The 42,549-nt window shown below is 61.8% G+C and carries 40 protein-coding genes and 1 tRNA gene; 13 read left to right on the top strand and 28 right to left on the bottom strand.

Annotated elements, in window-relative coordinates; translation table 11 throughout:
- Window positions 1-29 precede the first annotated feature (29 nt).
- The 4 genes from acnD to G1E_RS15195 form a co-directional block, all read right to left on the bottom strand.
- On the bottom strand, window positions 30-2,618 hold the full coding sequence (acnD, locus tag G1E_RS15180) for a Fe/S-dependent 2-methylisocitrate dehydratase AcnD (protein ID WP_047149915.1): 2,589 nt from the start codon (window positions 2,616-2,618) through the stop codon (window positions 30-32).
- Between the two features lie 124 nt (window positions 2,619-2,742).
- Window positions 2,743-3,870, bottom strand: coding sequence for a 2-methylcitrate synthase (gene prpC, locus G1E_RS15185; protein WP_009683859.1), 1,128 nt, complete (start codon window positions 3,868-3,870; stop codon window positions 2,743-2,745).
- A gap of 115 nt (window positions 3,871-3,985) precedes the next feature.
- Window positions 3,986-4,876, bottom strand: a complete 891-nt coding sequence (gene prpB / locus G1E_RS15190) for a methylisocitrate lyase (protein ID WP_009683858.1) — start codon at window positions 4,874-4,876, stop codon at window positions 3,986-3,988.
- Entirely contained in the window at window positions 4,873-5,589 is a 717-nt protein-coding gene (locus G1E_RS15195; RefSeq protein ID WP_009683857.1) for a GntR family transcriptional regulator, read from the bottom strand. The genes prpB and G1E_RS15195 overlap by 4 nt, the downstream gene beginning before the upstream one ends.
- A gap of 307 nt (window positions 5,590-5,896) precedes the next feature.
- Here G1E_RS15195 and G1E_RS15200 point away from each other — a divergent pair, with 307 nt between their 5' ends.
- The 5 genes from G1E_RS15200 to G1E_RS15220 all read left to right on the top strand — a co-directional run bounded on the left by G1E_RS15200 (window position 5,897) and on the right by G1E_RS15220 (window position 11,278).
- The gene (locus G1E_RS15200; protein ID WP_029884944.1) at window positions 5,897-6,433 is read left to right on the top strand and encodes an ATP-dependent zinc protease; all 537 of its coding nucleotides are present in this window, start codon (window positions 5,897-5,899) and stop codon (window positions 6,431-6,433) included.
- Between the two features lie 5 nt (window positions 6,434-6,438).
- The gene (locus tag G1E_RS15205; protein WP_029884945.1) at window positions 6,439-7,974 is read left to right on the top strand and encodes an inactive transglutaminase family protein; all 1,536 of its coding nucleotides are present in this window, start codon (window positions 6,439-6,441) and stop codon (window positions 7,972-7,974) included.
- The gene (locus G1E_RS15210) at window positions 7,974-8,954 is read left to right on the top strand and encodes an alpha-L-glutamate ligase-like protein (RefSeq protein ID WP_009683854.1); all 981 of its coding nucleotides are present in this window, start codon (window positions 7,974-7,976) and stop codon (window positions 8,952-8,954) included. Before G1E_RS15205 ends, G1E_RS15210 begins: the two co-directional genes overlap by 1 nt.
- A gap of 159 nt (window positions 8,955-9,113) precedes the next feature.
- Entirely contained in the window at window positions 9,114-10,457 is a 1,344-nt protein-coding gene (gene pabB, locus G1E_RS15215; protein WP_009683853.1) for an aminodeoxychorismate synthase component I, read from the top strand.
- An 86-nt stretch (window positions 10,458-10,543) separates the two neighbouring features.
- Window positions 10,544-11,278, top strand: coding sequence for a phosphoadenylyl-sulfate reductase (locus G1E_RS15220; RefSeq protein ID WP_009683852.1), 735 nt, complete (start codon window positions 10,544-10,546; stop codon window positions 11,276-11,278).
- Between the two features lie 52 nt (window positions 11,279-11,330).
- Here the strand turns inward: G1E_RS15220 and cysB are convergent, their stop codons facing one another.
- From cysB to G1E_RS15235, 3 genes are all read right to left on the bottom strand, one after another.
- Complete coding sequence (gene cysB, locus G1E_RS15225; RefSeq protein ID WP_009683851.1) at window positions 11,331-12,305, bottom strand: HTH-type transcriptional regulator CysB; 975 nt, start codon at window positions 12,303-12,305, stop codon at window positions 11,331-11,333.
- 127 nt (window positions 12,306-12,432) lie between these two features.
- A complete protein-coding gene (locus G1E_RS15230) occupies window positions 12,433-12,930 on the bottom strand; it encodes a universal stress protein (protein WP_009683850.1) in 498 nt (165 codons plus the stop codon).
- A gap of 125 nt (window positions 12,931-13,055) precedes the next feature.
- The gene (locus tag G1E_RS15235) at window positions 13,056-14,003 is read right to left on the bottom strand and encodes a putative 2-dehydropantoate 2-reductase (RefSeq protein ID WP_047149916.1); all 948 of its coding nucleotides are present in this window, start codon (window positions 14,001-14,003) and stop codon (window positions 13,056-13,058) included.
- A 232-nt stretch (window positions 14,004-14,235) separates the two neighbouring features.
- On the opposite strand from G1E_RS15235, the gene G1E_RS15240 reads away from it, so the two are divergent.
- On the top strand, window positions 14,236-15,312 hold the full coding sequence (locus G1E_RS15240; RefSeq protein ID WP_009683848.1) for a 3-deoxy-7-phosphoheptulonate synthase: 1,077 nt from the start codon (window positions 14,236-14,238) through the stop codon (window positions 15,310-15,312).
- 49 nt (window positions 15,313-15,361) lie between these two features.
- On the opposite strand, the gene G1E_RS15245 is transcribed toward G1E_RS15240, so the two are convergent.
- Window positions 15,362-15,643: a GNAT family N-acetyltransferase gene (locus G1E_RS15245; protein WP_009683847.1), complete on the bottom strand. Its 282-nt coding sequence runs from the start codon at window positions 15,641-15,643 to the stop codon at window positions 15,362-15,364.
- Window positions 15,644-16,151: 508 nt separating this feature from the next.
- On the opposite strand from G1E_RS15245, the gene oprI reads away from it, so the two are divergent.
- Window positions 16,152-16,403, top strand: a complete 252-nt coding sequence (gene oprI / locus G1E_RS15250; protein WP_003259780.1) for an outer membrane lipoprotei OprI — start codon at window positions 16,152-16,154, stop codon at window positions 16,401-16,403.
- A 129-nt stretch (window positions 16,404-16,532) separates the two neighbouring features.
- On the opposite strand, the gene G1E_RS15255 is transcribed toward oprI, so the two are convergent.
- The 3 genes from G1E_RS15255 to G1E_RS15265 form a co-directional block, all read right to left on the bottom strand.
- Window positions 16,533-17,510: a L,D-transpeptidase family protein gene (locus G1E_RS15255; RefSeq protein ID WP_009683846.1), complete on the bottom strand. Its 978-nt coding sequence runs from the start codon at window positions 17,508-17,510 to the stop codon at window positions 16,533-16,535.
- A gap of 113 nt (window positions 17,511-17,623) precedes the next feature.
- On the bottom strand, window positions 17,624-17,914 hold the full coding sequence (locus tag G1E_RS15260) for a hypothetical protein (RefSeq protein ID WP_009683845.1): 291 nt from the start codon (window positions 17,912-17,914) through the stop codon (window positions 17,624-17,626).
- Between the two features lie 58 nt (window positions 17,915-17,972).
- Complete coding sequence (locus G1E_RS15265) at window positions 17,973-18,578, bottom strand: arylesterase (RefSeq protein ID WP_009683844.1); 606 nt, start codon at window positions 18,576-18,578, stop codon at window positions 17,973-17,975.
- Between the two features lie 10 nt (window positions 18,579-18,588).
- Here G1E_RS15265 and G1E_RS15270 point away from each other — a divergent pair, with 10 nt between their 5' ends.
- Together G1E_RS15270 and G1E_RS15275 are read left to right on the top strand one after the other, a co-directional pair.
- On the top strand, window positions 18,589-19,272 hold the full coding sequence (locus G1E_RS15270; protein ID WP_009683843.1) for an ABC transporter ATP-binding protein: 684 nt from the start codon (window positions 18,589-18,591) through the stop codon (window positions 19,270-19,272).
- The gene (locus G1E_RS15275; RefSeq protein WP_047149917.1) at window positions 19,272-21,779 is read left to right on the top strand and encodes an ABC transporter permease; all 2,508 of its coding nucleotides are present in this window, start codon (window positions 19,272-19,274) and stop codon (window positions 21,777-21,779) included. Before G1E_RS15270 ends, G1E_RS15275 begins: the two co-directional genes overlap by 1 nt.
- Window positions 21,780-21,827: 48 nt before the next feature.
- Here G1E_RS15275 and greB read toward each other — a convergent pair whose 3' ends face one another.
- The 4 genes from greB to G1E_RS15295 all read right to left on the bottom strand — a co-directional run bounded on the left by greB (window position 21,828) and on the right by G1E_RS15295 (window position 24,823).
- Window positions 21,828-22,301: a transcription elongation factor GreB gene (greB, locus tag G1E_RS15280; protein WP_009683840.1), complete on the bottom strand. Its 474-nt coding sequence runs from the start codon at window positions 22,299-22,301 to the stop codon at window positions 21,828-21,830.
- A gap of 10 nt (window positions 22,302-22,311) precedes the next feature.
- Window positions 22,312-22,620 carry a hypothetical protein gene (locus G1E_RS15285; protein ID WP_009683839.1) on the bottom strand — a complete coding sequence of 103 codons (309 nt, stop codon included), beginning with the start codon at window positions 22,618-22,620 and terminating at the stop codon, window positions 22,312-22,314.
- Window positions 22,621-22,868: 248 nt separating this feature from the next.
- A complete protein-coding gene (locus G1E_RS15290; protein WP_009683838.1) occupies window positions 22,869-23,306 on the bottom strand; it encodes a DoxX family protein in 438 nt (145 codons plus the stop codon).
- 113 nt (window positions 23,307-23,419) lie between these two features.
- Window positions 23,420-24,823, bottom strand: coding sequence for a transglycosylase SLT domain-containing protein (locus G1E_RS15295; protein ID WP_009683837.1), 1,404 nt, complete (start codon window positions 24,821-24,823; stop codon window positions 23,420-23,422).
- A 153-nt stretch (window positions 24,824-24,976) separates the two neighbouring features.
- Between G1E_RS15295 and G1E_RS15300 the strand changes: the two genes are divergently transcribed.
- The 3 genes from G1E_RS15300 to G1E_RS15310 all read left to right on the top strand — a co-directional run bounded on the left by G1E_RS15300 (window position 24,977) and on the right by G1E_RS15310 (window position 27,831).
- Window positions 24,977-25,771, top strand: a complete 795-nt coding sequence (locus G1E_RS15300; protein WP_009683836.1) for a TatD family hydrolase — start codon at window positions 24,977-24,979, stop codon at window positions 25,769-25,771.
- A 138-nt stretch (window positions 25,772-25,909) separates the two neighbouring features.
- Window positions 25,910-27,388 carry a methyl-accepting chemotaxis protein gene (locus G1E_RS15305; RefSeq protein WP_009683835.1) on the top strand — a complete coding sequence of 493 codons (1,479 nt, stop codon included), beginning with the start codon at window positions 25,910-25,912 and terminating at the stop codon, window positions 27,386-27,388.
- A gap of 74 nt (window positions 27,389-27,462) precedes the next feature.
- Complete coding sequence (locus G1E_RS15310; protein ID WP_009683834.1) at window positions 27,463-27,831, top strand: Mpo1-like protein; 369 nt, start codon at window positions 27,463-27,465, stop codon at window positions 27,829-27,831.
- Between the two features lie 23 nt (window positions 27,832-27,854).
- Here G1E_RS15310 and G1E_RS15315 read toward each other — a convergent pair whose 3' ends face one another.
- From G1E_RS15315 to G1E_RS15325, 3 genes are all read right to left on the bottom strand, one after another.
- The gene (locus G1E_RS15315; RefSeq protein WP_009683833.1) at window positions 27,855-28,652 is read right to left on the bottom strand and encodes an acyl-CoA thioesterase II; all 798 of its coding nucleotides are present in this window, start codon (window positions 28,650-28,652) and stop codon (window positions 27,855-27,857) included.
- Between the two features lie 77 nt (window positions 28,653-28,729).
- Window positions 28,730-29,509: a CHAD domain-containing protein gene (locus G1E_RS15320; RefSeq protein WP_047149918.1), complete on the bottom strand. Its 780-nt coding sequence runs from the start codon at window positions 29,507-29,509 to the stop codon at window positions 28,730-28,732.
- 14 nt (window positions 29,510-29,523) lie between these two features.
- Window positions 29,524-29,802: a hypothetical protein gene (locus tag G1E_RS15325; protein ID WP_003259403.1), complete on the bottom strand. Its 279-nt coding sequence runs from the start codon at window positions 29,800-29,802 to the stop codon at window positions 29,524-29,526.
- 178 nt (window positions 29,803-29,980) lie between these two features.
- Here G1E_RS15325 and G1E_RS15330 point away from each other — a divergent pair, with 178 nt between their 5' ends.
- The gene (locus G1E_RS15330) at window positions 29,981-31,021 is read left to right on the top strand and encodes a patatin-like phospholipase family protein (protein WP_009683830.1); all 1,041 of its coding nucleotides are present in this window, start codon (window positions 29,981-29,983) and stop codon (window positions 31,019-31,021) included.
- Window positions 31,022-31,087: 66 nt separating this feature from the next.
- On the opposite strand, the gene G1E_RS15335 is transcribed toward G1E_RS15330, so the two are convergent.
- The 10 genes from G1E_RS15335 to G1E_RS15380 all read right to left on the bottom strand — a co-directional run bounded on the left by G1E_RS15335 (window position 31,088) and on the right by G1E_RS15380 (window position 42,096).
- Complete coding sequence (locus G1E_RS15335; RefSeq protein WP_009683829.1) at window positions 31,088-32,959, bottom strand: SurA N-terminal domain-containing protein; 1,872 nt, start codon at window positions 32,957-32,959, stop codon at window positions 31,088-31,090.
- Window positions 32,960-33,139: 180 nt separating this feature from the next.
- Window positions 33,140-33,412, bottom strand: coding sequence for a nucleoid-associated protein HU-beta (hupB, locus tag G1E_RS15340; RefSeq protein WP_009683828.1), 273 nt, complete (start codon window positions 33,410-33,412; stop codon window positions 33,140-33,142).
- Window positions 33,413-33,564: 152 nt separating this feature from the next.
- Complete coding sequence (gene lon / locus G1E_RS15345) at window positions 33,565-35,961, bottom strand: endopeptidase La (RefSeq protein ID WP_009683827.1); 2,397 nt, start codon at window positions 35,959-35,961, stop codon at window positions 33,565-33,567.
- A gap of 163 nt (window positions 35,962-36,124) precedes the next feature.
- Entirely contained in the window at window positions 36,125-37,408 is a 1,284-nt protein-coding gene (clpX, locus tag G1E_RS15350) for an ATP-dependent Clp protease ATP-binding subunit ClpX (RefSeq protein ID WP_009683826.1), read from the bottom strand.
- Window positions 37,409-37,516: 108 nt separating this feature from the next.
- On the bottom strand, window positions 37,517-38,158 hold the full coding sequence (gene clpP, locus G1E_RS15355) for an ATP-dependent Clp endopeptidase proteolytic subunit ClpP (protein WP_009683825.1): 642 nt from the start codon (window positions 38,156-38,158) through the stop codon (window positions 37,517-37,519).
- 92 nt (window positions 38,159-38,250) lie between these two features.
- Window positions 38,251-39,564, bottom strand: coding sequence for a trigger factor (gene tig / locus G1E_RS15360; protein WP_009683824.1), 1,314 nt, complete (start codon window positions 39,562-39,564; stop codon window positions 38,251-38,253).
- A gap of 247 nt (window positions 39,565-39,811) precedes the next feature.
- Window positions 39,812-40,111: a DUF6388 family protein gene (locus G1E_RS15365; protein WP_009683823.1), complete on the bottom strand. Its 300-nt coding sequence runs from the start codon at window positions 40,109-40,111 to the stop codon at window positions 39,812-39,814.
- A gap of 196 nt (window positions 40,112-40,307) precedes the next feature.
- Window positions 40,308-40,383: transfer RNA gene (locus G1E_RS15370), tRNA-His, on the bottom strand.
- Window positions 40,384-40,682: 299 nt separating this feature from the next.
- Window positions 40,683-41,765: a site-specific integrase gene (locus G1E_RS15375; protein ID WP_009683201.1), complete on the bottom strand. Its 1,083-nt coding sequence runs from the start codon at window positions 41,763-41,765 to the stop codon at window positions 40,683-40,685.
- Window positions 41,740-42,096, bottom strand: a complete 357-nt coding sequence (locus tag G1E_RS15380) for a hypothetical protein (RefSeq protein WP_009683202.1) — start codon at window positions 42,094-42,096, stop codon at window positions 41,740-41,742. The genes G1E_RS15375 and G1E_RS15380 overlap by 26 nt, the downstream gene beginning before the upstream one ends.
- Window positions 42,097-42,549 lie beyond the last annotated feature (453 nt).

The raw sequence follows: 42,549 nt of genomic DNA on the forward strand, positions 1-42,549 counted from the left end.
GGGCCGCAACGCGGCCCCTGCTCTTAGGGTTAGGCGGTAGCTTCGAGGAAGTCCTGGGCGAAGCGTTGCAGCACCCCGCCCGCTTCGTAGATCGACACTTCCTCGGCCGTGTCCAGGCGGCAGGTCACCGGCACATCGATGCGCTCGCCGCTGGCCCGGGTAATCACCAGGGTCAGCGTAGCGCGCGGCGTACGCGCACCCAGCACGTCATAGGTTTCGCTACCGTCCAGCCCCAAGGTCTTGCGGTCGGTGCCGGGTTTGAACGCCAGCGGCAGCACGCCCATGCCTACCAGGTTGGTGCGGTGAATGCGCTCGAAACCTTCTGCGACAATGGCCTCGACACCGGCCAGGCGCACGCCCTTGGCCGCCCAGTCACGCGATGAGCCCTGGCCATAGTCGGCACCGGCCACGATAATCAGCGGCTGCTTGCGCTGCATGTAGGTCTCGATCGCCTCCCACATGCGGGTCACCCTGCCTTCCGGTTCGATTCGCGCCAGCGAGCCTTGCTTCACGCTGCCGTCTGCGTTGCGCACCATCTCGTTGAACAGCTTGGGGTTGGCAAAGGTCGCGCGCTGGGCGGTCAGGTGGTCACCGCGGTGGGTGGCGTAAGAGTTGAAGTCTTCTTCTGGCAGGCCCATTTTCGCCAGGTACTCGCCCGCAGCACTGTCGAGCATGATCGCGTTGGATGGCGACAGGTGGTCGGTGGTGATGTTGTCCGGCAGCACCGCCAGCGGCCGCATGCCACGCAGGGTCCGCTCACCGGCCAAGGCGCCTTCCCAGTACGGCGGCCGGCGAATATAGGTGCTCATTGGCCGCCATTCATACAACGGTGCCACTTTCGGCCCGCGGTCTTCCTCGATGGCGAACATCGGGATGTACACCTTGCGGAATTGCTCCGGCTTGACCGCCGCACGCACCACGGCGTCGATCTCTTCGTCACTGGGCCAGATGTCCTTGAGGCGGATTTCCTGGCCATCGACCACGCCCAACACGTCCTTCTCGATGTCGAAGCGAATGGTGCCCGCAATCGCATAGGCGACCACCAAGGGTGGCGAGGCCAGGAAGGCTTGCTTGGCATACGGGTGGATACGCCCGTCGAAGTTGCGGTTGCCCGACAGAACGGCGGTGGCGTACAGGTCACGGTCGATGATTTCCTGCTGGATCACCGGGTCCAGGGCGCCAGACATGCCGTTGCAGGTCGTACAGGCGAAGGCGACGATGCCAAAGCCCAGTTGCTCCAGTTCTTTCTCCAGGCCAGCCTCTTCCAGGTACAGCTGCACCGCCTTGGAGCCCGGGGCCAGCGATGACTTGACCCACGGCTTGCGGGTAAGGCCCAGCCTGTTGGCGTTGCGTGCAATCAGGCCTGCGGCGATCACGTTGCGCGGGTTGCTGGTGTTGGTACAGCTGGTGATGGCGGCAATGATCACCGCACCATCAGGCATCTGCCCTGGCACTTGCTGCCAGCTGCCGGCAATGCCTTTGGCCGCCAGCTCGCTGGTGGCCACGCGGGCATGCGGGTTGGACGGGCCGGCCATGTTGCGTACCACGCTCGACAAGTCGAAGCTCAGGGTACGCTCGTATACCGCGCCGGCCAGGCTGTCGGCCCAGAGGCCGGCGACCTTGGCATAGGTTTCCACCCGTTTGACCTGCTGTTCTTCACGGCCGGTCAGGCGCAGGTAATCGATGGTCTGCTGGTCGATGGCGAACATGGCCGCCGTGGCGCCGTACTCCGGGGCCATGTTGGAGATGGTCGCGCGGTCCCCCAGGGTCAGGGCGCGCGCACCTTCACCGTGGAACTCCAGGTAGGCGCCGACCACTTTCTGCTTGCGCAGGAACTCGGTCAGGGCCAGCACCAGGTCGGTGGCGGTGAGGTTCGGCGCCAGCTTGCCGGTCAACTCGACGCCGACGATTTCCGGCAGGCGCATCCACGATGCTCGGCCAAGCATCACGTTTTCCGCTTCCAGGCCACCCACGCCAATGGCGATCACGCCCAGGGCATCGACGTGCGGGGTGTGGCTGTCAGTGCCCACACAGGTATCCGGGTAGGCGATGCCATGTTCGCAGTGCACCACCGGCGACATCTTCTCCAGGTTGATCTGGTGCATGATGCCGTTACCCGGCTGGATCACGTCGACATTCTTGAACGCTTTCTTGGTCCAGTTGATGAAGTGGAAGCGGTCTTCGTTACGTCGGTCTTCGATGGCGCGGTTCTTGTCGAACGCTTGCGGGTCATAACCGCCGCACTCGACAGCCAGCGAGTGGTCGACGATCAGTTGTACCGGCACCACCGGGTTGACCTGGGCCGGGTCGCCGCCCTTGTCGGCGATGGCGTCACGCAGGCCGGCGAGGTCGACCAGCGCGGTCTGGCCGAGGATGTCATGGCACACCACGCGCGCCGGGAACCACGGGAAATCGAGGTCGCGCTTGCGCTCGATCAGTTGGCTCAGCGAGGCGTCGAGGGTGGCCGGGTCGCAGCGACGCACCAGGTTTTCGGCGAGAACGCGCGAGGTGTACGGCAGGCCGTCGTAGGCGCCGGGCTTGATCGCCTCGACGGCCGCGCGCGCATCGAAGTAGTCCAGGTCGGTGCCTGGCAGGGGCTTGCGGTATGCAGTATTCATATCGTTATCAGGCTCGGTCACGGTACTCGGTATACAGATCTGGCCAATGGGGGCGCTGCGCAGTCCCTGTGGGAGCGGCCTTGTGCCGCGATTGGGCTGCGCAGCAGCCCTGGCGATCCATGCCTCAGCGCTGCTCGATCGGCACGAACTGGCGCTGCTCGACGCCGACATACTCGGCGCTCGGGCGGATGATGCGGTTGTTGGCGCGCTGCTCGAACACGTGCGCCGCCCAGCCAGTCAGGCGCGAACAGACGAAGATCGGGGTGAACAGCTTGGTCGGAATACCCATGAAGTGGTAAGCCGAGGCATGGTAGAAGTCGGCATTGGGGAACAGGCGTTTCTGCTCCCACATGGTCTTGTCGATGGCTTCGGAAACCGGGTACAGCACCTTGTCGCCCACCTCATCGGCCAATTGCTTCGCCCAGCCCTTGATCACCTCGTTGCGCGGGTCGGACTCTTTGTAGATGGCATGCCCGAAGCCCATGATCTTGTCTTTGCGCTCGAGCATGCGCAGCAGCTCGGCAGTGGCTTCCTGCGGGCTCTGGAAGCGCTCTATCAGCTCCATGGCAGCCTCGTTGGCCCCCCCGTGCAGCGGGCCGCGCAGCGTGCCGATGGCTGCGGTAACGCAGGAATACAGGTCGGACAGGGTCGAAGCGCACACCCGGGCCGTGAAGGTCGAGGCGTTGAACTCGTGCTCGGCGTAGAGGATCAGCGACACGTTCATGACCTTGACGTGCAGCTCGCTGGGCTTCTTGCCGTGCAGCAGGTGCAGGAAGTGGCCGCCCAGGGTGTCTTCGTCGCTGCTGCAGTCGATGCGCACGCCATGGTGGGTGAAGCGGTACCAGTAGCACATCACCGCCGGGAACAGGGCCAACAGCCGGTCGGTCTTGTCGCGCTGGGCTTCGAAGGTGAGCTCGGGCTCGAGGGTACCGAGCACCGAACAACCGGTGCGCATCACGTCCATGGGGTGGGCGTCGCGGGGAATGCGCTCGAGCACTTCCTTGAGTGCCGGTGGCAGGTCACGCATGCCCTTGAGCTTGTGTTTGTAGTCGGCCAATTCAGCCTGGGAGGGCAGCTCGCCGTACAGCAGCAGGTAGGCGACCTCTTCGAATTCGGCACCAGCGGCCAGGTCACGCACATCGTAACCGCGGTAGGTCAGACCGGCACCGGCCTGACCCACGGTGGACAGTGCAGTCTGGCCGGCGACCTGGCCACGCAGGCCCGCGCCACTGAGTACTTTTGCTTCGGCCATGGTGTTTCTCCTTTCTTGAACTTGTTATGGAAATCTGGCTGGCTAATCGGGCTTGCCTGTACCCGCCCTTTCGCGGGCAACCCCGCTGCCATACGGGGCTGGTGTTGTCACTGGCTCAGCCCTTCTTCTGGGCAAACAACGCGTCGAGGCTCTGCTCGAAGGCGTGGTAGCCAATGGCATCGTAAAGCTCCATGCGCGTCTGCATGGTGTCGATCACGTTCTTCTGCGTGCCGTCGCGGCGCAGCGCGGTGTACACATTCTCGGCTGCCTTGTTCATGGCGCGGAACGCCGACAGCGGGTACAGCACCAGCGAAACATCGACCGCAGCCAGCTCTTCGGTGGTGTACAGCGGAGTGGCGCCAAACTCGGTGATGTTGGCCAGTATCGGTGCCTTCACCCGGTCAGCGAAGGTCTTGTACATCTGCAGCTCGGTGATCGCTTCCGGGAAGATCATGTCGGCACCCGCCTCGATGCACGCTGCGGCACGATCCAGGGCAGCGTTCAAGCCTTCGACGGCCAAGGCGTCGGTACGCGCCATGATCACGAAGCTGTCGTCGCTGCGGGCATCGACGGCTGCCTTGATGCGGTCGACCATTTCCTGCTGGCTGACGATTTCCTTGTTCGGCCGGTGGCCGCAACGCTTGGCGCCGACCTGATCCTCGATATGGATCGCCGCCGCACCGAACTTGCTCATCGAGCGCACGGTGCGCGCCACGTTGAAAGCCGAGGCACCGAAGCCTGTATCGACATCCACCAACAGCGGCAGGTCGCACACATCGGTAATACGGCGCACGTCGGTGAGCACATCGTCCAGGCCAGTGATACCCAGGTCCGGCAGGCCCAGGGAGCCTGCTGCCACGCCGCCACCGGACAGGTAGATGGCCTTGAAACCGGCGCGCTTGGCCAGCAAGGCATGGTTGGTATTGATGGCGCCAACCACCTGCAGGGGGTGTTCAGCGGCGACGGCATCGCGAAAACGCTGACCGGGTGTGCTGTTCACAGTCATTTCTCACCTCGTGGGTTATTGTTGTGGGCGTCCAGATAGTGACGCTCGATATTGCGCTTGGACGCACCGATGTGACGGCGCATCAGAAGTTCGGCCAGTTCGCCGTCACGTTCGGCGATGGCATCGAGAATGCGGTGGTGTTCGGCAAAGGCCTGGCGTGGCCGGTTGGGCGTGGCCGAGAACTGGATACGGTACATGCGCACCAGCTGGTACAGCTCGCCACACAGCATCTTGACCAACGTCTGGTTACCGCTGCCCTGGATGATGCGGTAATGGAAGTCGTAGTCGCCCTCCTGCTGGTAGTAACCCAGGCCAGCCTGGAACGCGGCATCCCGCTCATGGGTATCGAGCACCCGGCGCAGCTCGTCGATATCGGCCTGGCTCATGCGTTCAGCGGCCAGGCGGCAGGCCATGCCTTCCAGGGACTCACGAATCTCGTACAGCTCGATCAGTTCGGCATGGTTGAGCGATACCACCCGTGCGCCTACATGGGGCACCCGCACCAGCAGGCGCTGGCCTTCCAGGCGGTGGATGGCCTCGCGCAGCGGCCCGCGGCTGATGCCATAGGTGCGTGCCAGCTCTGGCTCGGAGATCTTGCTGCCAGGGGCAATTTCCCCTTTGACGATGGCCGCCTGAATACGCCGGAAGACGTTTTCCGACAAGGTTTCCGATTCGTCTGCCAGCATCGGGCCAGGGGTGGAAAGGTCTTGCATATTGTCGACACCTTGGGAAATCTCTTCGCCAGAAGTTAACCAGCGAAGCCACTCAAGTCAAAGACAAATTCAATATTGTCGACAATCGTCTAAGAACGAACTTAGGCAAGCCAAGCGCTGTCAGATCGCGCACCGCTGGCGTCAATACGTCGTCGTGATAGAATGCCGCGCCTCCGATGGGGTATGGATAGCCTGTCTGTCATGCAGTCATGCTTGTTGACAGATGAACGAGGAAGCTTGCGCAGTAGTTGCCAGTCACCTTGACCTGAACCTTGCCTAGAACCTTGCACTGCATCGCGCCAGGATTATGAGACTCACACCCGTTTTATTGCTGCTTTGCCTCACCCTGCTGCCGGCCATTGGCCAGGCGGCCGGCAAGACCGTGTACGGTCTCAATGAATACGCACGCCTGGGCGACCTGGACCTGGAAGTGGCGGCCAAACTCGACACCGGCGCCAAAACTGCCTCGCTCAGCGCCCGCGACATCAAGCGCTTCAAGCGCAACGGCGAAAGCTGGGTGCGCTTCTACCTGGCCATCGATGCCGCCCACTCGCATCCGATCGAACGGCCCCTGGCCCGCGTCAGCAAAATCAAGCGCCGAGCGGGCGACTATGATGCTGAATCGGGCAAGGCCTACACCGCCCGCCCGGTCATCGAACTCGAAATCTGCATGGGCCAGGCCCTGCGCACCATCGAAGTCAACCTCACCGACCGCAGCGCCTTCCAGTTCCCGCTGCTGATCGGCTCCGAGGCGCTCAAGCACTTCGACGCGCTGGTCGACCCAAGCCTTAAATACGCGGCCGGCAAACCTGCCTGTGCCACCGACGCTCCCAAAGCAGAGTAATCCCGATGCGCTCTCTTACCCTCCATCTGAAAGTCCTGATCACCGTACTGGTGTTGTTGGGCGTGGCAGTCACGGCTTATCAGATCTTCTTCCTCGGCATACCGGTGACCGAGGATGAAACCGACGACCTGTGGAACATCGACGCCAAGGTCGAGTTCGTGGCCAGCACCAAGGACCCGGTCAAGGTGCAGATGTTCGTGCCGCCACTGAACCGCGACTACGTCAGCCTCAACGAGAGCTTCATCTCCAACAACTACGGGGTCAGCGTCAACCGTGCCGATGGCAACCGCAAGGTCACCTGGTCGGCCCGTCGCGCCAGCGGCAACCAGACGCTGTACTACCGCCTGGTGCTGACCAAGCGCTACAGCAACGAAAAAACCGCGGTAAAAGGCCCGACCTTCCGTGACAGCCTGGCCATCGACGGCCCCGAAAAAATCGCCGCCGAGGCGCTGATGGCGCCTATCCGCCAGCATTCGGCCGACGTCGAGACGTTCGTCAGCGAAACCATCAAGCGGGTCAACAACCTCAACGATGACAACGTCAAACTGCTGCTGGCCGGCGATACCTCACCGATGAAAAAGGCCCAGGTGATCGACCTGCTGCTGTCGATTGCCCACGTACCGATGGAAAAGGTGCACACCATCCGCCTGGTGGCCGACACCCCGCAAACCCCCGAGCTGTGGCTGCGCAGCTACAACGGCAACGACTGGCTGTACTTCAACCCGGACACGGGCGAACAGGGCCTGCCCAGCGACCGACTGCTGTGGTGGACCGGTGACGACAACCTGATTACCGTCGATGGCGGCAAGAAGGCCAACGTCACGTTCAGCATGAACAACAGTGAAATGAACGCCATTCGCCTGGCCAAGCTGACTGACGAGAACACCGACGCCGACTTCCTCGAATATTCGCTGTACGGCCTGCCCCTGCAAACCCAGCAGACCTTCATGATCATGGTCATGATCCCGATTGGTGTGCTGGTGATCCTGGTGCTGCGCAACCTGATCGGTATCCAGACCCTGGGTACCTTCACCCCGGTGCTGATCGCCCTGGCCTTCCGCGAAACCCAGCTGGGCTTCGGTATCGTGTTGTTCACGGTCATCACGGCATTGGGCCTGTCACTGCGTTCGTACCTGGAGCACCTGAAACTGCAGATGCTGCCGCGCCTGTCCGTGGTGCTGACCTTCGTCGTGGTGCTGATTGCGGCGATCAGCCTGTTCAGCCACAAGCTGGGCCTTGAGCGCGGGCTGTCGGTAGCCCTGTTCCCGATGGTGATCCTGACCATGACCATCGAACGCCTGTCGATCACCTGGGAAGAGCGTGGCGGCGGCCATGCCATGAAAGTGGCCATCGGCACCCTGTTTGCCGCATCACTGGCCCACCTGCTGATGATGGTGCCAGAGCTGGTGTACTTCGTGTTCACCTTCCCGGCCGTGCTGCTGATCCTGGTCGGCTTCATGCTGGCGATGGGCCGTTATCGCGGCTACCGTCTGACCGAGCTGATGCGCTTCAAGGCATTCGTGAAAAAGGCAGACGTGTGATGTTTGGCCTGATCAAGACGTGGAAAGCCCTGGAGGCCCGGGGCATCATGGGCATCAACCGGCGTAACGCAGACTATGTGCTGAAGTACAACAAGCGCAGCCTGTACCCGATTGTCGACGACAAGATCATCACCAAGGAGCGTGCCCTCGCGGCAGGCATCCACGTGCCGGAAATGTACGGTGTCATCGAGACCGAGAAGCAGATCGACAAGCTTCACGAGATCATCGGCGGCCGCAACGACTTCGTCATCAAGCCGGCCCAAGGTGCCGGCGGTGACGGCATCCTGGTGATCGCCGACCGCTTCGAGGACCGCTACCGCACCGTTTCCGGCAAGATCATGAGCCACGAGGAAATCGAGCACCAGGTCTCGAGCATCCTCACCGGCCTGTACTCGCTGGGCGGGCACCGTGACCGGGCGCTGATCGAATACCGGGTCACACCTGACCAGATCTTCAAGAGCATCAGCTATGAAGGCGTGCCCGACATCCGCATCATCGTGCTGATGGGCTACCCGGTCATGGCCATGCTGCGCCTGCCCACCCGGCAGTCCGGCGGCAAGGCCAACCTGCACCAGGGCGCCATCGGCGTAGGGGTCGACCTGGCTACCGGCGTGACCCTGCGCGGCACCTGGCTGAACAACATCATCAGCAAGCACCCAGACACCACCAACGCGGTGGACGGCGTGCAACTGCCGAACTGGGACGGCTTCATGAAGCTGGCCGCCGGGTGCTACGAGCTTTGCGGGCTGGGCTATATCGGCGTGGACATGGTCCTGGACCAGGACAAAGGCCCGCTGATTCTGGAGCTCAACGCCCGCCCAGGGCTGAACATCCAGATCGCCAACGACTGCGGGTTGACCCAGCGCACCCATGCTATCGAAGCGCACATCGAAGCGCTGGCCAAGGACGGCCTGACGGAGGACGTCGAGCAGCGGGTGAAGGTGTCGCAGGGCTTGTTCGGGCACGTACACCCAGGCTGACATCGCCGGGGCGGCTGCCACATCTCCTGGGGCAGCCGCCTTGCGTCGCGACCAGCCCCAGGCGCCAAACACAGGGTTGAATGTCGCGCCCAGTGCTAGGCGCTGCTCCCGCACAGGTCTACAATCGCCCTCCTCGCTTTTACATCGCCGTCCATACTGATGCCGACCTGTACGCTCCACCCCCTGCCCTACCAACCCGACCCAGCCGCCTATTTCGCCCGCCTGCGCCAGGCGCCCGGTGCCATCCTGCTCGACAGCGCCCGCCCTGGTGCCGAGCGCGGGCGTTTCGATCTGCTCAGTGCCTGGCCGCTGCAACAACTGCAAGCCGAACCCGCAGAGGATGGCCGCGCCTTTCTCGCCCGCCTGCGCGAGGGCCTGGCGCGCCTGGGCAGCGCCGATTTGCCCAGCGGCGTAGAACTGCCTTTCGCCGGCGGCCTGATCGGCTACCTGAGCTATGACTTCGGCCGCCGCCTTGAACACCTGCCAAGCAACGCCGTGGATGACCTCGGGCTGCCCGACGCGCAACTGGGCCTGTATGCCTGGGCGCTGGTCAGCGACCACCAGTGCGGCACCAGCCAGCTGGTGTTTCACCCAAGCCTGCCGCAACACGAGCGCGAACGCCTGATCAGCTTCTTCGCCGGCAGCGAGCACACGCCCGATGGCGACTTTCAGCTGCTCGCACCCATGGCCGGCGACTTGCAGCCTGCGCAGTACCAGGCCGCCTTCGACCAGGTGCAGCGCTATATCCAGGCCGGTGACTGCTACCAGATCAACCTCACCCAGCGCTTTCGCGCGCCGTGCAAGGGCGACCCGTGGCAGGCCTACAAGGCACTGCGCCAGGCCTGCCCGACGCCCTTTTCGGGCTATCAGCAGTTGGCCGACGGCAGCGCCCTGCTCAGCTTTTCACCCGAGCGCTTCATTCGCGTCAGCCAACGCCAGGTCGAGACCCGTCCGATCAAGGGCACGCGCCCACGCGCCATCGACCCGGGCGAAGACCGGCGCAATGCCGAGGCGCTGTTGCACAGCCCCAAGGACCGCTCGGAAAACCTGATGATCGTCGACCTGCTGCGCAATGACCTGGGACGTACCTGCGAGGTGGGCTCGGTAAAGGTACCGGAGCTGTTCAGCCTGGAGAGCTACCCCAACGTGCACCACCTGGTCAGTAGCATTACCGGCCGTTTGGCCAGCGGCAAGGACGCCCTGGACCTGATCGCCGACAGCTTCCCTGGCGGCTCGATTACCGGCGCGCCGAAGATCCGCGCCATGCAGATCATCGACGAGCTGGAGCCCACGCGGCGGGCACTGTACTGCGGTTCCCTGCTGTATGTGGACGTGCGTGGCGAAATGGACAGCTCGATCGCCATTCGCAGCCTGCTGGTCAAGGATGGCCAGGTCAGCTGCTGGGGTGGCGGCGCAGTGGTGGCCGACTCCGAATGGCAGGCCGAGTACGAAGAGTCGATTGCCAAGGTGCGGGTATTGCTGCAGACACTGCAAGGCCTGTGAGCGCCAGCCCGTCCAGACCCTGTTTTTTTGTTACCATCACCCCCACTACGAGCGCACAGCGCCACAGCCAAGATGGAAACCGCCTGATGAGCCAACCCTTCGACGTCGCCGCCCTGGCCGCGACCTATGCCAACAAATCCCCGCAAGACATCCTCAAGCTTGCCTTCGAGCACTTCGGCGACGACCTGTGGGTTTCCTTCAGCGGCGCCGAGGACGTGGTGCTGGTCGACATGGCCTGGAAGCTTAACAAGCAGGTCAAGGTATTCAGCCTCGACACAGGCCGCCTGCACCCGGAAACGTACCGGTTCATCGACCAGGTGCGCGAGCAGTATGGCCTGCCGATCGAAATCCTCAGCCCGGACCGCGCCCAGCTTGACCCATTCGTCAAGGAAAAGGGCCTGTTCAGTTTCTACAAGGACGGCCATGGCGAGTGCTGCGGCATCCGCAAGATCGAGCCATTGCGGCGCAAGCTGGCAACCGTCAGCGCCTGGGCCACTGGCCAGCGCCGTGACCAGAGCCCTGGCACTCGCAGCCAGGTGGCAGCGCTGGAAATCGACAGCGCCTTCTCCACGCCCGAGCGCACGCTGTACAAGTTCAACCCGCTGGCGCAGATGAGCAGCGCAGAAGTGTGGGGTTATATCCGCATGCTGGAGCTGCCGTACAACAGCCTGCATGAACGTGGCTTCATCAGCATCGGCTGCGAGCCCTGCACGCGCCCGGTGCTGCCGAACCAGCATGAACGTGAAGGGCGTTGGTGGTGGGAAGAGTCCACCCAGAAGGAGTGCGGGTTGCACGCTGGCAACCTGATCAGCAAGGCTTGAACCCGTAACGCCGCTGTAGAAGCGGGGGCGCAAAGCCCCCGGTGTTCGTGTTTCAGTGCACGGGCAGCTCGACCCCTTCGAACAGCGCTTCGAGCTCCTGCTTGTTGTGGCACTGGATGGCCTTGGCCATCACTTCGCGGGTCAGGTGCGGCGCGAATTTCTCGATGAAGTCACACATGAAGCCGCGCAGGAAGGTGCCACGGCGGAAACCGATCTTGGTGATGCTGGCCTCGAACAGCTCGCTGGCATCGAGTGCCACCAGGTCGCTGTCGAGCTTGGCGTCCACTGCCATGCCGGCAACGATGCCCACGCCCAGCCCCAGGCGCACATAGGTCTTGATCACGTCGGCGTCGGCGGCAGTGAACACTACCTTCGGCGTAAGGCCGCGGTGGTTGAAGGCCTCATCCAGCTTGGAGCGCCCGGTGAAACCGAACACATAGGTCACGATCGGGTATTCGGCTACGGCCTCCAACGTCAGCTTGGGCAGCTTGGCCAGTGGGTGACCTTGCGGCACGACCACGCAACGGTTCCACTTGTAGCAAGGCATCATGACCAGGTCGCCGAAAAGCTCCAGTGCCTCGGTGGCAATGGCAAAGTCGACCGTGCCGTCTGCGGCCATTTCGGCAATCTGCATCGGCGAGCCCTGGTGCATGTGCAGGGACACTTCCGGGTATTGCTTGATGAAGCTGCTGATCACCGGCGGCAACGCGTAGCGCGCCTGGGTATGGGTGGTGGCGATGGACAGCGTGCCCTTTTTCTCGTTGGAGAACTCCTGGGCGATCTGCTTGATGCTCTCGACCTTGCGCAGGATTTCGCCCGCGGTATTGATGATGCGCTCACCGGCCGGGGTAACGCGGGTCAGGTGTTTGCCACTGCGCGCGAATACTTCAACACCCAACTCGTCTTCCAGCAGGCGGATCTGCTTGCTGATACCCGGCTGGGAGGTATACAGGCTCTGCGCCGTCGCGGAGACATTGAGGTCATGATGCGCCACTTCCCAGATGTAGCGCAGTTGTTGAAGCTTCATAGATTTCCCTCGGTTCAGCGATGAGTCAGCGGCGGCAAGCAGCGACGATATATAACTATATTAGTGGTTCCGGAAATAAATCTAGAACAATTTTGTTACATGCTGAGGATATGCCCTACAGCCGCGCTCACGTTTTCCTACGCCCCAAATGCTGCGCCAACGGCACCATGTAGACCGGGACCGGCGACAGTTGCAGCAGCCGCACCGCCGTACGGCCGATTGGCACATCCACCCCGGCACCGGCACTGTGGCTACCAAAAATCAGCAGGTCGACACTGAGCCGTTGCGCCTGATCCAGAATGACCTGCGCCGGGTCGCCCTGGCGAACCCGTACGGCCTTGATGACAGCTAGGTCGGCCTCCTCGCCCAGCTCATCGCGAAAGTTCTCCAGCACGCGCTGCTCTATATTGGCCATTACCGTATTCACCCCCTGGCTGTGCAACTGGTCGAGCGTTTGCTCGTCGAGGTAGCTTTGCAGGAGAGATTCAGCGAACTGGCCCATGGGCTCGACCGCATGGATCACGTACAACTCAGCCCCGAATGTCCGCGCCAGCGCCAGCGCATGTTGCATGACAAACGGGGCATAGACACCGAGGTCGGTGGCGTACAGCATGGAGCGGATCATTCGACCTCCTGGACTGCCGCTGCGGCAGATCAAGCTTCAGCTTAGCAGCGCGGCAGAGGCACGCTTCGCCGTCCGGCGCGCTGCACGGGTGAGCTGTATCGGGCTGGGAATCCCCCCTCGAACGCTTAGACCCGGCCTTGGTGCTGGTCGATGAACAACAGCGCCTGGTAGAGCATTTCCATGCGCGGCAAGCGGCAGCCAGCCGCCCGCGCCTGCGCCAGTGGCTCGGCATAAATGGCCTGCAACTCCAATGGGCGCTTGTGTGCATGGTCGTGGTACATGCTGGGCCAGTAATCAGGCATGCGCTCGGTGACCTGGAACAGGTGTTGGGCGTAGCCTTCCGGCAGCAAATGGCCGCATGCTGCGGCACCCTGCACAACTTCTGCCATCAGCGCCAGGACCAGTTCACGGCTGGCGGTGTTGCCCATCAATGCAGTGGTGCTGGCACCCAGCAATACCGAGAGGCCGTTGTAAGGCACGTTCCACACCAGTTTCTGCCAGCGCGCCAGCGCCAGGTTCGGCATGGCGTGCGAGTCGATGCCCGCCGCCTGGAACAAGCCTGTGCCCTCACTGACCAGCGCCGTACCACCATCGCTGGCAGGCCCGCTGTGGTACCCCAGGTTCACGGTACCCAAGGCCTGATGCCGGATCACGCCTGGCCCCTGCCGGTTGACACAGATGAAGCACAGCCCGCCCAGCAGGTGCATGTCGCTGCGCAGTGCCGGGCGCAGCTGCTCCTCGACCCCCAGGCCGTTCTGCAACAGCACCACCTTGGCACCCGGTGCGGCAGCCTGCACGATCAAGGGGGCCAGGTGGCCGTTGCTGGTCGCCTTGGCCCCGATCAACAACCAGTCACAGGGCGGCATATCGGCGGCCCTGGCATAGGCTTGCACCTTCATGTGCAGCGTGCCGTGCTCGGCACTGTCCAGGCTCAGGCCATGCTCACATACCGCCGGGTACTCGCTACGCAGCAGAAAATGCACATCGAAACCGGCCTTGGCCAGCATCAACCCATAGAAGCCGCCAATGGCGCCACTGCCAATGATGCCAATACGTAGTGCGCGCGAATGCATGCCAATCTCCAGCTAACAGGTAGGCGTTCTTTTTACACCGGTTGGGCAACGCTGGGCAGGCCATTCGCGCTTCAACCCTTGGTACAGGTAAAAACCCCACAATGACTGGGCTCAGCCCATTGTCCCGCCCCTTGTAACGCGCTAAGGTTCGGCTCCCCGTTGCGATTATTCTTGCTGCTGGGCCGCACGGGGATTGTTGGCGGCCGGCACCCGTGACCTGACGAGTAACACGATGGCTGATTTACCGATCGATGACTTGAACGTTGCCTCCAACGAGACCCTGATCACCCCTGATCAGCTCAAGAAGGAAATCCCCCTCAGCGCCAAGGCCCTGCAGACCGTGACTGCCGGCCGTGAAGTGGTGCGCAATATTCTCGACGGCAAGGACCATCGCCTGTTCGTCGTGGTCGGCCCTTGCTCCATCCACGATATCAAGGCCGCTCACGAATATGCCGAGCGCCTGAAAGTACTGGCCGCAGAGGTGTCCGACACCCTGTACCTGGTCATGCGCGTGTACTTTGAAAAGCCGCGCACCACGGTCGGTTGGAAAGGCCTGATCAACGACCCGTACCTGGATGACTCGTTCAAGATCCAGGACGGCCTGCACATCGGCCGCAAGCTGCTGCTGGATTTGGCGGAAATGGGCCTGCCGACCGCGACCGAAGCGCTGGACCCTATCTCCCCGCAATACCTGCAGGACCTGATCAGTTGGTCGGCTATCGGCGCCCGTACCACCGAATCGCAAACCCACCGCGAGATGGCCTCGGGGCTGTCATCGGCGGTAGGTTTCAAGAACGGCACCGATGGCGGCCTGACCGTCGCCATCAACGCCTTGCAGTCGGTGTCCAAGCCACATCGCTTCCTGGGTATCAACCAGGAAGGCGGCGTGTCGATCGTCACCACCAAGGGCAACCCATACGGCCACGTGGTACTGCGCGGCGGTAATGGCAAACCCAACTACGATTCGGTCAGCGTTGCGCTGTGCGAGCAAGACCTTGCCAAGGCCAAGATCAAGGCAAACATCATGGTCGACTGCAGCCACGCCAACTCCAACAAGGACCCGGCCCTGCAACCACTGGTGATGGAGAACGTCGCCAACCAGATTCTCGAAGGCAACCAGTCGATCATCGGCCTGATGGTCGAAAGCCACCTGAACTGGGGCTGCCAGTCGATTCCGAAGAACCTGGAAGACCTGCAATACGGCGTGTCGGTTACCGATGCCTGCATCGACTGGTCGGCAACCGAAAAAACGCTGCGCAGCATGCGTGCCAAGCTCAAAGATGTATTGCCGCAGCGCAAGCGTGGCTGATTGACGCCCTACTGAGCGGGCTCACCATGGCCCGCTCTCATGGCCTGGCTCAGGCCTTGGTGGAGTGCCGCTGCTGGCGCTCCATGTAGCGCTCCACGTATGAGCACGACGGTATCACCGTGTAGCCCATCTGCTCGGCATAAGCCAGGGCCTGCTCGGTCAGCGCGGCGGCGATGCCACGGCCGCGCAGGGCGTTAGGCACGAAGGTGCGATAGATATCCAGCGTTTGCTTGCCCAGGTCCATGTACGTCAGGTAGGCACGATGACCGTCCACGGTGGTCTCGAACTGATGACCGGCCTGGTCATGGTGGATGGTCAACGATTCGCTCATCACTACTCCTCGCAGGTCTTTCAGGTAGACCCTTCCCTTAACCGATGGTGGTTTAATCCGGCACAGAATGCTCTACGCCACCTGTTGCCCATACGACCGCTGGACGATTGCAATCGTTCGAGTCTTCTGGCGCTCACAAGATAGTAGGCGCGGCATGCGGATTTACTCAAGGTTTCGACAGTTAAAAAGGGCTTGGCGCTACCCTCTTCACTTAATGCCGTAGCCCCTGCAGCCGCCGGATGCTTTAGGCTTTAAGACGCCGAAAGACCGTGCAAGTCACCCTTAGTTCAACAAAAAAGTTCCTGTACTACACTTGCTTGCGGGCACGACAGGTTGTTGATCACGCCCAGCTCGCACAGCGTGCCGGGGCCACGTCAAGCAACATTTTTTTTGCAGTTCTTGCGCTCAGTCAGTTTACTTACTACAAGTAATGAGTACTATGTACGCCGGCCAGTTTCTCTTTTCCGAGAGATGGCTATTTAATAGAAAGTCCTTGAAGGGGAACACGATGAACAACGTTCTGAAATTCTCTGCTCTGGCTCTGGCCGCAGTTCTGGCTACCGGTTGCAGCAGCGTCTCCAAAGAAACTGAAGCTCGTCTGACTGCTACTGAAGACGCAGCAGCTCGCGCTCAAGCCCGTGCCGATGAAGCCTACCGTAAGGCTGACGACGCACTGGCAGCCGCTCAGAAGGCTCAGCAGACCGCTGACGAAGCCAACGAGCGCGCTCTGCGTATGCTGGACAAAGCCAGCCGCAAGTAATAATCCTTACGGATTGTTAAGAAGCCGACCCACTTGTGGGTCGGCTTTTTTTTGCCTGCTCGTTGCCGCGCCTTCCAACTGTTACGAAAAGGCCCGCACAAAGGCGGGCCTCCCTGTATCGCCACTACCTTACTGCAGTTCTGGGGGAATGCTGGAAACCACCGGTGCGCCTGCCTGGTTTTCGACCGGTACGGCAATTTCTACCGGCATGCCATCTTCTGCAGCCACCACATCACGCACCATGTCCCAGTTCATGCGCAGGTTGTTGGCCAGGTCTTCGCGCTTGAGCAAGGCATTGATGACAGCGGTATGCTTGTCGACTACCGACGGATTGCCCTGGTCATCCAGCGGGGTGTGTGCCTCGAGGTACACCTTGCCGCCACTGATACCAAACTTGTAAGGCTCGTTGATGATGCGCACCGGCGTACCCACCGGCACCAGCTTGGACAGTTCCAACACGTTGTTGTTGAGCATGCGGAAGCAACCGTGGCTGGTGCGCATGCCGATACCGAACTTCTTGTTCGAACCGTGGATCAGGTAGCCCGGCACGCCCAAGGTGAACTTGAATGGCCCCAGTGGGTTGTCCGGGCCTGCCGGCACCACCGCAGGCAGGATATCGCCGTCTGCCGCGTGCTCTTTGCGGATGGATGCGGGCGGGGTCCAGGTCGGGTTCGGCGTCTTGGCGATGATCTTGGTGTTGGCGATCGGCGAACCCCAGCCTTCACGACCGATACCGAGCGGGAAGGTGTACACCACGTTTTGACCTTTCGGGTAGTAGTACAACCGGTACTCGGCCAGGTTGATGACCACGCCTTCGCGCGGGCCCGGTGGCAGGATGTAGCGGGTGGGCAGGATGATCTCGGTGCCGGCGCCCGGCAACCACGGGTCCACACCCGGGTTGGCAGCGATCATTTCCAGGTAGCCGAGGTCGTTGGCGGTGCCGATATCGGCGAAGGTGTCCTCGTACTTGGCCTTGATCACATGCACCTGGCCGACGATGTCTTCACCAGGAGGTGGCAGTGGCAGCTCCAGCGCAGCAGCGGGGCCTGCTACCAGCAGGGCGGCCAGGGACAGGCTACGGGTGACGGCAGGAAAGCGCGGCAACATCCGGTAAATCCTTCGAAAGGTGGGTCAAGAGGATCGATTGTACACCTGCACTGGTGCCAGCGGGAGGCATTGCTGAGCGGCAAGCGTTTCAGATGATGAAAGGTGCGAGTCGTTCAGCTGCCGTGCAGCTCAGGCCACACCGGGCGCATGCCCCGCCGCTGGGCATCGAGGATGGCCCGGCACAGCTCGCACAGGCGGCCATCGCGATAGATCGAGCGCGGCACCCCCGACCAGCGCGGTTGCGCGGGCAGCAGCCCACCGCACAAGGTACGGTCTACCGGCACACCCAACTCGAGCTGCCGGGCCACCAGGTGCACGCGGACCTCCTGGCAGGCAAACAGGTCAAGCTGCTCATCGGGCTCGATCAATTGGTAGGCGTACAGGGACCAGGCGGGGCGCGGCATCGGTGGCACTCGAAACGGGGGGCGCAACATTAGCCGAAAGCTGCCCCCGTTTAAAGCATCACAGCAAGGGTTTTATCGCCGGCCAGGCATTTTCCAGCAAGCGCTGCTGGGCACCCTGGGCCGGATGAATGCCATCAGCCTGCATCAACTCTGGCACACCCCCTACCCCTTCAAGGAAAAACGGCACCAGCGGGACCTTTTTGTCCGCCGCCAACTGCTCATACACGTTGGCAAACGCACGGGTGTAGCGCACACCGTAATTGGGCGGCAGGCGCATGCCCAGCAGCACCACTTTGGCGCCAGCCTGCCGCGAGCGCTCGATCATCGAAGCAAGATTTTGTTGCAATTGCGCAGGCGGCTGCCCGCGCAGGCCATCGTTGCCGCCCAGCTCCAGTACCACCAGGCTGGGCTTATGCGCTGCAAGCAGCGCGGGCAAGCGCGCCTGGCCACCCGCACTGGTGTCGCCACTGATCGACGCGTTGACCACCTTGGCGTCGAAACCTTCCTTCTCCAGCCGGGTCTGCAACAGAGAGACCCACCCCTGGCGGCTATCCAGGCCAAAACCGGCGCTGATACTATCGCCAACCACCAGCAACGTTCCCGCCGCCGCGCTCTGGGCCAGGCAATACAGGGCCAGACCGGCACTCAGCCACCTTATTCGCATCGGATTCTCCATGGGCCCCAGCATTCTCGTTGCGCAGAACCTTAGCAAAGTGGTCCCCAGTGCGGAAGGTGACCTCGCCATCCTGCACGCCCTGTCCCTCGACCTGGCCCGGGGTGACAGCCTGGCCATCGTCGGCGCTTCGGGCTCGGGCAAGTCGACGCTGCTTGGCCTGCTCGCCGGCCTGGACCAACCCAGCGCTGGCAAGGTGATACTTGCCGGGCACGACCTCGGGCCGCTGGATGAAGACCAGCGCGCCCGGGTGCGCGCCGAACACGTCGGCTTCGTGTTCCAGTCGTTCCAACTGCTGGACAGCCTCAACGCCCTGGAGAATGTCATGCTGCCGCTGGAGCTTGACGGGCGCAGCGATGCCCGCGAACAAGCACGCACCTTGCTTGAACGGGTCGGCCTTGGCGCGCGCCTCAGCCACACGCCACGCCAGCTGTCCGGGGGCGAGCAACAACGGGTGGCCATCGCCCGCGCCTTCGCCGCGCACCCTGCCGTGTTGTTCGCCGATGAACCCACCGGCAACCTGGACAGCCACACCGGCGAGCGTATCAGCGACCTGCTGTTCGAGCTGAACCAGGAGCGTGGCACCACGCTGGTGCTGGTTACCCATGACGAACGCCTGGCCCGCCGCTGCCGCCGCCAGATCCGGCTGGACGCAGGCCGCCTGGTGGCAGCGGTGGAGGCCTGATGAAACACATGCCGCTGTCCCGCCTGTGCGGCCTGGCCCTACGCCAGTTGCTCCGCGACCTTCGTGCCAGCGAAGTGCGGGTGTTGTTCTTCGCCCTGCTGGTAGCGGTGGCAGCCAGCACCGCCATCGGCTATTTCGGTGCCCGCCTGAACGGCGCCATGCAACTGCGCGCCAGCGAATTCCTTGGCGCCGACCTGGTGTTGCAAGGCAGCGCCCCGGCCCGAGAACAACAACTCGCGGCCGGCCAGGCACTGGGCTTGCGCCACGCTCAGGTGGTCGAGTTCACCAGTGTGGTCGGCGGCGATAGCGGTATCCAGCTGTCCAGCGTGAAAGCGGCCGACAGCGCCTACCCCCTGCGTGGGCAGCTGCGCAGCGCCGCGGCCCCATATGGTGCTGAACGCCCGGGTGGCGGGCCGGCGCCCGGTGAAGCATGGGTGGAACCGCGCCTGTTGGCGGCCTTGGGGCTGTCGATAGGCGACAGCATCGACGTCGGCATGAAAACCCTGCGCATGAGCCGGGTACTGACCTATGAGCCGGACCGCGCCAACAACTTCTACAGCCTCACGCCGCGGGTGATGATCAACCTGGCCGACCTGCAGGCGACCGGGGTGATCCAGCCCGGCAGCCGGGTTACCTACCGCGACCTGTGGCGTGGCGATAGCGAAGCACTGGCGCAGTACCGCCAGGCAATTGAGAAAAGCCTGGCCGCCAACCAGCGCCTGCGCGATACCCGCGATGGCAACCAGCAGATCGGCGGCGCCCTGGGCAAGGCAGAACGCTACCTGAACATGGCCAGCCTGGTGGCAGTGTTGCTGGCCGGCGTGGCCGTAGCCTTGTCGGCCAGCCGCTACGCTGCACGGCGCCTGGACGCCAGTGCCCTGCTGCGTTGCCTGGGCCTGTCGCGCCGGCAGGCCCTTGGCCTGTACTGCCTGCAACTGGCCATGCTCGGCGTAGTAGCGGCGCTGGCCGGCGCGCTGCTGGGCTGGCTTGCCCAGCTGGGCCTGTTCCGCGTACTGCACGGCCTGCTTCCCAGCGTGGTCCCAGCCGGGGGCGTACTACCGGCCCTGGCCGGCATCGCCACAGGGCTGGTAGCACTGGCCGGCTTTGCCCTGCCACCGATCGCGGCGCTGGGCCAGGTGCCGCCATTGCGCGTACTGCGCCGCGACCTGTTGCCGATACCGCCCAGCAGTTGGCTGGTTTACGGTGCAGCCCTGTTCGCGCTAGGCCTGATCATGTGGCGGCTAAGCCTGGACCTGCTGCTGACCTTCGCCCTGCTGGCTGGCGGCCTGGTTGCTGCGCTGTTGCTCGGTGGCCTGCTGCTGCTCGGCTTGCGCAGCCTGCGCCGCTTGCTGGCCGGCGCCCCGCTGACCTGGCGCCTGGGGTTGGGCCAGTTGCTGCGCCACCCCATGGCCGCCGCTGGCCAGGCGTTGGCGTTCGGCCTGATCCTGCTGGCCATGGCCCTGGTCGCCCTGCTGCGGGCGGAATTGCTCGACACCTGGCAGGCCCAGCTACCCAAGGATGCGCCCAACTATTTCGCCCTGAATATCCTGCCAGACGACCGCGAGCCGTTCGCTCAGCACCTGCAGCAGGTCAACGCCGTCGCGGCCCCACTATACCCGGTGACACCGGGGCGGCTGGTGCAGATCAACCAACAACCGGTGCAGCAGATCGTCAGCAAGGATTCGGCAGGCGAGCGCGCCGTGCAGCGCGACCTCAGCCTGACCTGGGCCGCCGAACTGCCCGAAGGCAATGCGTTGACAGCCGGGAGCTGGTGGCAAGCATTGCCCGGCGAACACGAAATCCCCGGGGTATCGGTGGAGGCAGAGCTGGCCAAGAGCCTGAAGCTTCAGACTGGCGACCTGCTGACGTTCGATATCGGCGGCCAACAGCGCCAAGCCAGGGTCAGCAGCTTGCGCAGTGTGCATTGGGACAGCTTCCAGCCCAACTTCTACATGATCTTCCAACCCGGCACCCTGCAAGGCCTGCCGACCACCTACCTGACCAGCTTCTACCTGGCGCCGGGGCACGACCTGGACGTGGTGACCCTGTCACGTGCGTTCCCGGCAGTGACCATCCTGCAGGTCGATGCCCTGCTCGACCAACTGCGCAGCATCCTCGCCCAGGTGACCCTGGCCGTGGAATATGTGCTGCTGTTCGTGCTGGCGGCAGGGCTGGCGGTGCTGTTCGCCGGTTTGCAGGCAACGTTGGATGAGCGCATTCGCCAAGGCGCCCTGCTGCGTGCACTGGGCGCGCCCAGGCCGCTGCTGGTCAGGGCACGGCGGATCGAGTTCGGCCTGCTCGGGGCAGCCAGCGGGTTGTTGGCGGCCGTGGGTTGCGAACTGATCACCCTGGTGCTTTACCGCTATGCCTTCAATCTGCAGTGGGGGCCGCACCCCTGGTTGCTGTTGCTGCCATTGACAGGGGCTTTGCTGGTAGGCGGCGCGGGGGTTATAGGCACGCGGCGGGCGCTCAATGCCAGCCCTTTGGCGGTACTGCGGGACACTTGAGGCTGCACGTGCCGGCCCGGCATGCGGGCCGGCACATGCAGCCGCAATTCACTGGCCGTAGCTGATGCTGTTCACATACCACGTGGCTTCACCGGTAGGTGTGTGTACCAGCACCTCGTCACCCTCCTGCTTCTTCAGCAAGGCGCGGGCCATGGGTGAGTCGATCGAGATGTAGTCATTGCGGCCGTAGATTTCGTCATAACCCACGATGCGAAACTTCATGGTCTCGCCGTCGTCGTTCTCGATCTCGACCCAGGCGCCGAAAAACACCTTGCCTTCCTGCTCGGGCGAGTAGGCCACCACCTTCACGTCCTCAAGACGCTTGCGCAAATACCGCACCCGGCGGTCGATCTCGCGCAGCAGCTTCTTGTTGTACTGGTAGTCGGCATTCTCGCTACGGTCCCCCAGCGACGCCGCCCAGGCGACCTTCTGGGTGATCTCGGGGCGATAGACCCGCCACAGGTGGTCCAGCTCTTTCTTCAGCGCCGCGTGGCCTTCGCTGGTGATGATGTTGGTGCTCAACAGGCGCTCCTCAGCGGCGGGTGATCAGGCCCTGGCGCGCGATACGGGTGAGGTGGCCGATGACCTCGGCAGCGTCCTGCGGGCCGGGCGACTGAATGACCGCAAGGTCGAAACGGTCCTGCCCATACTGCGCAAGATTGCAGGCGTCATCGGCGAACTGGATCAGGAATGCGCGTGCCTGGCCCTTGCGCCGGGACAGGCCTTCGAGGTGACGCAAAAGAGTGGGCTGATGCTGGCCGCCGAGCAGGATGCGCGGCGTGCGGGATGCCTGGTGTGCAGGCAAAGGGCTCAAACAGACACTGGTACGTGGGCAACTCATGGTGCTTCTCTCCGCCTCGCGAATCCCGCTGGGCAGCGGTGGGAGGCGTCACCGAACCAGCGCTTTAGCGGTATTTCGGACGAGCCGCACAAGGGGCTTTCCTGCGCCCCGCAAGTAGCTGTTTAAATCGGCGCAGGCGGTATGCTAGAGCGATGAGCTTCAAGTTGCAAGCGACAAGCCGCAAGCAGAAGCAGGCCGAGGAAAGGCCCGCCCTTGCTTGCGGCTTGTCGCTCACAGCTTGCAAAGGGTCAGCGGGCGATCAGGCGGTCCAGCGAGAAGCGCCCGGCACCTTCGATCATCACGGCAACGGTACCGGCGAGCAGCGCCAGGGCAAACTCGTAGCCGTTGTTGGACATGAACAAGCCATTGCCAATGTGCACCGAGAAAATCGCCACGATCAGGGTCACGCTCAGTGCCAGCGCCGCCGGGCGCGCCAGCAGCCCCAGCACCAGGGCCAACCCGCCGAAGAACTCGGCACTACCGGACAACAGGGCCATCAGATAACCCGGCGCCAGGCCGATGCTTTCCATCCACTGGCCGGTGCCTTCCAGGCCATAGCCGCCAAACATGCCGAACAGCTTTTGCGCACCATGCGCCATGAAGATGATGCCGACCAGTATGCGGATAATGCTCAGGCCAGCGCCGGCACGGGTGGAAAACAGGGCATTGAGCGTGTTGTTGTTCATGGCGAAGCGTCCTTGAGGCGATGCAGTTATGTTGAGATGGACGCCATCTTAATCAGTTTCTAAGATATTAAAATCGCAAAAAACCCAGCATTGTTATCTAATAAATCGATACTTCATCGCTTGGCTACACGTTCAAGCGCTGCACGTTCGCGGTTGAATGCCAGGTAGTACTTGTTGACACTGTTGACGAAGTTCACCGGCCCCATGCCCACCTGCTCCATGGCAATACGCTCGGTCTGGAAGAACCATTGGTTGCCATTGAGCCCGCGTCGGCGAGCTTCGGCGCGCATGGCTTGAACGCGTTCGGGGCCAAGGTTGTAGGCAGCAAGCACGAACGCCATGCGCTCGCGCTCGTTGATTTTGGGGCTGGCGAAAAACGTGCGGCGGATCAGCGCCAGGTAGCGCGCGCTGGCCAGCACGTTGCCGTCTACCGTGGCCGTGTTGCTCACCCCCACACGCTGGGCTGCTGCCGGGGTGATCTGCATCAGCCCATGGGCGCCACCGCTGCCGCGTGCGGCCGGGTTCAGTGTCGACTCCTTGAACGCCAGCGCCGCCAGGTTCAGCCAGTCGATCTGTTGCGCCTGCCCATGCTTCTGCAACACGGCCCGCAGCGCTGCCAGACGCCGGCGGTCCTTGCTGGCCAACGGGTTGTGCACCCGATACTGGCGGCGGTAAATCCGCTCGAACGCGGCATCCTGGTTGTCTGGCGCCCGGTAACCCTTGAGGAAGCGATCGACTGCAGCGAGCAGCTGCGGCGCATCACGCCCGACATACCAGCGCATGGCCTGCGGCGGCCCCAGACGCACACCGCTGTGCAGGCGCAGGCGCGGCATCACCCGCGCCCAACGCCGGGCAATAGGCTGCTCCACCACGGTCAGGTGGTAGATGCCGGCCTGGACCATCTCCAGCACATCTTCCACGGCCAATGTCGAGTCGACCCACTCCACCTTGATCGGCGGCCGCTTGCGCAGGGCCAATTGCTGGTTGGCCTGCTGGATGAATGGGCCCGCCGCGCTGGCACTGGTCAATGCCACGGTTCGCCCCGACAGCTGCTCGAGCTTGCTGAAGCTGCGCTCGCCTTTGCGCCCGACCAGTGTCAGCGGCACCTGATCGAGTAGCGGTGCGCTGCTGCTGACACCGCGCACAGTGCCTGGGTCCAGCAGCTCGCCCGGTGCAGCAAGGTCGCCCTCGCCACGCGCCAGGGCGCCGAGCAATTGCTCCTTGGCCCGCGGTATGAGCTGCAGCTCGATCTGTTGATCATCGTCGCTGCGCGCGTTGAGGAAGTGTTCCAGGGCCCGCAGGCGGTAATACTCGATGCCGACCGGTTCGCCCTTGACCTCGCCCGAGCTATTGCGGCTTTGGTTGACCAGCACCCGCAGCACCTTGCTGCTGCGGATCTGCTGCAAGTCGCGAACCTTGGCAGGCGCAGGGTTATGTTGCGGCCCTTGGGTTTGCGCAAGGGCCGTCCCGGACAAGACCAGCCCGAGCGCCAACAGGAAAGTGAGCCAGAATCGCATGCGCAAAAAGATCCATTCGGGGGCGGCATCCAGGGTCGCACGCCAAGTGACAAATGACGGCAAAAGACCCCGGCCACAGCATGAAGTTCTTGGTTTTGTTCAGAAAAACCCGGTTTTTGCTATGCTGGCCGCTCCGCGGCACGAGAGACCACCATGCAACTGATCGATATCGGCGTCAACCTGACCAACAGCAGCTTCCACGACCAGCAGGCGGCCGTCGTCGAGCGCGCCATCGAAGCCGGGGTGACCCAGATGGTGCTGACGGGCACCAGCCTGGCAGTCAGCGAACAGGCACTGGAGCTGTGCCAGCAACTGGACGCCAGTGGCGCGCATCTGTTTGCCACTGCCGGCGTGCACCCCCACGATGCCAAGGCATGGGAGGCCGGTAGCGAAGGCCGGCTGCGCCAACTGCTAAGCGAGGCACGGGTACGTGCTGTGGGCGAATGCGGCCTGGACTTCAACCGTGATTTCTCCCCTCGCCCCCTGCAAGAAAAAGCTCTGGAAGCCCAGTTGGCGCTGGCCGTTGAGCTACGCCTGCCGGTGTTCCTGCATGAGCGCGATGCCAGCGAGCGCTTGCTGGCCATTCTCAAGGATTACCGCGACCACCTGAGCGCGGCGGTCGTGCATTGTTTCACTGGGGAGCGTGAGGCGCTGTTCGCCTACCTCGACATGGACCTGCACATCGGTATCACCGGCTGGATCTGCGACGAGCGCCGGGGGACGCACCTGCACGCGCTGGTGGGCAACATTGCCGAAGGCCGGCTGATGCTGGAAAGCGATGCCCCCTATCTGCTGCCCCGCACCCTGCGCCCCAAACCCAAGAACGGCCGCAATGAGCCGGCCTTCTTGCCGCAAGTACTGCATGAAGTGGCCTTGCACCGGGGTGAAACGGTCGAACATACGGCAGCGCACACCACGGCCACGGCAGGGGCGTTCTTCCAGATCTGAGCTGACGGGGCCGGTTGAGGCAGGAGAACAACACCGTTGTTTTTTCTTGATACACATCAACAACGGCCCTGGCACGAGCTGGCACAATGATGGCACCTTGCCAATATTGTTTCCGCTCAACTCAGAGAAGACCTGCCCATGGGTGCCTGGCTTAGCAATGTTTCCTTGAAGTACAAATTCTGGGCCGTCAACGCGGTGGCCTTTGTCACGACCTTGCTGCTGGTGGTGTATGCCGTGCACCTGGAGCAACGCGCCCGCGCCGAGGTGGCCCAGGTACAGGCGGTGCAGCAAGCCGAGCTGCTGGCTGTCTGGCCAAGCCAGCAGCCAATACCGCGCCAGGCCAATGTGATCAGCTGGTCAGCCGGGCAAACGCCCACCTTTGCCGGAGAACCGCTCGAGCGCCTGCGCGACGGCCAGGGCTGGGTGGACCTGCCAGGTGCCTGGGTGCTGGGCGACAACCCGCTGCGCGGCGCACAGGTCGTGCGCAGCGGCAATCAGTACATGGCGGTAGTGGCCCCGTCGCCCAGTCTGCGCCAGGTGTTCTTCGAACGCTTCAGCAATTACGCGGTGTGTGTCCTGATTCTGATGCTGGCCATGCTCGCTGCCTCGCAACTGCTCATCCGTTTTCTGCTCAGCCAGCTCAATACCCTCAAGGATGTGATACTGCACGTGGAAAAAACCGGCGACCTGGCAGCCCGTGTGCCACTGGCCTGTGGTGATGAGGTCGGCCAGATGGCCGGTGCCTTCAATGCCATGCAGGCCACCTACCACCGCGTCGTCAGCACCGTCGCCCACACTGCCGCGCAGCTGGACTCGGGCGCTGCGCGCCTGGCCGCCAGCATGAACGATGTGCGCCACGGCATGCTTGGCCAGCAAAGCGAGACCGACCAGGCGGCCACCGCCATCAACCAAATGTCGGCAACCGTGCACCACATCGCCCAGCATGCCGGCGCTACCCGTGACCTGTCCCAAACCGCCGACACCCTGGCCGGCAGCGGCAAAGAGGTGGTAAGCCGGGTCCAGGATTCGATTTCCGGGCTGTCCAGCGGTGTTCAGCAAACCGCCGAGATGATTCGCCAGTTGGCCGATGACAGCCAGAAAATCAACGGGGTCGTCAATGTGATTCACAGCATCGCCGAACAAACCAACCTGCTTGCGCTCAACGCCGCCATCGAAGCCGCACGCGCCGGCGACCTGGGCCGCGGGTTCGCCGTGGTCGCCGATGAGGTGCGCAACCTGGCCAAGCGCGTGCAAACCTCCACTGACGAAATCACCACAATGGTCTCGGCACTGCAGTCGGGTACCCGCGATGCAGTGGAGTTCATGCAGGAAAGCTCGTACAAGGCCGATGATTGCGTGCGCCAGGCTCAGGAAGCCGGTGAAGCCCTGGCCGAGATCACCGGTGCCGTGGCGCAGATGCGCGAGAGCAACACGCAGATTGCCGTGGCAGCCGAGCAACAAAGCCAGGTGGCCGAGGAAATGAACCGCGCGGTGGTGAGCATTCGTGATGTCACCGAGCAGACCGTGCAACAGACGGTGGGCTCGGCCACCACCAGTAGCGAGCTGGCGACCTTGGCTGGGGCGCTCAACAAGGCCATCGGCCAGCTCAAGCTATAGCCACCATAGCCAGCCTCGATTGGCCCCCCTGCGCGGGCAGCACTAAGCTTTGGGCATTGGATGAGGAGATGCCCATGAGTAAACGTCTGCCCAACTTGCCCGCCTGGCAATGGCGCGGCTACCACCATAACCACCGTCACCCGACAAACCTGGTGCTGCACCTGATTGCCGTCCCGTTGTTCATCCTGGGCGCGCTGCTGGTACTGTCGGGCCTATTCGGGCTCGACCTGAGCCAGATCGCGGTGGGTATCATAGCCTTGATTGCCGGCTTGGGCCTGCAGCGCCAGGGGCACCGCCTGGAAGCCCAGCAACCTGAGCCGTTCGCTAACCGCCAGGATGCCGTGCAGCGCCTGTTGACGGAGCAGTTCATCACCTTCCCGCGTTTTGTTTTCAGTGGCGCCTGGCTGAAGGCATGGCGGGAGCGCCACAAGCACCGACGCTGAGCCGATGGTCCGGTGCCGGCTTGTCAGGCGAACACGGTGACAGTCTGCCGGCTCAGCGCCAGCAATTCACCTTGGGCGGTCCACAGTGCTGCTGCCGCATGGCCGTAGCCATCCCGGGCATATTCGGTCTCAACGCAATAGCGGCACCAGTCCTGGGTAGAGACCTTGACCACAGGCTGAATGAACTCGATGGTCCAGGTCAGCGTGCTGCCAGCTGCGGGTTGCTTCAGGAACGGCATCAGGCTCGGCGGCCACGCATCGACCAAGGCAAGCAGGTGCGCCTCGTTGGCGCGTTCGTCGGCGACATCGCGCAAGCGCACCCAACCGCCCATCTTCCTCGACTGATTACCACTGAATGGCAGCCCGCCCACGGCCCAGCGCAAGGCCACATGGCGCATGAATTCCGGCGTGACCCCCTTGATATAGGGCAGCTCCGGAGCCGCCTCTTCGAGCGCCTTCATTTCCGTAGCCGGTAACGCCGGTACCTGCACGACCGAAGGCCGCCCTGCCCCGAAGCTGCCTTGCACCAGCGTCACCACCTGGCCTGCCTGTACCGCGCGGCCAAGCAAGGTGCTGACCGCCTTGCCCTCGCGCAGCACCTCCACCTCGAAGCGGATAGGTACGTCTGCCGCTGCAGGGGCCACGAAGGTGATGGCCAGGGAGCGCGCTGGGCGGTTGTCACACAGCTTGAGGCGCATCGCCTCGTACACAAGGGCCGCCATGAGGCCGCCAAATGCCGCTCGGCCTTGCGCCCAGGTCGGCGGAATGCTGACTGCGTCGGGGTTGGCCCGCACGGCGTCGAGCAGTTGATTGAAATTCATGGACCGGCTCCTGCCTGCGGCGAAAAGGGTGTGCCCATCCTAGCCAGCTAACGCGGGACGAACAGCCCCTATTTCGGTCATTTCCCGGGCTGGCGCCGTGCAATGGCCTTGGCCAGCGCGGCCAAGGTCACATCGGCTCGTTGCTCGGCCTCCTGCAACTGCTGCTGCCAAACGGCTTGGCAAGGTGCCAGGTCGGCGTGGTCGCGCGCCTGTAGCAGCCACTGCAAGCGATCGTGCCAGTCGCCCAGGTCGGCCTGGGCTTTTTTCAGCAGACGCTGCAGTTTCTGGCTGGCATGCTGGAATTGCGGGTAGGCCTCGTCGCCATAGCGCGCACGCTTGATCAACAAACGTAGCCGGTGACGGTCGTGGTTGGGGTCCTGCAAGGCGTGCTGCAGTTTGTGCCACTGCTTGACCAAGCGCTTGTCGACGCGTTTGCCCAATGCCTTGGCCAAGCCTTCGCGGCCCGCTGCGCGCAGGAACAGTGGAAAGGCATCTGCAATCGCCAGCACCCGGGCCAACTGCTGGCTGCGGGCAACGCTGGCGTATGCACTACCGCGGCCTTGCGTGCGGCGTTGCCCAGCTTCGGTGTAACCGCTAGCGATCAGTTGCGCAGCCAATACTTCCTGGTCACGCAAGGGCGTGGTCAGGGCCCCCAGCGCGCTTGCAGCGGCCTCCAGCTGCTCCACCCCTGGCAGCCCCCTCAGTGGCCGCAGCAGGCTGCGTAGCCGCCGTACGGCAATACGCAGGTCATGCAGGGCCTCGCTGTCGGTATCGGCAGCCAGGCGTTCGCGACACGCCAGCAGGCGCACCTGCAAGGCCAGTATCTGGGCAACGACGGAGTCAAGCATGGCAGACATGGAACGCTCCTCGATCAACGCCCGGCGCGGGACTCACGAATGTAGAAGCGCGCCTTCTCGGCTTTGCGCGTGCAGCTTTCATAACCTTCGAACTGCTGCTGGGTTTTAGCACCAGTGAGTAACGACAAAGCCTTGGAATAACTCACGGCGCCGGCAAAGCCTTCGGCCTTGGCCAGGTCAAGCTCCTTCCAGGCGGCATCCAGCTGGGTCGCACAACTTTCTCGGTAGGCCGTCTTGCCTGCGCAGCCGGCAAGGGCCAGAGCAATCAGGGGAAGGCAGATCCAGGCTTTCATCGGTGATACCTCAAGGAAAAAAACGGTGGCATTTCGACGCCCCGGCAGTTCAAAAGTGCCCTGCCCGGCCGGCTTTGCCAAAGCGGTTTTACTACAGTAGCTGCACACAATCTACATTGAAGCAGAGGCAACGATGGGTGCATTGTAGGGGCATGATGGCACTGGCCGGGGAAAGTTGATGAGTAAACGCGTGGCACTGGTACTGGGTTCGGGCGGGGCTCGAGGGTATGCGCACATAGGCGTGATCGAGGAAATCGAGCGCCGGGGTTACGATATCGCCTGCATCGCTGGCTGCTCCATGGGTGCAGTCATCGGTGGCATCTATGCCGCCGGCAAGCTGGACGAGTACCGCAACTGGATCGAGAGCCTCGATTATCTGGATGTGCTGCGCCTGGTGGATGTCAGCTTTCGCCTAGGCGCCATTCGCGGTGACAAGGTATTCGGGCAGATCCGCAAGATCGTCGGCGAGATCAATATCGAGCAACTGCGCATCCCCTACACGGCGGTTGCCGCCGACCTGACCAACCAGCAGGAGATATGGTTTCAGGAGGGCTGCCTGCACCAGGCCATGCGCGCCTCGGCGGCCATCCCCAGCCTGTTTACGCCGGTAATGCAGGGCAACCGCATGCTGGTTGATGGCGGTATCCTGAACCCACTGCCGATCGTGCCGGTGGTGTCCAGCCATTGCGACCTGATCATCGCGGTCAACCTCAACGCCACCAACCAGAAGCAGTACCAGCTGCCCGTGATCGAACGCCCGGCAGCGTTCAAGACGCGCTTCGATGCCTTGCTCAGTTCATTGGGCGCACACTTGCCCTTCCGGCGCAAACCGGCCGAAGAATTGATCCGCATCGAACAGGAAATCGTCGCTGAAGGGCTGGCACAGCCCAACCCATGGCAAAGCGAAGCCGCCAGCCCGGGCACACAGCAGCCGGCGGCTGCGCCAGAGCGCGAAGGCGCGCCGAAGTCGGCTACCGGTTCGTTCATCATCGACAACGTGGGCCCAGCCTCGCTGCTGGACTTGATCAACCAGAGTTTCGAGGTCATGCAGACCTCATTGGCGCAGTACAAGATCGCCGGCTATCCGCCGGATGTGCTGATCAACGTGCCGAAACGGGTATGCCGGTTCTTCGAATTCTACAAGGCGCCCGAGCTGATTGCCCTGGGGCGCGAGATCGCGCGGGACACGCTGGATAATCATGAAGGGGTGAAGCGCTAGGCCGGAGCAGGCAGCAGAAACAGAACGGGCCGCACTAGGCGGCCCGTTCGTCATGCAGCGATCACGTCAGTAACGGGTGATGTCGGCATTGGCTTCCAGCTGCTTGCGGTAGGCCGCGAAGTCTTGCTGGCCGGCACGCGAGGCGAGGTAGCGGCGAATCTGCTGCTTCTCTTCGTCGGTGGCGGTAGTGCCTTCGTTGACGCCCTTGAGCTGCAGCACCACCAGGCTACCGTCACGCAGCACGACGCTGCCATACACCGGCTTGTCCTTGGCTTGCGGTTTCGCCAGGCGGAACAGCGCCTGCAGCTCCTCAGGATCGATGCCTTCCTCACCGCGGGTCACGGCTTCGTGGGTTTTCCAGCCCTGGCCCTCATGCACACTGCCAGCAGCAATGGAACCGTCGCGCAGGCCGGCGATCAGCTTGTCCGCCTTGGCCTTGAGTTCGGCCGTGGCCTTCTCCTTGGCCAGGTGCTGGCGGATATTCTGGGCCACTGCCTCCAGCGGCAGTTGCTCAGGCTTGCGGTGCTCCTTGACGCGCAGTACCACGGTGGTTTCCGGGTCGAGCTCGATGGCGGTACTGTTGGCCCCCTCGTCGAGTACTTCTTCGGAAAACGCAGCCTGCACCACCGAACGGTTGGCAGTAATGCCTTCGCCGCCTTCGCGACCGAATGGTGCAGAGGTGTGGACCTTGAGGTTCAGGTCCTGGGCCGGCTGGGCCAGGTCGGAAGCCTCATAGGCAGCATCCTGCAGCTGCTTGCTGGCATCCACGTAACGCTGCTCGACCAGCGGGGTCTTCAGGTCACGGGTAAGCTTGTCCTTCAGGCTGGCGAAGCTCGGCACCTCTGGCGCCTGTACGCCCAACAGCTTGATCAGGTGGTAACCGAACTGGGTACGCACCGGCGCCGATACCTGGCCATCCTGCAGCTTGTACAGCGCCTCTTCGAAGGCCGGGTCATACACACCCGGGCCGGCGAAACCAAGGTCACCACCGTTGCCGGCCGAACCCGGGTCCTGGGAGAACTCCTTGGCCAGGGTGGCAAAGTTCTCACCCTTGGCCAGGCGCTGCTCGATCTCTTCAGCACGGGCCTTGGCCTGTGCGTCGCTGACCTTGTCGTTCACTTCGATCAGGATGTGCGCCGCGTGGCGTTGCTCGGCGAGGTTGGCGATTTCTTTCTCGTACTGGGCCTTGAGCTCTTCGTCGGTCACCTTGACCTGGTCGAAGTAGGCAGACTTTTTCAGCTCGATGTAGTCGATCACCACCTGGTCAGGCGACATGAACTCCTTGGCGTGCTGGTCGTAGTGCGCCTTGACCTCGGCGTCGCTGACCTTGACCGCGGCCGGGTCGGCCTTGAAGGTCAGGGAGGCGAAGTCGCGGGTCTGCTTCTCGAGGCGGGCGAAGGCATCGACTTGCTGGTCGGTGACGAAGCTGCTACCGGCCAGGCCAGTGCGCAACTGGCCGATGAGCATTTCCTCGGCCAGCATGTCGCGGAACTGCATGCGGCCATAACCCATCTGGCGAATGACCTGGTCGAAGCGGTCGGCGCTGAATTTACCGTCTACCTGGAACTCCGGCGTTTGCAGGATCACCTGATCCAGCGCGGCATCGGAGAAGGCGAACTTGGCGTCCTCAGCCCCCTGCAGCAAGAGCTTGCGGCTGATCAGGCCCTTGAGGGCCTCTTCACGCAGCAGTTTTTCATCCAGCAGCGCTGGGTCGAAGTCCTTGCCCAACTGTTGCATCAGCTGGCGGCGCTGCATGTCGGCCGCCTGGCTCAGCTCGTTCTGGCTGATGGTCTGGCCGTTTACCTTGGCGGCGTCCTGGCTATGTGTGGCGGCCTGAAAAATGGCTTCGAAACCGGTCAACGCCATCAATACGACGATTAGGCCGATGATGGACTTGGCAATCCAACCTTGTGAATTGTCCCTGATATTTTGCAGCATGCGTCCCCCAGAAACGGCTGTACCACTGCGTCGACAACCGCGGAGCGTGGGTAGAATCCTGATAAAAGAAAGGCGCATCCGAGGATGCGCCTTTGCTTAGCAAACGTGTCAGGCGGGAACGTTTGCGCCCCGCCATCAGCGTGCTCGGACCAGGCCTGGCCGGGTCCGGCTGAAGACGACTTAGTTGACGGCGTCTTTCAGGCCTTTGCCTGCCTTGAAACCTGGAACCTTGGCGGCTGCAATCTTGATCGCCTTGCCGGTTTGTGGGTTACGGCCAGTGCGCTCGGCGCGCTCTTTGACCGTGAAGGTTCCGAAGCCAACCAGAACGACGTCGTCGCCTGCTTTCAGGGCACCGGTTACGGAGTCGATCACAGCGTCCAGAGCCTTACCTGCAGCAGCTTTGGAAATGTCAGCCGATACGGCGATAGCGTCAATCAGTTCCGACTTGTTCACTCTAAGTCCCCTTATTTCTCTATTGAGTTTGTTTCTAAGTATGTAATGGAAAGCTTACGAAACGTACGTTGGGAGGCTTGTTGACAATAACGAGCCGCTTTATAGCAAGGCCTCGAAAAAACTGTCAAGGAAAGCCTCCCAGCCAAAAACCACTAATGCGTGCTGATTCTTTCCTTGGCATCGCTGTCGCGCTTCTCTTCTTTCGCGACGATCTCGGGAGCCACATCTGGCAAGGGCTCCGGGGCGTATTGCAGCGCAATTTGCAGGACTTCGTCAATCCATTTGACGGGTTTGATCTGCAGATCCTGTTTGATATTTTCCGGAATTTCCTTCAGATCGCGAACGTTCTCCTCCGGAATGATGACCGTCTTGATACCGCCCCGGTGTGCTGCCAGCAGTTTTTCCTTCAACCCGCCAATTGCCAGCACCTGGCCGCGCAAGGTGATTTCACCCGTCATGGCGACATCAGCGCGCACCGGGATCTGCGTAAGGGCCGAGACCAACGCCGTGCACATGCCGATACCGGCACTCGGGCCGTCTTTCGGTGTGGCCCCTTCGGGCATGTGGATGTGCACGTCGTGCTTCTCGTGGAAGCCGGCGGCTATACCCAGGCTGTGGGCGCGGCTGCGCACCACGGTTTGCGCGGCAGTGATCGATTCGACCATGACATCGCCCAGCGAGCCCGTCTTGATCAGTTGGCCCTTGCCCGGGATAACCACGGCTTCGATGGTCAGCAACTCGCCGCCCACCTGGGTCCAGGCCAGGCCGGTAACCTGGCCGATCTGGTCTTGCTGCTCGGCCAGGCCGTAGCGGAACTTGCGCACGCCCAGCAGGTGCTCCAGCTGCTCGCTGGCCACCTTGACCTTGACCTGCTTCTGCCCGGTATGTTCCTTGACCACTTTACGGCAAACCTTGGCGATCTGCCGCTCCAGGCCACGCACACCGGCCTCACGGGTGTAGAAGCGGATGATGTCGCGAATCGCCGAGACATCGACCTCCAACTCGTCTTTCTTCAAGCCGTTGGCCTTGACCTGCTTGGGCACCAGGTACTTGATGGCGATGTTGATCTTCTCGTCCTCGGTGTACCCCGGCAGGCGGATGATCTCCATGCGGTCCAGCAGCGCCGGTGGAATGTTCATCGAGTTCGAGGTGCACAGGAACATGACGTCCGAGAGGTCGTAGTCGACCTCCAGGTAGTGGTCATTGAAGTTGTGGTTCTGCTCCGGGTCGAGCACTTCGAGCAACGCCGAGGCAGGGTCGCCACGCATGTCGCTGCCCATCTTGTCGATTTCATCGAGCAGGAACAGCGGGTTGCGTACGCCCACCTTGGTCATCTTCTGGATCAGGCGGCCCGGCATCGAACCGATGTAGGTACGACGGTGACCACGGATCTCGGCTTCGTCACGCACCCCGCCCAGTGCCATGCGCACGAACTTGCGGTTGGTGGCGGTGGCGATCGATTCGGCGAGCGAGGTCTTGCCGACGCCGGGTGGACCTACCAGGCACAGCACAGGACCGCGGATTTTCTTCACCCGTTTCTGTACGGCGAGGTACTCGAGGATGCGCTCCTTGACCTCTTCCAGGCCATAATGGTCGGCATCAAGGATTTCCTCGGCCTTGGCCAGGTCCAGGCGGACTTTGCTCTGGGCCTTCCACGGCACCTGCACCAGCCAGTCGAGGTACGAGCGCACCACGGTGGCTTCGGCTGACATGGGCGACATCTGCTTGAGCTTGTTGAGCTCAGCCTGGGCCTTGGTCAAGGCATCCTTGGGCAGGCCGGCAGCTTCGATGCGCTTTTTCAGCTCTTCGACTTCGTTGTGGCCTTCGTCACCATCGCCGAGCTCTTTCTGAATGGCCTTCATCTGCTCATTCAGGTAGTACTCGCGCTGGCTGCGCTCCATCTGCTTCTTGACCCGACCGCGAATGCGCTTTTCCACCTGCAACAGGTCGATTTCGGCATCCAGCAGTGCCAGCACGTGCTCCACGCGGGCGGTGAGGTCGACAATTTCGAGGATTTCCTGCTTCTGCTCGATCTTCAGGGCCATGTGCGCAGCCATGGTATCGACCAGCCGCCCTGGCTCTTCGATGCTGTTCAGCGACGACAGCACTTCGGCAGGGACTTTTTTACCCAGTTGCACATACTGCTCGAACTGCGACAGTAGCGTGCGCACGAAAACTTCCGACTCGCGCTCGGCGGAGTCGGTTTCGTCGATCAGCGAAACTTCGGCACGGATGTGCCCTTCCACTTCGGTGAAGCGCTCGACGGCGCCACGCTGTTCGCCTTCGACCAGCACCTTGACGGTGCCATCAGGCAGCTTCAACAGTTGCAGCACGGTGGCAACAGTACCGACACGGTACAAGGCGTCTTCGCCAGGGTCATCATCGGCTGGGTTTTTCTGGGCCAGCAGGAGGATCTGCTTTTCGCCCGTCATCGCGGCCTCAAGGGCTTCTATGGACTTTTCACGCCCCACAAACAGCGGGATAACCATGTGCGGGTATACAACGACATCGCGCAATGGCAAAAGAGGCAAGTCGAGGGTGGTCTTCATGATTTCGCCTCTACAGCGGCCTTGTGGCCGGAAACCGGTGGAAATGATGCTTGGACCTAATGTGGGGGCAGGCTTGGGAAATTACAAGCATTAGCACAGGAAAAGCATGAAGGGGCCCGTAGGCCCCTTCATGCTTGCAACCACAAACTGGCCTTTGCCTGTATCAGGCGTCTGGCGCAGCCTTGGCTTGCGGCTCAGTGTTCTCGTAGATCATCAGCGGCTGCGAAGTGCCGTCGATGACGCTCTCGTCGATCACCACCTTGCTGACATCCTTCTGCGAAGGAATCTCGTACATGGTGTCGAGCAGCACGCCTTCGAGAATAGAACGCAGGCCACGGGCGCCGGTTTTGCGCTCCAAAGCCCTGCGTGCCACGGCCTTGAGCGCATCGCTGCGGAACTCCAGGTCGACGCTTTCCATCTCGAACAGCTTTGCATACTGCTTGGTGAGGGCGTTCTTCGGCTCGGTGAGGATCTGCACCAATGCAGCCTCGTCCAACTCGTCCAAGGTAGCCAGAACCGGCAGGCGGCCGACGAACTCCGGAATCAGGCCAAACTTGACCAGATCGTCCGGCTCGACCTCACGCAGGGACTCGCCAACCTTCTTGCCCTCTTCCTTGCTACGCACTTCAGCGCCGAAACCAATGCCACCTTTGGTGGAACGGTTCTGGATGACCTTTTCAAGGCCCGAGAACGCGCCACCGCAGATGAACAGGATGTTGCGGGTGTCAACCTGCAGGAACTCCTGTTGCGGGTGCTTGCGCCCCCCTTGCGGCGGTACCGAGGCCACGGTGCCTTCGATCAGCTTCAACAGCGCCTGCTGCACGCCCTCGCCCGAGACGTCACGGGTGATGGACGGGTTGTCCGACTTGCGCGAGATCTTGTCGATTTCGTCGATGTAGACAATGCCCATCTGGGCCTTTTCCACGTCGTAGTCGCACTTCTGCAACAGCTTCTGAATGATGTTCTCGACGTCTTCACCCACATAACCGGCCTCGGTCAGGGTGGTGGCGTCGGCAATGGTGAACGGTACGTTCAACAGGCGTGCCAGGGTTTCGGCGAGCAGGGTCTTGCCCGAGCCAGTAGGCCCGATGAGCAGGATGTTGCTCTTGCCCAGTTCGACTTCGTCACCCTTCTTGTCACGCTGGTTAAGGCGCTTGTAGTGGTTGTACACCGCTACAGCCAGCACCTTTTTCGCGCGCTCCTGACCAATGACGTACTGGTCCAGGATGCCGCTGATTTCTTTCGGCGAAGGCAATTTGTGCGCGCTGCTCTCGGCCTGGGCTTCCTGCACCTCCTCACGGATGATGTCATTGCACAGGTCGACGCACTCGTCGCAGATAAATACCGAGGGCCCGGCAATCAATTTGCGCACTTCGTGCTGGCTTTTGCCGCAGAAGGAGCAATAGAGCAATTTGCCGCTGTCCTCGCCGTTACGGGTGTCAGTCATTCGATCGATCCAATCCGGTAGGCTTGCAACACAAGATGAAGGCAATTGCGGGCTTTTTCAAGTCCGCAGGTGGGCGCTTTGCGCACCCACCTGCTCTGACCCCCCGGTTCAGGAGGCCAGTTGCCGCTTGTCGTAGACCGAGTCGATCAGGCCATACTCGGCTGCGCGCGAGGCGCTCATGAAGTTGTCACGTTCGGTGTCACGCTTGATGGTCTCCAGATCCTGGCCGGTGTGGTAGGCCAGCAACTCGTTCAGGCGCGCCTTGATATTGAGGATTTCCTGGGCATGGATCTCGATATCGGTCGCCTGGCCCTGGAAGCCGCCCAGCGGCTGGTGAATCATCACGCGCGAGTTCGGCAGGCAGTGACGCTTGCCCTTGGCACCTGCGGCCAGCAGGAAGGCGCCCATGCTGCAGGCCTGACCGATGCAGATGGTCGAGACGTCCGGCTTGATGAACTGCATGGTGTCGTAGATCGACATGCCCGCGGTGACGGAGCCGCCCGGGGAGTTGATGTAGAGATGGATATCCTTGTCCGGATTTTCCGCTTCGAGGAACAGCATCTGCGCTACGACCAGGTTGGCCATGTAGTCTTCAACCGGGCCAACCAGGAAAATCACTCGCTCCTTCAACAGGCGCGAATAGATGTCGTACGCACGCTCGCCACGGGCGGACTGCTCGATAACCATCGGGACCAGGCCGCCTGCGGCCTGGATGTCAGAGCTCTGCTGAATATAAGAATTGCGGGACATGTCCTGCGCTCACTCCCAAATAGTCATGGCTTGATAACGCACAAGCCAGCTCGAAGGCTGGCTTGTGGGGTTTTCCTACGAGAGAAAACGTATTACTCAGCTTCGGCAGGTGCCTGGGCTGGTTTTACGGCATCTTCGTACGAGACCGACTTGTCGGTCACAGTAGCTTTCTGCAGAACAGTATCTACAACTTGCTCTTCCAGCACAACCGAACGCACTTCGTTCATTTGCTGGTCGTTCTTGTAGTACCAAGCGATGACCTGCTCAGGCTCCTGGTAAGCCGAAGCCATTTCTTCGATCATCTCGCGAACCTTGGCATCGTCCGGCTTGAGCTCGAACTGCTTGACCACTTCGGCGACGATCAGGCCCAGCACTACGCGGCGCTTGGCTTGTTCTTCGAACAGCTCGGCAGGCAGCTGGTCAGGCTTGATGTTGCCACCGAACTGCTGAACAGCCTGGACGCGCAGACGGTTGATTTCGTTTTCCAGCAGGGCCTTCGGCGCTTCGATCGGGTTGGCGGCCAGCAGACCGTCCATGACCTGGTTCTTCACCTTGGTCTTGATTGCCTGGCGCAGCTCACGCTCCATGTTCTTGCGAACTTCGGCGCGGAAGCCTTCCAGGGTCGATTCCTTGATACCGAACTGGGCGAAGAACTCTTCGTTCAGCTCAGGCAGCACAGGGGCCGAAACGCTGTTGACGGTGATGGTGAACTCGGCGGCTTTGCCGGCCAGGTCCAGGTTCTGGTAGTCCTCTGGGAAGGTCACGTTGACAACGCGCTCTTCGCCAGCCTTGGCGCCCACCAGACCGTCTTCGAAGCCCGGGATCATGCGGCCGGAACCCAGTACCAGCTGGGTGCCTTTGGCAGAGCCACCGGCGAACGCTTCACCGTCGACCTTGCCAACGAAATCGATGTTGACCTGATCGTCGTTCTGCGCGGCGCGCTCGACAGCCTCGAAGCGAGTGTTCTGCTTGCGCAGCACTTCCAGCATGTTGTCCAGGTCCGCGTCGGCCACTTCGGCGCTCAGGCGCTCGACGTTGATCGACTCCAGGCCGGAAACAGTGAACTCCGGGAACACTTCGAAGATGGCGACGAACTCCAGGTCCTTGCCTTTTTCGAACGACTTGGGTTCGACGGATGGGGCACCAGCAGGGTTCAGCTTCTGCTCAACGATGGCCTCATAGAAGGAAGCCTGGACCAGATCACCGAACGCCTCCTGGCGTGCATCGGCTTCGAAGCGCTGACGGATCACGCTCATTGGCACCTTGCCTGGGCGGAAGCCGGCAACCTTGGCGCGCTTGGCAGTCTGTTGCAGACGCTTGTTGACTTCGTTCTCGACGCGCTCGGCCGGAACGGCGATGGTCATGCGGCGCTCGAGAGCGGAAGTGTTTTCAACAGAAACTTGCATGGATATTCCTCGTTGCACAGACGTTAGCCGGCGTTAGCCCGACTCCAGAATCAAGGGCAAGCATTCTAGTGAGTCGCGCGGCAGAAGTCACCCCACACGGGACGACGGGAAACCACGCCGGTCGATTAGCTTTCAAGGCCCGCACGGCGTGCCGCCGGGCCTCCTTCATCAAGAGCGGCACCCTGCCCATGGCGCAGTGCAGCCGTAATAACTTGTCAAACAACTGCCAGTGGCGAATTCGCTGCCTTTATTCAGGGTCGATTTCGTTGAACTGACAGTATTCTTCCCACTCCAGGCCCAGCGCCTCGGCGACCTCGCGGTGCGTTTCAAGGCGCATGGCCCGCAACTGTTCCGGGCTTTCGGCGATCAGTTGCAGCGCCAGCTCCCAGGGCTGCAGCCCCTGCTCCTGGGCCGCATCTTCGAACGCCCACTCGATTTGCTGGGCCTGCTCGCGCGCATCCAGCTCGCGAATCTCCTCGAGCAGCTGCGGGTTGGCGTCGGCAAATCGCTGCAGCGCCAAGGCCTGACGGGCTTCTTTTGCAATCATCGGGCTGTTCCTCTGCCGGCCAACGGGGCCGGCGCTTCAACCGGCTGAAATCTAACAGCTTTTATTGGGCTGCCACCAGAGCATTGCAAGGGGGGAATCACGAAGATTTTGTGCTGAACCGTGCAGTGCCCGCATGACGGAGCAATGAAAACAAAAAAGGCGCCTGATCTCACGACCAAGGCGCCTCTTTAAAATATGGGGTGGACGATGGGAATCGAACCCACGACAACTGGAATCACAATCCAGCGCTCTACCAACTGAGCTACGCCCACCATAGTGCGGTGTTACAGTACAACCTTACAAAAACATGGTGCGGACGAAGAGACTCGAACTCTTACAGCTTGCGCCGCTGGAACCTAAATCTGGTGCCAGAGCTTGGTCTATTCGCGAAACCCTTTAGATACAAGGGCTTGGCGCGCATCTTACACAGGTGGGACACACTATGCAACGCTAAATTCGTGTCCCAAGTGTCCCCATGTGTCCCGGTGTGTCCCGCCCTAATTTGGGTGGGCCCACGGTCGCCGCTCAGGGCCTACTCTGCCCGAGCCACGAATCAGAAAATGTGTCCCAACTAGGCGGTAGTGGCTTCACCATAGTTGAAGAACGTGTCGCGCTCTACCGACTCAAAAGCGGTCGGCTGTGCAGGTGTAGCTTCCAGCGCATTGCGCGCCTGCATTAGATTTTCCGGTGCCAGATGCGCGTACCGGAGAGTCGTGTTGATGTTCTTGTGGCCCATCCAATGCTGGACAGAGGCCAATGGGACGCCACGCTGTACCAGGCGCGAAGCGCAGGTGTGGCGAAGCATGTGAACGATAAACTGCGGGTCTTCTTCCATGCCCATGTAAGCGCGCAGAGTGGCCCACTGGTGACGCAGAGACGAAACGGTGAGCCCTTCAAATGTAGTCAGGTTCATCCGTCTGCGGTGCAGGATGCGCGCCACGCGACTGGTAGCCGGGATGGCACGGGCGTCTCCATTCTTGGTTTGTCCGGCGTACAGGTGGATCATTCCTTCCTGGAAGTCAGGAGCACTGAGCCCGAGGAGTTCAGCACGGCGGAACCCTGTATCGACCGCCACAATGATGAAGTCATGAAGACAGTTGAGCCCCAGGTGCTGGCACGCCTTAAGGACGTTGCCCTCTTCCTCCGTGTTCATCCAGCGGATACGGTGCTTGCCTTCTTTACGGCGGATCATACGCGGCACACTGAGGAGCCAGTTATGGTTCACGGCGGTCTTGAGGACCATAGAAAGAAGCGACAGCTTGCGGTTCACAGTCGAACCTGAGTTGCCCAGGTCTTCAAACTCCAGAACCATTTCAGTGATGGTCTCGGTCGTGATGTCGCTCAGCAGCGTATCGGCCCCTAGTGCTTTCAGCACGTTGCCGCCATTGAGTGTCATCGTTTTTTCAGACTTGCCACCCTTCCACTCCAGTCGGAATGTCAGGTCGTAGGCTTCTTGAAGGGTCTTGCGGGATTTCAGCGGGGAAATGGTGCCGGTGCCTTCGCCACGTACCGCCTTGGGTAGCGCGGCCCTCCTTGCGAGCTCTCTGGCCTCATCGGCCTTCGCCTCTTCCTCTGTGGCGAACGTTTGTCGGTAGCGGTCGTTACGTGACCCAAGCGAGACTAGATACTTATTTCCCTTCCTGTATATGGGCATTTTTGTCCTCAGATTCGAACAAGTTTTCGATGAATTTGCGCCCGGTGTCAGTGAACACCAGTTGCTTCTTACGCCAATCGTTCGGGTCTTCCTTAGCGACCAGGAAGCCCAATCCAGCGTCCGTGCGCCCACCACGCCCGTAGCTCGCAGCGTAGCGGGATGCGACAGCTACACCTACCCCAACCAGGTCGGCCATTTCCGAGATACCTACAGGCTCCTTTTGCTGGGCAAGAGTGAGCAGGTAGATGACTTGCCGGATGGGCATTTTGGGGTCCAGGTCGTGGAACTTCTCAAGTGCCGTGACCAGGCTTGTGATCTGTGCGCTGTCCATGTTTCTTAACTACCACCTTGTTGAAAACCAAGTGAAGGCCTAAGAGCCAGATATGATTCTCACAGATGGAAAAGTAATAGTCAAGGAATATTCCCGAACGCGAATATGTTTCGAGGAAGAATTCCCATCCGAACAATGTCAAAAACACGCCTTTGGATCCTTTTGATGAGCCAGTGGCGGATAATTGTCACAAATGGAAAGGTATTGTTCAAGCGACATTTGCCACGCTAACGAATTCTCTTTCAAGAGACCTTATCACGGTCAAAATCGAAAAATCCGAGGAGTCTACGCCTGACGCAGCTCACGCGAAACAGCTGTACTGTAAATTCATACAGCCCGCAGCTAAGGAGAAAAATTCTTCCGGAGACTACCTCGGTTGCTACACGGACGATTTGGGGAGATCGGAGCAAATCAGGGAACGAATCCGTCCTGATGAGTGCGATCCATGAACCC

This window comes from Pseudomonas sp. TJI-51 (assembly GCF_000190455.2).
GTDB lineage: Bacteria > Pseudomonadota > Gammaproteobacteria > Pseudomonadales > Pseudomonadaceae > Aquipseudomonas > Aquipseudomonas juntendi.

What these genes read in the sequence shown, in the direction of transcription:
- acnD (WP_047149915.1), bottom strand. Translation starts at nt 2,618, where the DNA reads ATGAATACTGCATACCGCAAGCCCCTGCCAGGCACCGACCTGGACTAC.
- prpC (WP_009683859.1), bottom strand. Translation starts at nt 3,870, where the DNA reads ATGGCCGAAGCAAAAGTACTCAGTGGCGCGGGCCTGCGTGGCCAGGTC.
- prpB (WP_009683858.1), bottom strand. Translation starts at nt 4,876, where the DNA reads ATGACTGTGAACAGCACACCCGGTCAGCGTTTTCGCGATGCCGTCGCC.
- G1E_RS15195 (WP_009683857.1), bottom strand. Translation starts at nt 5,589, where the DNA reads ATGCAAGACCTTTCCACCCCTGGCCCGATGCTGGCAGACGAATCGGAA.
- G1E_RS15200 (WP_029884944.1), top strand. Translation starts at nt 5,897, where the DNA reads ATGAGACTCACACCCGTTTTATTGCTGCTTTGCCTCACCCTGCTGCCG.
- G1E_RS15205 (WP_029884945.1), top strand. Translation starts at nt 6,439, where the DNA reads ATGCGCTCTCTTACCCTCCATCTGAAAGTCCTGATCACCGTACTGGTG.
- G1E_RS15210 (WP_009683854.1), top strand. Translation starts at nt 7,974, where the DNA reads ATGTTTGGCCTGATCAAGACGTGGAAAGCCCTGGAGGCCCGGGGCATC.
- pabB (WP_009683853.1), top strand. Translation starts at nt 9,114, where the DNA reads ATGCCGACCTGTACGCTCCACCCCCTGCCCTACCAACCCGACCCAGCC.
- G1E_RS15220 (WP_009683852.1), top strand. Translation starts at nt 10,544, where the DNA reads ATGAGCCAACCCTTCGACGTCGCCGCCCTGGCCGCGACCTATGCCAAC.
- cysB (WP_009683851.1), bottom strand. Translation starts at nt 12,305, where the DNA reads ATGAAGCTTCAACAACTGCGCTACATCTGGGAAGTGGCGCATCATGAC.
- G1E_RS15230 (WP_009683850.1), bottom strand. Translation starts at nt 12,930, where the DNA reads ATGATCCGCTCCATGCTGTACGCCACCGACCTCGGTGTCTATGCCCCG.
- G1E_RS15235 (WP_047149916.1), bottom strand. Translation starts at nt 14,003, where the DNA reads ATGCATTCGCGCGCACTACGTATTGGCATCATTGGCAGTGGCGCCATT.
- G1E_RS15240 (WP_009683848.1), top strand. Translation starts at nt 14,236, where the DNA reads ATGGCTGATTTACCGATCGATGACTTGAACGTTGCCTCCAACGAGACC.
- G1E_RS15245 (WP_009683847.1), bottom strand. Translation starts at nt 15,643, where the DNA reads ATGAGCGAATCGTTGACCATCCACCATGACCAGGCCGGTCATCAGTTC.
- oprI (WP_003259780.1), top strand. Translation starts at nt 16,152, where the DNA reads ATGAACAACGTTCTGAAATTCTCTGCTCTGGCTCTGGCCGCAGTTCTG.
- G1E_RS15255 (WP_009683846.1), bottom strand. Translation starts at nt 17,510, where the DNA reads ATGTTGCCGCGCTTTCCTGCCGTCACCCGTAGCCTGTCCCTGGCCGCC.
- G1E_RS15260 (WP_009683845.1), bottom strand. Translation starts at nt 17,914, where the DNA reads ATGCCGCGCCCCGCCTGGTCCCTGTACGCCTACCAATTGATCGAGCCC.
- G1E_RS15265 (WP_009683844.1), bottom strand. Translation starts at nt 18,578, where the DNA reads ATGCGAATAAGGTGGCTGAGTGCCGGTCTGGCCCTGTATTGCCTGGCC.
- G1E_RS15270 (WP_009683843.1), top strand. Translation starts at nt 18,589, where the DNA reads ATGGGCCCCAGCATTCTCGTTGCGCAGAACCTTAGCAAAGTGGTCCCC.
- G1E_RS15275 (WP_047149917.1), top strand. Translation starts at nt 19,272, where the DNA reads ATGAAACACATGCCGCTGTCCCGCCTGTGCGGCCTGGCCCTACGCCAG.
- G1E_RS15285 (WP_009683839.1), bottom strand. Translation starts at nt 22,620, where the DNA reads ATGAGTTGCCCACGTACCAGTGTCTGTTTGAGCCCTTTGCCTGCACAC.
- G1E_RS15290 (WP_009683838.1), bottom strand. Translation starts at nt 23,306, where the DNA reads ATGAACAACAACACGCTCAATGCCCTGTTTTCCACCCGTGCCGGCGCT.
- G1E_RS15295 (WP_009683837.1), bottom strand. Translation starts at nt 24,823, where the DNA reads ATGCGATTCTGGCTCACTTTCCTGTTGGCGCTCGGGCTGGTCTTGTCC.
- G1E_RS15300 (WP_009683836.1), top strand. Translation starts at nt 24,977, where the DNA reads ATGCAACTGATCGATATCGGCGTCAACCTGACCAACAGCAGCTTCCAC.
- G1E_RS15305 (WP_009683835.1), top strand. Translation starts at nt 25,910, where the DNA reads ATGGGTGCCTGGCTTAGCAATGTTTCCTTGAAGTACAAATTCTGGGCC.
- G1E_RS15310 (WP_009683834.1), top strand. Translation starts at nt 27,463, where the DNA reads ATGAGTAAACGTCTGCCCAACTTGCCCGCCTGGCAATGGCGCGGCTAC.
- G1E_RS15315 (WP_009683833.1), bottom strand. Translation starts at nt 28,652, where the DNA reads ATGAATTTCAATCAACTGCTCGACGCCGTGCGGGCCAACCCCGACGCA.
- G1E_RS15320 (WP_047149918.1), bottom strand. Translation starts at nt 29,509, where the DNA reads ATGTCTGCCATGCTTGACTCCGTCGTTGCCCAGATACTGGCCTTGCAG.
- G1E_RS15325 (WP_003259403.1), bottom strand. Translation starts at nt 29,802, where the DNA reads ATGAAAGCCTGGATCTGCCTTCCCCTGATTGCTCTGGCCCTTGCCGGC.
- G1E_RS15330 (WP_009683830.1), top strand. Translation starts at nt 29,981, where the DNA reads ATGAGTAAACGCGTGGCACTGGTACTGGGTTCGGGCGGGGCTCGAGGG.
- G1E_RS15335 (WP_009683829.1), bottom strand. Translation starts at nt 32,959, where the DNA reads ATGCTGCAAAATATCAGGGACAATTCACAAGGTTGGATTGCCAAGTCC.
- lon (WP_009683827.1), bottom strand. Translation starts at nt 35,961, where the DNA reads ATGAAGACCACCCTCGACTTGCCTCTTTTGCCATTGCGCGATGTCGTT.
- clpX (WP_009683826.1), bottom strand. Translation starts at nt 37,408, where the DNA reads ATGACTGACACCCGTAACGGCGAGGACAGCGGCAAATTGCTCTATTGC.
- clpP (WP_009683825.1), bottom strand. Translation starts at nt 38,158, where the DNA reads ATGTCCCGCAATTCTTATATTCAGCAGAGCTCTGACATCCAGGCCGCA.
- tig (WP_009683824.1), bottom strand. Translation starts at nt 39,564, where the DNA reads ATGCAAGTTTCTGTTGAAAACACTTCCGCTCTCGAGCGCCGCATGACC.
- G1E_RS15365 (WP_009683823.1), bottom strand. Translation starts at nt 40,111, where the DNA reads ATGATTGCAAAAGAAGCCCGTCAGGCCTTGGCGCTGCAGCGATTTGCC.
- G1E_RS15375 (WP_009683201.1), bottom strand. Translation starts at nt 41,765, where the DNA reads ATGCCCATATACAGGAAGGGAAATAAGTATCTAGTCTCGCTTGGGTCA.
- G1E_RS15380 (WP_009683202.1), bottom strand. Translation starts at nt 42,096, where the DNA reads ATGGACAGCGCACAGATCACAAGCCTGGTCACGGCACTTGAGAAGTTC.